Genomic DNA, 57671 nt, shown 5'->3' with positions numbered 1-57671 from the left:
CGCACCGAACTCAACAGCCGCACCAACGGCGTGGTGGGTACCGATCGGCTCTATTATGGCCTTCGCGTCGAAGCCGACCCCGCCAATCCGGGACGTTTTCGTTGTATCGACCCGGGTGCACGGGCACAGGGCTGCGTTCCCGTCAACCCGTTCGCCCCCTATTCGCAGGATCAGATCGACTATCTCACGGTCTCGGTCGGCCAAAGCGGCATCAGCACGCTGCACGATTTCAACGCCTTTGTGTCGGGTTCGCCGTTCAGCCTGCCTGCCGGGCCTGTCAGCATCGCCCTGGGCGTCGATTACCGGAGCTTCTCCGGATTCCAGGATGCCGACGAAGGAATCAATCTGGGCACCACGACCAGCAACCAGATCGGTGACAATGAATTCGTCAAAACCAAGACCAAAGAGGCTTATGCGGAGCTGATCGTTCCGCTGCTCCGCGACACAAGATTTTTTCAGAATCTGGAACTCGAGGGGGCTTACCGCATCTCCGATCCGGACAACGGCAGCAGCTATCGCACATGGAAAGTGGGCGGGACATGGGAGCCGTTCGACGGAATCCGTTTCCGCGGCATTCGCGCGCGCGCGGTCCGCGCGCCCACGCCTGGCGAATTGACCGGGCTGGGCCAGACATTTGGTGCGGTCAACGACCCGTGCCGCGCGGTCAGCCGCAACGCCAACACGACGCGCGCCGCGAATTGCACCGCCGACGGCGTTCCCGTCAACTATGATCCGCCGCTCAGCGTGCAGCAGAATGTGGGCGGGACGATCGGCGGTAATCCCGATCTCCAGCCCGAACGGGCCGACACGTGGACATATGGCCTGGTGCTAACGCCGCGGTTTCTTCCCGGTTTCGCGCTGACGATCGATCGCTTCGATATCAAGATCGATGGCTTCATCAATACTGTCGGTCGCCAAGCCAAGGTCAATCTGTGCTACGATACGACCGACAGGCAGTTCTGCGGCGACATCACGAGGGGTTTCCGGCCTGAAGTGAACGGCAATTTCGCTCTGACGGCGATCAACGACCAGCTGCTCAACGTCAACACGTTCAGGGTCAAGGGTTTCGATGTCGAGGCGCGCTACAGCTTTGACCCCGGCATTTCACTCGGCAGCGAACCCGGCCAGTTGATGCTGCAGGTCCTTTCGACGATCTATGACAAAGCCGAACAAACGCAGCCGACCGGCGAGGTGACGAAGCTGGATGGATATGCGGGTGGCGACACGTCGACGCAGGGCTTTCTGCGCTGGCAGGCAACCGGCAACATCATGTATTCATCGGGGCCGTTCGGATTGACCTATAGCATGCGCTATATTCCGAAAACCAAGGCGAGCCCATTTCTGGAAGGCTTCCCGAAAATACCCGCCGCCAGCTATCATAATTTGCGGCTAAGCTTTGACGTCACCGACGATGCGAACATCTATATGGGGGTCAATAACCTGTTCGACCGGAAACCGCCGATCGTGCCTGACAACACATCGGGTTCGCAGGCGCAAAATACGATTTCGGGTTTCTATGATGTCTTTGGCCGATCATTCTTCATTGGCACCAAGCTGAGTTTTTGAGGGGTAGTCCCGGCTGTGGCGGCGAAACATTGTCGCCGCCACAGTTGGGGGGAGCCTCGGCCGCGGAAGTGTTCGAAGCGAGCTACAGGATCAAGTGAACCGTTGGTATCGCCGCTGAGGCGAGCAGAAGACCCGTATGCACACCGGAATTGGTGTCGGACACCGAACTTCTCGAACAGCTCGCCCCGAAGGGCGGCCTTGCCTAGAATTTTATGCTCAATCCGGCGGTCAGCCGACGATCGGTCAAACCCTGAAAACACAATAGCCCCTTGTCATTGACGCAATACTGGTTCTGATCGCCGCGGAGCAGATTGATTCCTTCGACGCCGATGTTGATGTGATCGTTGATGTCGTAATTGATGCTGGCATTGAGTTGTCCGCGGGCGCCGTTGATGAGAGGCAGTCCGAAGAAAAACGGATCGGTCGATACATAGCTGGAGCGCCATGTGTAACGTAGCCGCGCATTGAGCCCGTATTTGTCGTAAAACAGCGTCGTATTGTAAGAATATTTCGACAGATTCGTTAGCGTGATGAGGTCCCGGGAGTTGGGGTGCCCCAGCTGCGTAAAGACGGTGCGGGGGCCATCCGCCGCGCGATATTCGCGCGCCGAGCCGCCAGCCTTTTGATACGTGAAGTTGCCGATGAAACCAAAACCGGAGGCAAATCCGAGTACATCCTCCCATGCGGAAAGATCGTGCTGAAAGGCAATTTCGATGCCGGTTTGCGTCGTGGTTCCGGGAACGTTGAACGTCGAACTGCGCGGTACGCAGATGCCGACGCCCTGGACAGGGTTGTTGATGTTCCGGTTGGCAATCGGATTATAGATGCCGCCGCCCGGGCAGGCCGGATCGATCGAAACGTTGAGATTGCCGTTTGCGTCCAGATTGGGGGCGGGATCTTCTTGCCGCTGGGCAAACAGGTTCGTGCGGCTCTTGTGAAAAAAGCCGATGCTGATCAGGCTCGACGGGGCGAAATAATATTCACCGGACAGATCGAACGACCACACCGCTTCCGGAACCAGGCCGGGGTTGCCCACCGCGACAGGCGTGTTCGCACCGGTGCCGAAGGAAAAGGACGTCGATAGCGTATCGAAATTGGGGCGGCGGATATCGCGCGCGATCCCGGCGCGGACCAGCAGCTTGTCGGCTGGCTCGAGGACCAGGCTGAAGCGCGGCAGCAGGAAATTATACGAGCTGCTTGCGACGGTTTGCCCCGTCACCGTGCCGTTCGCGATATTGTTGCCGGTCGACGACAGCTTGGTGTGCAGCCAGCGGATGCCGGCATTGCCGCGTACCGGCATCCCGGCGATTTCGCCTTCCATATTGGCCTGGAAATAGGCGGCGTTCGTCGTTTCCTTGATGCTGAAGAAGCCCGCGAAGGATTCGGTTGGCGTGGCAAGCGATGCGACGGCGGGGCCCTGCGTTCGGGCGGCGTTGCTCGCCGCGATCGCGGCGTTGAGCGATTCCAGAACCTTTGCCGGATCGCGAAAAGAGAGGCCGCCGTCGATCAGCAGGAAGTCGGCGAAAGACAGCCGCCGCCCGTCGGCTGCGTCGAAATTGCGGGGCCCGGGGATCAGGATGTCGGAGAACAGGTCGCCCGACGGCCGGTTCCACGCGCTCGTGGTGTTGGTCAGGCTGACATTGTTCGAAAATTCGTTGTTTTCCGCCGACGTCCGGTTCCAGCGGTAGCCGAAGTCGAGCGACGTGACGAAGGGATTGAGGTCGGTCGTGTCGTAGGAAAAATCGAGCCGCGCCGCCCGCTCCTTATTATCGGTCGAGTTGGCGCCCTGCGTGACCTGTTGCAGCTGGTAGTTTGCGGGGTCGAGCAATTGTGCGGTCGTCGGGGCAAAGGGGCTGGCCTGATCGATGCCAAATTGCAGCGTCCCGCCGCGCAGGTCGAATTCGATCGGCACGCCATTGTCGATGCTGCGCCCGATCACCGGCTGGGGGCCCTTGGGGTTGATGAAGTCGAGCGTGGTCGAGAAGTTCGGGAAATCGGATTTGGAGGTCGACAGCGACACTTCGGCGCGGACCTTCAGCTTGTCGGTCGCCTGCCAGTCGGTGCCGAAGTCGAAGACGCGGCTCTTGGTGACGCGCGCGCCGGTGTCGCTCGAGGTCCGGAGGTTCGGATCGATCACGCTTCCGGTCGTGCCGCCGATGCCGATCGTACCGGCGACCGCGGCCTGTACACTGCCGAGATCGATCGGGCCGTTGGGTCCGTCGAGCTTTCCGAAATCGACCGTTTCGAATTCGCTATTGTTCATCGCGTCGACGACCGACGGCGTCGCGGTGCCCGAGATCTGGACCCGGTGGCTCTGCTGCCCGCGCTCCTGGTTGTTCAGTGTCGCGTCGAAATAGAATTTCAGGTCGTCGTTCGGTTTCCATTCGAGCGCAGCGGTGCCGTTGTAGGTTTCATATTCGTAATTCTCGAGCCCCTGCTGGAGGAACTGGATGCGCAGGTACGGAAACGCCTTGGCACTCGGGCCCGAGCCCGGAAGGACGAGTGCGTCGCGATCGACGCGCGGTTTGAACGCGGCCACGTCCTGACGCGCATAGCTGCCGCTCAGCACGATGCCGATTTCGCCGATGCCGGTGTCCCACCGGTTGCCGAGCGTGGCGGACACGCGTGGCAAGGTCGATTTCGACAGGTCGCTGTTTTCCATCTGCGCGCGCGCAGCGATCAGCGGCTCCTTAAGGTCGAGCGGGCGGATCGTGCGGAGATTGATCGTACCGCCGACCGATCCCTCGATCGTCTGTGCGGTCGGAACCTTGGTAACCTCGACCGAGGCGATCAGCGCGGCGGGCAGATCCTCGAAGCTGATGCCCGAGCGGCCGGCGCCCGATCCCACCGTCGAAACCCCATTGATTTCGGTGCGGTTGGCGTCGGTACCGCGGATCTGCACCGCGTTACCGACACCGGCTTGCCGTGTGATCTGAACGCCGGTGACATTTTCCAGCACTTCGGCGAGGTTCTGGTCGGGCAGCTTGCCGATATCCTCGGCCTGGATGACCTCGACGATATTGTCGGTGGAGCGCTTTTCGCCCAGCGCGGTGGCAAGGGAGCTGCGAATGCCCGTTACGACGATCGCATCATCGCCCGACTCCTCGGAGGCGGCTGTCGCACTATCTTGCGCAGCGGTATCCTGCGCAAAGGCCGGGCTGGCGATCATCGCAAGCGCCGTGGTGCCGAGCAGCGCCGCCGCAAGGTTAATTTTGCCGGCGCCCGATGCGCGAACGATGCTGCCCCGAATCATCCCACTCTCCCTGTTTGATCTTGTTTGGAGAGAAGCTCGCTTTGTCAGACCAATATGTCAACCCATGTTGTATACCGTTATCGGGTTGATATTGTCCTACCTCTTGTATAGTCCAATGGGCAAGAATCATAAAAAGGGTGAGGCGCAGTGCAGATAAGGGCGGTTTTCACGGCAGCGATGCTAGTCTCGACGGCGCATCCCGCGTTGGCACGCGACATGCTGGTGGCCGACCAGGCGCAGTATAAAGCAGCGGTGAAAAAGGCGCAGCCGGGCGACACGATCATCCTTGCCGATGGCGAATGGCGCGATTTTCAGATCGTCTTCACCGGCAGCGGCAGCGCGGCCAAGCCGATCACACTGACCGCGCAGACCAAGGGCAAGGTACTGCTGACCGGCCAGTCGAACTTGCGTATCGGCGGCCATAACCTGCTTGTTTCAGGGCTTGTTTTCAAAAATGGCGCCAGCCCGACCGACGAGGTGATCAGCTTTCGTCGCGATTCCAAAACGCTCGCGACTGATACGCGCGTGACCGAGGTCGTCATCGACGGCTACAGCAAGGCCGACCGCCGCGCCGAGGACATCTGGGTTGCGCTCTACGGCACCGGCAACCGCGTCGACCATTCGCATTTCGAGGGCAAGACCAATACGGGCGTCACGCTCGCGGTGATCCGCCGCGCCGGCGATCCGGTCGATAACCGCCACCACATTGATCATAACTATTTCGGCCCGCGCCCACCCTTGGGCTCGAATGGCGGCGAGACAATCCGTGTCGGCACCAGCGAGGAATCGCTGTCGGCATCGAACACGACCATCGAACGCAACATCTTCGATCGCACCAGCGGCGAGGTCGAGATCGTATCGATCAAGTCGGGCGGCAACATCATCCGCGAAAATCTCGTGCTCGAAGCACAGGGTGCCTTTGTGCTCCGCCACGGCAACGGCAACCTCGTCGAACGCAACATCTTCCTCGGCAAGGGCGTGCCCGACACCGGCGGCGTGCGCGTGATCAACCGCGACCAGATCGTGCGCGGTAATTATTTCGAGGGGCTCGCGGGCACCTCGTTCAAAAGCGCGATCAGCGTCATGAACGGCGTGCCAAACTCAGTGATCAACCGCTACCATCAGGTCGCCAACGCGCGGATCGAGGGCAACAGCATTATCGACAGCGCGCGCATTACGCTGGCCGCGGGTGCCGATGCCGAACGGTCGGCAGCGCCGACGGACAGCAGGTTCGAGCGCAATTTGATCGTGGGTGCGAAGGGCGAGAATCCGTTCCGCGCCGAGGGTGAGATCGGCGGCATCGCGCTTGCGGGTAATGTCGAGGCGAAGGTCGCGAAGCCGCTGCTGGGCGCAGGTGTCGAACAGCGCGAGGTCAAGCTCGAACGCGCCGAAAATGGCCTGCTCTACCCGGTCGATCCCGCGCTCGCGGCGGCCGGCGCGCCGCGCGACCTCAAGCCCGTGACACGCGAGGAAGTCGGCGCGAACTGGTATCGCGGCGATGCACCCGAAGCGGCATTCGGCAGCGGCAGCAAGCGGCCATTGATTGCTGGCGCCTCGCTCGCGCAGGCGGTCGCCGATGCGAAGGCGGGCGATACGCTGACGCTCGCTCCCGGCACCTATGACGTCGCCACGCCGCTCTCCGTACGGCACCGGCTGACCATTGCTGGCGCGAAGGACGCCAAACCTGTCCTGCGCGTCGCGTCGAGCCTTGCGCGCATCGAAGGCGGCGGCGGATTGCACCTCGAAAATCTGGCTATCGACGCGAGCGGTGTGTCCGGCGAGGGCGCCCTGTTGACGGCTGCGACCGGTGTAGCGCCCAATTATTCGATCAAGCTCGACGGCGTATCGGTGCGCGGTCCCGGCAAGGACCGGCTCGACGGCATCGCCATGGCGCCGGGCACCTTCGCCGAAGATGTGACGATCACCAACAGCGACTTCGCCGAGATGGGCGTCGTCGTCGTCGCGACCGGCGAACAGGAGCCGAAGGGCTGGTATCCGATGGAACGGCTGACGATCAGCGGCAGCCGGTTCGCGCGCGTCGCGATGGTCGCTGACCTGCTGCGCAAGGGCACTGACGAAAGCACCTTCGGTCCGTGGTTCGCGATGACCGGATCGAGCGTCGCCGACAGCGGCCGCGATGGCGCGTCGCTGCGCCTCTCTGGCGCCCAGCACGCCAACATTGCACAGAATAATTTCGCAAAGTCGGACGGCATCCTCGTCATCCATTCGGTCGGCGCGCCCGAAACGCGGATCGCGTCGAACGCCTTTGCCGCAACCCCCGCGCCGCGGATCGAGGAACTCGCCTGGAAGGGCCCGCCGCGCGGTCAGATTGCGGGCAATGTTGTGGAGGCGCGTCCATGACCCGCACCCTTGCACTCCTGCTCGCTGCCGCCACGCTGCCCGCCGCCCCGGCCGCCGCACAAACCGCGCCTGCGGCGTCGCCGCAATCCTATGCGCCACTTTTTGCGGGCGAGGTCGAGCGCGCACGGCGCGACGTCGAGGCATCGATCAAGGCGGGCATCAATGTGCCGGTGCCGAAAGACCCGGGCGGCGGCTTCACCCACGAACAGCACAAACGCAATTATCGCGTCATTTTCGAGGGCGGTCAGCTTTTCCGCCTGACCGGTAACGGGCGTTACCGCGATCATGTCCGCGATCTGCTGCTCGCTTATGCCGATCTCTATCCGAAGCTCGGGCCGCATCCGGCTGCTTCCAATCAGGTCCCCGGGCGCCTCTTTTGGCAAAGCCTCAACGACAGCGTCTTCCTGGTGAATGCGGTGCAAGGCTATGCGGAGATCCGCGACGCGCTCTCCGCGGCAGACCGCAAGCGGATCGACGATCAAGTAATCCGCCCGATGGCGCGCTTCCTTTCGGACGGCTCGCCCGAGGTCATCAACCGCATCCACAATCATGCGACCTGGGCGGCGGCAGGTGTCGGGCTGTCGGGCTATCTGCTCGGCGACCGCGACCTCGTCGACAAGGCGCTGCTCGGGCTCGACAAGAGCGGCAAGGCGGGCTTCCTGCGCCAGCTCGATCTGCTCTTCTCGCCTGATGGCTATTATGCCGAGGGCCCCTATTATCAACGCTATGCATTGCAGCCTTTCGTTGTCTTTGCAGCGGCGATCGCGGCGAACGACCCCGATCGCAAGATTTTCGAGTATCGCGGCGGCATCGTCCTCAAGGCGATCCGGACCGCGATCGACGTGACGCACGATGGTTACTTTCTGCCGATCAACGATGCGATGCCCGACAAGAGCCTGCGCACAGAGGAGCTCTATCACGCGGTCGCGATCGCCTATGGCGCGACCAAGGACCCGACTTTCCTGTCGATCGCCGATTGGCAGGGGCGCACGGTGCTGACCCCGGCAGGGCAGGCGATGGCCGCCGACCTCGCCGCCGGCAAGGCCAAGCCCTGGCCCTTCGGCTCGCGGCTGTTGTCCGACGGCCCCGGCGGCAAGGACGGCGCGCTCGTCCTCTTGCGCACCAAGGCCGATCCGACCGGCCCATTGCTTGTCGCCAAGAATACCGTGCAGGGCATGGGACACGGCCATTTCGACCGGCTCGGCTGGCTCTATTATGACGAAACCGGTGCGGTCGTGACCGACTATGGCGCGGCGCGTTTCCTCAATGTCGAGGCGAAACGCGGCGGGCGCTATCTCCCCGAAAACGACAGCTGGGCGAGCGCGACGATCGCGCACAATGCCCTTGTCGTCGACGAGCAAAGCCACTTCGCAGGCGACTGGAAGGCCGGCGAAAAATCGGGGACGCGCCAGCTCGCGGCGTCGCTCGAAGGACCGACGCGCTATGCGATCGGCGAAATCGATAGCGCGTATAAGGATGTCCAGATCCGCCGCGCGCTATTGCTCGTCGAGGTCGACGGTCTCGCCAATCCCCTCACGCTCGATATCCTCCACGGGACTGGCGGCGGCGGGCATCGCTATGACCTGCCGCTGCATTTTTCGGGACAGATCATCGACAGCGATATCGCCTTCGATCGCAAGCTCGCCGAACGGCCGGTGCTCGGCAAGGCGAACGGCTATGAGCATCTGTGGGTCGACGGCGAAGGGAGGAAGGCCGGCAAGGCGCGGCTGACGTGGATGCAGGGTAGCCGTTTCTACAGCTACCATATGCTGCCGTCTGCAGGCGCGCGCTTCATCGTCGCCGAAAGCGGCGCGAACGATCCCGAGTTCAACCTGCGGCGCGAACCCGTCCTGATCCAGCGCGTCGACGGCGCGGCGGACGCGACCTTCGTCAGCCTGCTCGAACCGCACGGCGCCTATGATGCCTCGGCCGAGACGGTGGTCGCGAGCAGCGCGCGCGTGACGGCGCTCGAGCATCGCAAGGACAAGGGCGTCGATCTGGTCCTGATCACCCTCGTCGACGGCCGCCGCATCGCCATCGCGGTCGCCGACGATGTCATCGCCGGGGCGAAACACAGCGTCACCGTAGAGGGCCGCACCTTCGCATGGACCGGCCCCGTCGGTCGCCTCGACATCGCTAGAACCGGAACGAAGAAATGAGCAATATCAAGGGCCGCTTCCGCTGGTGCGTCATCGCGCTGATCGCGCTCGCGACGGTGATCAATTACATCGACCGCAACGCGCTCGCCGTGATGTGGCCCGAAGTGTCGAAGGAGATCGGTGCCACCAAGGAAGATTATGCGCTGCTGGTGACGATCTTCATGATCTTCTACGCCTTTGGCCAGTCGATCTTCGGACGCATCTTCGACGCAATCGGCACCCGCATGGGCTTCACCATTTCGATCGTCGTCTGGTCGCTGTCGATCGCCGCGCATGCATTGGTGCGCTCGATGCCGTTGCTCCTTTTCCTGCGCGCCACGCTCGGGATCAGCGAGGCAGGCAACTGGCCCGGCGCGGCAAAGGCGAACGCCTTGTGGTTCCCCTCGCGCGAGCGCGCGCTGGCGCAGGGCATCTTCAACGCCGGAGCGTCGCTCGGCGGGATCATCTCGGCGCCGCTGATCGCGCTGCTGTTCGTCCAGTTCGGCTGGCACGGCACCTTCCTCTTGATCGGCGTGCTCGGCTTCATCTGGCTCGTTCCGTGGCTCTGGTTCTACAAGGCTGATCCCGAAAAGCATCCGGGGCTCAGCGAAGAAGAGCGCGACTATATTCTGACCGGCCGCACCGAGGCCGGCCGCGACGACAGCCGCCGCGTGCCGCTCGGCGAGCTGCTGCGCTATCGCCAGAGCTGGGGCGTCATCCTGTCGCGCTTCTTCCTCGATCCCGTCTGGTGGCTCTTCGTATCGTGGCTGCCGATCTATCTCGCCGAAACCTTCGGCTTCGACGTCAAGCAGATCGGCCTCTTTGCGTGGGTGCCCTTCGTCGGCGCGATGTTCGGCAGCCTGTTCGGCGGCTGGCTTTCGGGGCGGATCATCACCGCTGGCGGCGGGGTGCACAAGGCGCGCACGCTGACCATCGCGATCGGCTGTGCGATCATGCTCCCGGCGCTGCTGTTCACCATCGGGGCCAGCGAGCCGCTGTCCGCGGTGCTGCTGATCGCGTGCATCCTCTTCGGATTCCAGATGGCGATCGGCAATATCCAGACGCTGCCGAGCGATTATTTCGGCGGCGGCGCGGTCGGCAGCCTCGCGGGGATCAGTGGCACCGCCGCGGTCGCGGGCACGCTGATCACCACCTGGCTCGTCCCGGTGCTCACCAAGACGAGCTACGCGCCGATCTTCGCATTGAGTGCGGCGATCGTGCCGATCTCCTTCCTCTGTTTCTGGCTGATCGGCGGACGCGTCGAGCCGGTCGTCACCCCACCCACCAACACCCAAGAATAAGGAACTGCATCACATGAACCTCCAGGGGAAAACCGCGCTCGTCACCGGCGGCGGACGCGACATCGGCCGATCGGTCTCGATCGCGCTCGCGCGCGCCGGCGTCCGCGTCGCGATCAACTACAACAGCGGCCGCGGAGCCGCCGAGGACACGCTGAAGACGATCAAGGACGCCGGCGGCGACGCCTTCCTGATCCAGGCCGATGTCACCGACAGCAACGCGGTCAAGGCGATGCTCGACCAGGTCGGCATCGCGTTCAGCGGCCGCCTCGACATCCTCGTCAACCTCGCGGGCGGGATGATCGCGCGCAAGACGCTCAGCGAAATGGACGAGGCCTTCTTCGACCAGGTCATGACGCTGAACCTCAAGTCGGTCTTCCTCGTGCTGCAAGCGGCGCAGCCCTTCCTCGGCGAAGGGTCGGCGGTCGTGAACGTGTCGTCGCTCGCTGGCCGCGACGGCGGCGGTCCGGGCGCATCGGTTTATGCGACCGCAAAGGGCGCGCTGATGACCTATACGCGCTCGATGGCCAAGGAACTCGGCCCGCAGGGCATTCGCGTCAACGCCGTCTGCCCCGGCCTGATCGGCACCAGCTTCCACGACATTTTCTCGAAGCCCGAAGGCCGCGCCGCGACCGCCGGCAACACGCCGCTGCGCCGCGAAGGCCATCCCGACGAGGTCGCCGACACGATTGTCTATCTGGCATCGCCGGCTGCGAGCTTCCTCGCGGGCGTCTGCCTCGACATCAACGGCGGGCTGGGCTTCTCCTGATGCGCCGGCTCGCCCTGACCGCGATCGTTGCCCTGCTCGCGGGCGGGGCGCAGGCCCAGACCCGCGAGCGGACCGATGCGCCGCCGCTCGAGCCGTACAAGATCATCCTCGTCGGCGATTCGACGATGGCGCCGCACAGCGGCTGGGGCGGGGCGTTCTGCGCGCGCCACGTCAAATCGTCGGTCGCGTGTCTCAACGCCGGCCGCGGCGGGCGCAGCACGCGCAGCTATAGGCAGGAAGGCGGCTGGGACATCGTGCTCGCCGAGGCGAAGGTGCCCGGCTATCGCGGCACCTGGGTGCTGATCCAGTTCGCGCACAACGACCAGTCGAGCAAATCCGAGCGCTGGACCGACGAGACGACCGAGTTCCCCGCCAACCTCCGCCGCTTCGTCGAAGAGGTGAGGGCGGCGGGCGCAACGCCCGTGCTCGTCACCCCGCTGACGCGCCGCGAGTTCAAGGACGGTAAGCTTAGGAACACGCTCGCGAGCTGGTCCGATCAGGTGCGCGGCGTTGCCAAGGCGATGGACGTACCGCTCGTCGACCTCAATGCGCTGAGCGCGGCGCAGGCGCAGGAGATGGGCGCCGAGATGGCGACCAAGCTCGCGCAGGAGCCGCCGACCGCCGAGGAACTTTCCGCGGCGAAGGCGGGCACGACGCTGACCGCGCGACCCGCACCGCCCGAGCCGGCGTCGATCGCTGGCGACGGCGCGCGCGGGCAGGCGACGCGCAAGTTCGATTACACACACCTCGGCGACATCGGTGCTGAGGTCACCGCCAAGCTTGTCACGCAGGCGCTCGCGCGCGCCGTGCCCGGCCTCAGGAGTCAGCTCGTTCGCTGACAAAAATGTGTATGGCAATTTGGGCTAACCAATTTGCCATACACAATGGTTGACAATATTGCAGCCATGCCTGACAGCATCGGTCAGAACAGAATCGACATTTGGGAGAGACTGCGTGAATTCTCGTAATCAGATCCGCGCGCGCATGCTGCGTGCCGCCTTGCTGGCCGGCGCCGGTTCGACGCTGCTGATCGCTGCAATGCCCGCGATGGCGCAGGACACACCCGCGCCGCAGGCCGAGCCCGAAGAGGACGCGATCGTCGTGACCGGCATTCGTGAGACGATCCAGAATTCGATCAACACCAAGCGCGCGGAAACCGCGATTGTCGACGCGCTGTCGTCGGACGACATCGGCGATATCCCGACGATCTCGGTCGGGCAGGCGATCCAGACGATCACTGGCGCGACGACGCACCGCGAAAAGGGCGACGCCTCCGAAATCGCGCTCCGCGGCCTCGGCCCCTTCCTGTCGAACGCGACCTTCAACGGCCGCGATGCGTCGAACGGCAGCGGTGATCGTTCGGTGAACTTCAACCAATTCCCGTCCGAACTCGTCAACAATATCAAGATTTACAAGACCCAGCAGGCGAGCCTTGTCGAGGGCGGCGTCGCGGGCACGATCGAGATCGGAACGCTGCGCCCGCTCGATTTCGGCAAGCGCCGCCTGCAGGCGGACGTCAAAGCGCAATATAATCCCTATGGTGACCGCATCGTTGGTTCAGGCGGCATCGGCTGGCGCGGGACGCTCAGCTATGTCGACCAGTTTGCGAACGACACGATCGGCATCGCGATCGGCGTCCAGCGCAACGACACGAACAATCCTGAAGAAACCTTCGCCGCGTCGTCGACCTGGACCGCGTGCCAGGCTTCGCCCGTCGTCGCGAACAACAATTGCGATGAATATACCCGCGCTGAATACGCCCAGAACCGGCCCTTTTACCTTGTTCCCAACGCCTATACGTTCCGCCAGATCAGCGAGACCGACAAGCGCGACGCGGTGTTCGGATCGATCCAGTGGCGGCCGTCGGACCAGTTTAACATCAACCTCGACGTCCAATATTCGGACCGCATCTATGTCGAGAACCGCCGCGACCTCAACCTGTCCGAAGGGCGCTATGGCCTGACCAACGTCGTCTTTGACGAGAACGGCATCGTCCAGAGCCTGAACGGCCTGAGCTCGCTCGAATCGAACGGCTCAGAACTGTCGCGGTCGGAGGAATATCTGGGCGGCGGCCTGTCGGTCGAATGGCAGCCGTCCGATCGGCTGACCGTCACCGTCGACGGCAGCTATTCGCGCACCGTCCGCTCCGAGATCGAACGCAATTTCCGCCTGCGCACCGACCCGACCGACGTCAATGGCGTGCGCACCGTGTTCAACAACATGCGCATTCCTTACACCTATTCGATCACGCCGGGCAGCTTCGTGCCGACGATCACGATCGACCCGCGCTTCGATATCAACAATCACAATCTCTTCTGGGACGACGCGCGCTTTCGCCGCGACGAGAGCAAGCGGCACAACGAGATTTATGCCGGGCGCTTCGACGTCGCCTATGAAATGGACGGCTTTCTCAGCAAGGTCTCGGCGGGCGGCCGCTGGTCACACCTGACGTATCGCGATTATGACGTGCGCAACGGCGACTTCAACCTGAACCCGGCGATCGCAGAGGACCGCCGCATCAACAACCTCTGCCGCACCGCATTCCCGCAGCAGGATTATCTATCGGCCGCGAAGGACAACAGCATCAACAGCTGGGCGACCTTTGACGTCGATTGCCTGTTCCGCGAATATATGGGCGCCGAAGATCCCGGCAACTTGCCCGACACGCGCTCGGTCGCCAACCGCGACGTCACCGAACGCACCTTTGCGGGTTATGTGATGGCCGAATATGACGCCGATCTGGGCAATATGCCGATCCGCGGCAATGTTGGCGTCCGCGTTGTCAACACGCGCGTCACTTCCGATGGCCTGCGCAGCGACCTTAGCATCGTCACCAATCCCGACGGGTCGATCCGTCTCGTTACCTCGGGTGATTTCGACACGGTCACCATCAAAAGCCAGAACACGCGCATCCTGCCAAGCCTCAACGCGATCTTCGAAGTCGCGCCGAACACGCTGCTGCGCGCCGCCGCCTATCGCGCCATGTCGCGCCCGAACCCCAGCTCGCTTGGCGCCGGACGAACGATCCTGCTCGAGGACGGCACCAGCTTTACGTCGGTCGAAGATGCCATTCGCAACATCACCGCGAACGGCAGCCCGCGCCTGAAGCCGCTGATGTCGTGGAACGGCGATCTGTCGCTCGAATGGTATCCGAACAAGGACAGCCTCCTGTCGGCCACCGTCTATTACAAGCAATTCACGGGCGGCTTCCAGCCGGTGGTGTTCAACGAGGATTTCACCATCGACGGCCAGTCGGTGTCGATTCCGGTGACGCAGACGCGCAACAGCCCCGACAAGTCGCGCATCTATGGCCTCGAACTGACCGCGGCGACGCGCTTCAGCTTCCTGCCCAAGCCACTCGACGGGCTGGGTGCCAAAGTCAGCTACAATTACGCCGATTCGAACTTCAAGACGCAGGATATCCGGCTCGGCGATGTCTATGATCCTGAAACGGAGACCGTGACATCGGGCATCATTCCGCCCGCGAACCTGTCGGGCTATTCGAAACATGTGCTGTCGGCGCAGGCTTATTACGAGATCGGACCCGTCTCGCTGCAGGCGATCTACAATTACCGCGCCAAATATTTCCAGGACTTCGTCGGCGGGAACAGCCAGCTTCGCTATGTCGCCCCCAGCGAAACCGTCGACTTCCGCGCATCGCTCGATCTGATGAAGGGCGTGTCGTTGCGTTTCGAAGCGCTCAATATCTTTAACGAGCCCAAGGCAACCTACATGCCGGTCTATGGCAGCAGCCGTCAGTATCATTACTATGGCGCGAAATATTTCATCGGCATCCGGGCCCGGATCTGAAACTAACTTCGGTCATGGGCTTCAAACTTGTCATACCGGATTGTATGGACTTCCTAGCACCGACGCGGGGAGATGATTGACCATGGCCGAACGCCGCCTTTTCGAAGATGTCGCCGACACGATTCGGCGCCTGATTCTCGACGGTACTTTCCCGCCGGGAACCCGGCTGCCCGGCGAGCGCGAGCTGTCCGAACGCTTTGAGGTGAGCCGGGTGACGATCCGCGAAGCCGAGATCGCGCTGCAGGCGACGGGGTGGATTCACATCCGCACCGGCGCGGGCGCCTATGTCGAGGCGATCCTGCCCGGCGATAATGCGATCCTGCCCAAGGTCAGCGCGTTCGAACTGACCGAAGCGCGCTCGTTGTTCGAGGCTGAGGCCGCAGCGCTTGCCGCCCCGACGATATCGGCCGAAACCCTGTCGAAACTCGACCAATTGCTCGAGGCGATGGCCGACGACAGCAAGAGCGAGGAAGAGATCAGCGCGATCGACCGCGAGTTCCACATGACGATCGCCGCGGCATCGAGCAACAAGGCGATCATCCATGTGATCGAGAGCCTGTGGCGGATGCGGATGGAATTGCCCGAGGTGCGGAGCAGTCATTCCTTGGTGTGCCGCAAAGACGGCAGTGCGCGTCAGGCCGAACATGCCGACGTCGTCGCGGCACTGCGCAATCGCGACGCGACGGGCGCCCGGCTCGCGATGCGGCGCCACTTCAACCGCCTGATCGAATCGATGCTCGACGAGACCGAGGAACGTGCGATCGTCGAGTTGCGCCGCCAGTCGGCCGAAAGCCGCGAACGCTATCTGCTGAGCGCAAAGCTCGCCTGATGTCGAACGCGTCGCCTCCACCGGCTGTGCCGGATCCGGTTGCGGCGCTGCTGGACGCGCGCCGGTCGGGGCGTGCGTTGCCCGCCTTTCCGGCGCCGGTGCCCGCGACGCTTGCCGAGGCCTATGCCATGCAGCAGCGCCTGGCCATCGCGCTGGGTGCGCCTGTGCTCGGTTGGAAGGTCGGGCGTATTCCGCCGGCGCTGATCGACATTCTGGGGGCAGAGCGTGTGGCCGGGCCGGTGCTGCGGCTGACCGAACTTGGCGCGGAGCCAGGCGACGCTTCTGTCTTTGCGGGCGGCGCCGGTGCGATCGAGGCGGAGGTTATGCTGCGCCTTCGGGCGGTGCCCGACCGGCTGACCGGCGGCGACGATGCTGCGTTATGGGTCGACGAAATTCGCGCAGGATTCGAGGTTGCCAGCTCGCCCGCGCCCGACGTCCACGATCATGCCCCCTATGGCATCATCGCCGACATCGGCATCAACAACGGCCTGCTTCTTGGTCCGCGACTGGACTATGATGATTTCACTACGCTCGTCGTCGAAACGCAAATCGATGGCGTAACGGTCGGAACCGGGCGCGCGATCGACATACTCGATGGTCCTTGGGGCTCGCTCAATTTTCTTGTCGATCTTCATCGGCGCGGCGTCATCGAGCTGAAGCCAGGGCAATGGATTTCGGCCGGGGCGATTACCGGCGTACATCCGGTCGACATCGGCCAGACCGCGACCGCGCGCTTCGGTACCGCCGCGCATATTGCCTGCACCGCCGTTCTGGAAACCGGATTCAAACCATGATCGCGCCCGGGGGAACCATTGCCTGTTTCGGCGAGGTCGTCATGCGCGTCTCGGTTCCGTATGGCGAACTGCCGCTGCAATCGGCGCGGTTCGACGCGCATGTCGGGGGCGCCGAGGCGAATGTCGCCGTCGCGCTCGCCACGCTCGGCCATGACGCCGCGATGATCAGCGCGGTTCCTGACGGTCCGATCGGCGACGGCGTCCTGCGGGAACTGCGCCGTTACGGCGTCGACGTTGCGCCCGTGCTTCGCGCTGCGGGGCGCATGGGGCTCTATTATTATCTCCCCGGTGGCCCGATGCGACCCGCAGAGGTCGTCTATGACCGCGCCGGTTCGGCTTTTGCCGAGGTCGCGGCGCGGGACTGGGATTGGGATCATTTGCTGAGTGGCGTCGGCTGGCTCCATGTGTCCGGTGTCACCCCTGCGCTCGGACCGAACAGCGCCGAAGCGGCGCTCGAAGCCGTCGTGCGCGCCCGCGCGGCCGGGATCGGCGTGTCGTTCGACGGCAATTGGCGCGGACGCCTTTGGGAGCGTTGGTCGTCCGATCCGGTAGCGATTTTGAACCCGATCGTTGCGCATGCGACGGTGCTGTTTGGTAATCATCGCGACGCGGGGCTGTTGCTGGGCAGCGAATTTTCTGGTGAGGGCCAAGACCGGCGGCGGGAGGCGGCGGTCGCATTGCTCGATCACTTTCCCGCGCTCGAATATGTTGCATCCACCGCGCGCGAGATTGTGGCTCCGGGCGTCCACCGCCTGACGGCCCGTATCGACAAACGCGATGAAGAAGGGGCGAGCGATCCCACCAACATCGCGCCGGTGCTTGATCGGGTCGGGACCGGCGATGCGTTCGCAGCCGGCGTTCTGGACGCGCTGTGGATGGGTAAGCCCTTGGCGGATGCCGCTAAGCAGGGCCTTGCCCTATCTGCGCTCAAACATGGCTTGCATGGCGATTTCGCGCCGTTCTCGCGTGCGGTGGTCGATGGCGTGTCATCGCAGGCGCAGGACATTTCACGATAATATTGGGCAATGAACAGGCGGCTGCGAGCTGCTCGCGACTGCCGTCTTGCGCCGTTTACAGTCCAAAAGCGGCCAGTCCAGAAACCGCTATTTGCCGCCATTGCCACCAGGTTGTCAGCCGCGTTTTGTGGCCGTCCGCCGATATCTCATATACCACACCTCGTGCCCCAGCGTCCGTGCCTTGGCCTCATAGCGGGTCTCGGGCCAGCCGCCGGGGCGGACGAGGAAATGCTGTGCGTCCTGCGCCAGCCATTCGAACTGGTGACGGTGGCGGCGCATGACCATCAGTGCGTGCGCGAGATAGATCGGGTGGTCGGTACCGAAGCGGAATTCGCCGCCGGGTTTCAGCTTCGCCGCGATCAGGTCGAGCGGCCCGTCGTTCATCATCCGCCGTTTGGCGTGGCGCGCCTTGGGCCATGGATCGGGGTGAAGCAGATAAACAAAACTCAGCGTAGCGTCGGGAATACGCCGCAACACCTCGAGCGCATCGCCGTGATGGATACGAACATTGCCAAGCGGCACGCGTTCGCCATGGTCGCCCGCGACATGGACGAGGGCCTGCGCGACACCATTGATGAATGGCTCGGCACCGATGAAGCCATGATCGGGCAGCATGTCGGCGCGTCCCGCCATATGTTCGCCGCCCCCAAAGCCGATCTCGAAATGCAGCGGCCGATCGTAGCCGAACAGGGCTTCGGCCGTGACGTCGCCCTCGGGCGGCACGGCAATCTGGGGCAGCAGCGTGTCGATCAGGTCTTGCTGACCCGCGCGCAGGGGTTTGCCCTTCGAACGGCCATAGAGGCGGTTGATCGTCGTCGGATCGCCGGGTTTGTAAGCAGTCATGCCGCGCGCCCTAGCCGCGAGGCCCGGTGGCGGCAAGCCGCAGCTTAGAGTCGCGTGAAATCGATCGCCGCGTGGCGGTCGAGCGTCTGCGACGCATCGGGCAGCGGATATTTGAGCCCGGTGGCGCAGTTGAAGAGCAAGGCGGTCTCGCCATCCTTGACCCAGCCGTCGGCGCGGGCCTGCCGCCATGCGGCGAGCGTCGCCCCGCCTTCGGGGCAGAGCAGCAGCCCGTCGCTGCGCGCGGCATCGTCGACAGCCTGCTGGATGACCGTGTCGCTGACCGCCATCGCACGGCCGTTCGATTCGTGTACCGCGTCGAGGATCAGAAAATCGCCGACCGCCTGCGGTACGCGGATACCCGCTGCGATCGTCGATGCATCTTCCCAGCGCACCGCGTGGCGCTCGCCGGCTTGCCATGCGCGCACCATCGGCGCGCAGCCCTCGGCCTGCACCGCGACCATGCGCGGCAGCTTGCCGGTCAGCCAGCCCAGCGCCCGCAATTCGGCAAAGGCTTTCCACATCCCGATCAGCCCGGTGCCGCCGCCGGTCGGATAGAAAATGACGTCGGGCAGCTCCCAGCCGAACTGTTCGGCGAGCTCGAGACCCATCGTCTTCTTGCCCTCGATCCGGTAGGGTTCCTTCAGCGTCGAGAGGTCGAACCAGCCGTTCGCAGCCGCACCCTCGCGCACCAGCTTGCCGCAATCGTCGATCAGCCCGTTGACGCGGTAGACGCGTGCGCCCTGCGCCGCGATCTCGCGCACATTGATCTCCGGCGTGTCGTCGGGGCAGAAGATGATCGCTTCCATCCCCGCCTGCGTCGCATAGGCGGCCGCGGCGGCACCGGCGTTTCCGTTGGTCGGCATCGCGATGCTGGTGACGCCCAGCTCCTTCGCCATGCTGATCGCCATCACCAGCCCGCGTGCCTTGAACGATCCGGTCGGCAGGCGCCCCTCGTCCTTGACGAGCAGGGTGCCGGGGTTCGCACCAGCTGCTGCGGCGATTTTTTCGAGCGCGATGACCGGCGTGTCGATCTCGCCGAGGCTGATGATGTTCTCGCTGCGGCGCACCGGCAGCAGCTCGCGCCAGCGCCAGAGGTCGCGTGGGCGCGCCGCCATCGCCGTCTTGTCGATCGCCGCCCCGACGCCATTCAGGTCATAGCGGACGAGCAGCGGGCGCCCGGCGGTCGAGAGGCCGTGCAGGACATCGGCCTCGACCCGCTCACCGGTCAGCCCGCATTCGAGATGCGTGACGAAGGTCGGCCGCTCGGCCGTCAGATTGGCATTGAGCGGCAGCGATGCGCTCAATTTGCGATCGCTGCTTTCAATTTGTCGACCAGATCGGTGCGTTCCCACGGAAAGCTTTCACCCTCCGACGTGCGGCCGAAATGGCCATAGGCCGCGGTCTGCTTGTAGATCGGCTTGTTGAGCCCGAGATGGGTGCGGATGCCTTTCGGCGTCAACCGGACGAGCTGCGGGATCACCGCTTCCAGCTTGCCTTCGTCGACATTGCCGGTGCCGTGCAGGTCGACATAGATCGACAGCGGCTCGGCGACGCCGATCGCGTAGCTCAGCTGAATCGTGCAGCGGCGCGCGAGGCCCGCGGCGACAATGTTCTTCGCCAGATACCGGGTGATATATGCGGCAGACCGGTCGACCTTGGTCGGATCCTTGCCGCTGAACGCGCCGCCGCCGTGCGGGCTCGCGCCGCCATAGGTGTCGACGATGATCTTGCGGCCGGTCAGGCCAGCGTCGCCGTCGGGGCCGCCGATCTCGAAACGACCGGTCGGGTTGATGTGATAGACGGTGTTCGCGGTCAACAGTTCCGCAGGCAGCACGTCGGCGATCACGCCGAGCACATATTTGCGCAGCTCGGTGTATTTCGCTTCGTCGCCTTCGCCATTGTGGAAATAATAGCCCGGCGCATGCTGGGTCGACACGACGATCGCGGTCGCTTCGACCGGGCGCTCGTTGGCGTAACGCAGCGTGACCTGGCTCTTGGTGTCGGGCTCGAGGAAGGGCGCGTTGCCGGCTTTGCGGTCGGCAGCCATGCGCTCGAGGATCTTGTGGCTGTAGTCGAGCGTCGCGGGCATCAGATCGGGGGTCTCGTCCGACGCATAGCCGAACATGATGCCCTGATCGCCGGCGCCTTCGTCCTTGTCACCGCTCTCGTCGACGCCCTGCGCAATATGTGCCGACTGGCCGTGGAGATTGTTTTCGAAGCGGAAGGTTTCCCAGTGGAAGCCGTCCTGCTCGTACCCGATCTCGCGGACCGTGTTGCGGACGACGGCCTCGATCTCGTCGAGCGCGCCGGGCGCCCATTCGCCATTTTCGAACACACCCTTGCAGCGAATTTCGCCGGCCAGCACGACCAGCTGGGTCGTGGTCAGTGTCTCGCACGCGATACGGGCTTCGGGGTCCTTCGACAGGAACAGGTCGACGATCGAATCGCTGATCTGGTCGGCCACCTTGTCGGGATGCCCTTCGGACACGCTTTCGGAGGTGAAGAGGAAGCTGTTGCGCATGGAGAGCCTTTTTGGGAGCAAATATAAAGGATGCTTTATGTCCGTATACTGTTAGCGACCGCGCCGGCGAAAGGCAATGGCGACGGCGAGCAGTAGCAGCGCAAATCCGACGGACAGCATGTTGCCGAACCGCGCGAAGAGTGTCGGTGCATGGGCGGGCGGCAACACCGTATCGATCCGGCCGGCGGCATGCATCGGTAGCGATTCGACGATGCGGCCGTTGGCATCGATCACTGCGCTGATCCCCGTCGGCGTCGCGCGTACGACGGGCAAACCTTCCTCGATCGCGCGAAGACGTGCCTGCGCCAGATGTTGCGGCGGCCCCCACGCGCCGAACCACGCGTCGTTCGACGGATTAAAGATGAAATCGGGGCGGTGCGCGCGATCGACGACCTGTCCCGAGAAGATGATCTCGTAACAGATTTGTAGCCCCGCTCTGCCGAAGGCGCCAAGGTCGAGCGTGCGGGCGCCGGGACCGGGCCAGAAATCGATGTCCCCCGGCGCGAGCCGCGACAGGCCGATTGCTGACAGGATCGGCCGCATCGGCAGATATTCGCCATAGGGTACAAGATGCGCCTTGTCGTAACGCGGGCCGAGTCTGCCGTCGGCATGGACGGTCATCACCGCGTTGCGGGCGCCGACGACGTCGCCCCGTTTGTCGAGCTCGAGCTTGAGCGCGCCGAGCAGCATCAGATCGTCGGGGTTCATGAGATTGGTGAGCCGCCCGCGCGCCTCGGCGGGCGAACGATCGTAATAGGGGAGCGGATAGCCGGTTTCGAGATAATCGGGCACCGCCGCCTCGGGCCACAGGATCAGCCGCGGGGTGTCGTCTTTCGGCGCGGTCAGCCGCGCGAGCTTGGCGAAATTGGCGTCGGCCTTGCTGCCCTCCCATTTGTCCTGCTGCCCCACATTGGGCTGGACGACGGTGATCGGGATGCGCTGGGCACCCTTGGCGCGAACGGCGGTATCGATGCTGCCGCCCATTTGCGACAGGAAGGCCGCACCCCACAAGGCGAGCAGGCTTCCGAAAAGCGTGGCTGCGGCGACACGGCGGTGAAACCACGCCAGTATCAGCACCGCCGCGAACAGGCAGACGATCGCGCTCATCCCATATGTGCCAATCCAGCGGGCGGGCGCGGCAACGTGCGGGACGGCAATCACCCCAAGGGGGTTCCATGCGAAGCCGGTGAAAATCCAGCTGCGGAGCCATTCGGTGAGTGCCCAGAGGCTGGCGAAGGCCAGCAGGTAGGACGGCGCTGCAAAATGTGCGTCGGCCTTGGGCTTCATCATTGAGGCGCCGAACGCTGTGAGCGCCGGATACACCGCCAGATACAGCGACAGCAGCACGACAGCGATCCATCCCAGCCATGCAGGCATCGCCGCCTGATAGGTGAAGGCGGTCGCGATCCAGTTGAGTCCGACGACAAAATGCCCGACGCCGAACGCCCAGCCGATCCCGAAGGTGCGCCAGCCGCGCGGACTGCGCGCGACGAGCGCCATCCAGCCCGCGAGCGCCAGCAAGGTTAGCGGCCAGAAGTGGAGCGGGGCGAAACCCGTCGCCGAAACGGCGCCGAGTAACAGGGCGACAAGCTTGGGCCAGCGGTTGGCGAAAGCGGCGATGCGGGGGAGGGGCGCGGTCACGCGCGCAGCTTTAGCGCCGCACCGTTGGCCCTACAATGGCGCTTTGCGCTTCTCCGACGGGACTTTGGTTTTGCGTGGCCCGCCAAACCTTCGCGGGCCGCCGCGGACGCCCGAATTGGGGTGGGAAGCCGTCGCAAGCGCGAAGCTTCAGGTCGATTCAGGTCATTGCGGCGGATCGGCGAAGATTGACCACTAACGACCACTTACCGTCGTTCCGCTGCATCATAGCATTCGCTGTAAGCAGGCGTTGGGGCGCACACGGCTCAAATTGGCTCGTAATCGTAGCGATCTTCGAGCTATTGTCCGGCATGGCTCGGATCGTTCTTGCTACCATCGGCTCGCTCGGCGATCTGCATCCCTTCATTGCGATTGGCAAGTCGCTCGCCGCGCAAGGCGAGCAGGTGCTGCTGGCTGTTCCCGAAGATGGTGTCGCGAAAGTGCGAGCAGCCGGACTCGACGCAGCGCCCATCCTGCCGAGCTATGCCATCATCTGCGAGCGGCTGGGCATGAGTCAGGAAGAAGCCGCTGCCAGGGTTCTCGCCGACACGAATTTCGTAACAGATGAAATTCTGCTGCCGTCGCTGCAAAGGAGTACAGCCGCACTGGACGAACTGGCAGCCGATACGGACATTCTGGTCGGCTCGATCTTCGCGTTCGCGGCCGATATCGTGGCCGAGAAGCGGTGCTTGCCGTTGGTAACGGTGGTGCTTCAACCCATGACTCTGTTCTCCAGTTGGCAACCGCCAACAGCCCCGCACTTCGAGATGATGCGACATAAGCCGCGCACCAGACTTGGCCGAGGTTGGAATCGGACGGTCTTCTCGTTGGCCCGAACCATGTTGCGCCGACGCCATGCCAAGCAGATCGACGCCGTCCGTGCCGAACATGGGCTTGGTCCAAGCGAAGGTGCGCCCATGCTCGATCATAGCCCTGCGACGGCAGCGGTCCTGTGCTGCTGGTCTTCGGTTTTGGGGGCACTTCCGCCCGATGCACCAGGCAATGCCGCGCTTGTAGGCTTCCCATTCTTCGACAGCGAAAGCGGCGCGGAAGAGGTGCTGGCTCCGGAATTGGACGCCTTTCTGGGTAGGGGCGATCCTCCGCTCATATTTACGCTGGGTTCGTTTGCGGTAGCCTCGGCCGGGCGTTTCTATGCGGAAGCGGCAGCAGCGGCTCGGGCGCTAGGCAAGCGGGCGCTTCTATTGACGGGGCAGCCAGCACCTCCGCGCCTTGATGGCGACGGCCTGTTCATGAATTACGCGCCGCATTCAGCTGTTTTTCCTCATGCAGCGGCGGTCATCCATCACGGCGGCATCGGAACGACAGGTCAAGCGCTTCGCGCCGGATGTCCACAGATCGTCGTTCCCCATTTCGGGGACCAGTTCGACAACGCTGCACGGCTACAATCGGCCGGGATTGGCTTAACGGTGAAACGGAGCCAGTTTGAAAACGCGTGTGTCACGAGCGCCATTTCACGCGCCCTATCCGTTCCGGACATGCGGAATGCAGCGCAACGCGCCGCTCAAATTATTGCAGGTGAGGATGGAGCTGCGGGAGCGGCTGACCGCATTTCAAGCCTTTGCCCGTGATGGCAGCGTACGCCGTTCCGGACCAGTAAGCCGCCTGTCGCTTAACCACCCCAAAGCCAGGCGTCGCCTTCAAATAGGCCTTTCCTACATTATCCGGCTGTGCCAGCCTTCATCCGGCTCTTTCATTTGGTGGATAAAAGCGATCGCTGCCCGGCGTGCGGGTACGGCCATGGTGGAACGTGCCGGGCGTGTCCGGCACGCCGCTAGGTCCAAATCGGGCGGTGCATAAGGCTGAACTTTCCTGAACTTTGGAAAGATTACGCGATCCTTGCGCCAACCGGATCCCGGATCCAACCTGGGGATGACGAAAAAGCGGCAATGGCGGTTCACCACCACCCCAGAGCGCTCCCGAAGGAACAGCGTCCCTACAGCATATATTTCATCTTGATCGACTGGCGCATATCGCCCGACACCGCGAAGCTTGCCGATTTGAAGCTCGGCGGGCCGACGGTGATCGTCGGATTGCGCGAAAAGCCGAAGCCTTCCTTTGGCAGGAAGATTGCGACGTCCATCTTGTTGTTGCTGTTCTCGTCGTGAACGACCGCGATGGCGTAAGTGCCGGTGGTGGGCGCGTGGACCATAAAGTCGCCGGCATCGGCGGCTTTCACCGCCATCCGCACCGATGCCTTGTCCTTGCTGCAATCGGGAAAGGCCTTGGGATTGGTGGTAAGACAGACGAGGATCTGTCCCTTCGTGCTGCGCAGTCCGGTAACGCTGACTTCAACTGTCGGCGGCGGCGCGGCCGCGGCGGCGGTGAGCAGCGGCAAAATCGCCAAGGCCGATATCCGTGCCGCACGCCTTGTCCCAGAAACGGAAATAGAGCCCATAATTCCCCCGGTAAGCGGCATGATGCTGCTCATGATGCGTCGCGGTTATCAGCCATCGCCCCGCGGGTCCATGCACCAGCGCGCGCGGGAACATTTCCCACCCCATATGATTGCCGACCCCCATGATGGTCATGATCGCGAGCACGAGGCCGAGCACTGCGACATGGATCGGGATGAGGAACACCAGCGCCGGTATCACGATCGCCCCGGTCAGCGCCTCGATCGGGTGAAAACTCATCGCCGCCCATGCGGTCGGTGGCCGGCTGTCGTGATGCACCGAATGCGCGACGCGAAACAACGCGGGCCGGTGCATCCAGCGGTGCGTCCAGTAGAACCATGTATCGTGAACGAGAAGGTAGGCGATGAGGCTGATCGGCAGATACCAGAGCGGGAAGGCATGGACGTCGGTGTAGATGCGCGTCCAGCCGTGCTGCTGCCACCCCCACGCGACGGTCCCGGCGGGAATCCCGTAGATGGCGGCGCTCGCGAGGCTCCAGCCAATTTCGCGCCGCATTTGCGGTTCGAGTCCGCGATAGAGGCCGGGGTGCTTCAGTCTTGTCGCAAAAGCGAAAGCACCGCTGGTGATCAGATAGCGCACGCCGACGATGGCGGTCATCGCAAGCGCGGAAAAGAGGATCGGCCAGCCGGTCATCGCGCAAGGCTAGCCGCTCGGGGCGGCGTTGCAATGGCTTTGCGCCGCGGCGTCGGGGCGGCTAGGGCGGAAGAATGAGCGCGCCCCCCACAGACAAGTGCGATGTCGCGATCGTCGGCGGCGGGCTCGCCGGCGGGCTTGCGGCGCTGGCGCTCGCGGCGAAGCGGCCCGACCTCGACGTGCGGCTGATCGAACCGGGGCCGGTTGGCGGCAACCATGTCTGGTCCTTCTTCGACAGCGACATTGCCAAAAAGGATCGTTGGCTGGTTGCGCCGCTCGTTCGCCATCACTGGACGCAATATGATGTCGCCTTCCCGTCGCATGAGCGCAGCGTGCGGATGGGATACAAGAGCATCACCGGCGAAGCGCTCGCAGCGGCGGTCGCGGCAGCACTCCCCGCGGAGCATATCATCGCCGACAAGGCGAAGCATGTCGCACCCGACCATCTGTTGCTGTCGCGCGGCGGCCGGCTTTCGGCCCGACACGTCATCGACGCACGCGGCGCCAGCAAATTCCCGACGCTCGATTGCGGCTGGCAGAAGTTCGTCGGGCAGGCGCTGACCGTCGAGGGTGGACATGGCCTCGACCGGCCGGTCGTGATGGATGCGACCGTCGAGCAGCTGGACGGCTATCGCTTTGTCTATCTGCTGCCCTTCGACGCCGAGACGCTGTTCGTCGAGGACACCTATTACAGTGATAGCCCCGACCTTGATGTCGCGGAGGTGCGGGCGCGGATCGCGGCCTATGCGGCGCGCCGCCAATGGAATGTGACTGGGACAACGCGTGAGGAGACGGGCATGCTGCCCGTCGTGATCGCGGGCGATTTTGACCGCTTGTGGCCCGAATCGGATCGTACCGCGCGGATCGGCGTGCGCGCTGGGGCCTTTCATGCAACCACCGGCTATTCGCTGCCCGATGCGGTGCGCACCGCATCGGTGCTGCCCGGCCTCGTCGACCATCCGGATCTCGCTGCGCGGCTGCGTAACCGCGCCGTGGTGTCCTGGCGGCGGCAGCGTTTCTATCGCATGCTCGGCGCCATGTTGTTCCGCGCTGCCGCGCCCGACGAACGTTTCCGGATCTTCCAGCGCTTCTACCTCCTGTCGCCGGGACTGATCGCACGCTTCTATGCCGGGCGGTCGACGACGGCCGACAAGCTGCGCATCCTGTCGGGCAAGCCGCCGGTGCCGGTCGGCCGTGCGATGGCCGCGCTGCGGAGGTTCGACTGGAAATGACCCGCAAGGCCATTGTCATCGGCGCCGGTTTCGGCGGCCTCGCGCTCGCGATCCGGCTCCAGTCGGCCGGGGTTGCGACGACGATCGTCGAAGCGCGCGACAAGCCGGGCGGGCGCGCGTATCACTGGGTGAAGGACGGCTTCACCTTTGATGCCGGGCCGACGGTCATCACCGATCCGCCGTGTCTCGCCGAACTCTGGGCGCTGAGCGGGCAGGATATGGTAGCCGACGTCGATCTGGTTCCGGTGATGCCCTTTTACCGCCTTAACTGGCCCGACGGGACGAACTTCGACTATTCGAACGACGAGGCCGCGCTCCGCGCCGAAATCGAAAAGCTCCATCCCGCCGACGTCGACGGCTACGACCGCTTCCTCGACTATTCGCGCGGCGTCTATGAGCAGGGCTATGTGAAGCTCGGCGCGGTCGCCTTCCTCGACTTTGCCTCGATGATCAAGGCGGCGCCCGCGCTGATGAAATATCAGGCGTGGCGCAGCGTCTATTCGATCGTGTCGTCTTACGTGAAGGACGAACGGTTGCGGCAGGCGCTGTCATTCCACACCCTGCTCGTCGGCGGCAATCCGATGACCACCAGCGCGATCTATGCGCTGATTCATACGATCGAAAAGGACGGCGGGGTCTGGTTCGCCCGCGGCGGCACCAACACGCTGGTCGGCGGCCTGGTGCGCTTGTTCGAACGGCTCGGCGGCACGCTTCGCCTTGGCGATCCGGCGGCGAAGATCGACACCATGGGCGACCGTGCAACGGGCGTCACGACCGCGAGCGGTTGGCACGCCGACGCCGACATGGTCGCGTGCAACGGCGACCTGATGCACAGCTACCAGGCGCTGCTCGCCGATCATCCGCGCGGCGGCAAAGTCGCGAAGAGCCTCAAGCGCAAACGCTGGTCCCCCTCGCTGTTCGTCGTCCATTTCGGCGTGAAGGGCGACTATCCCGGCGTCGCACATCACAGCATCCTCTTTGGGCCACGCTACAAGGGGCTGCTCGACGATATTTACGGAGGCGTCGTCCCCGACGACTTCTCGCTCTATTTGCACCACCCGAGCGTTACCGACCCCGGCATGGCGCCGCCCGGCCATTCGGCCTTTTACGCGCTGGCCCCGGTCGCGCATCTCGGCAAGTCGCAGGCCGACTGGGAAGGCGATTTCGGCGCGCATTTCGCCGATGCGATATTGGGCGAAGTCGAGTGCCGCGTCGTGCCGGGCCTCCGTGCGAATCTTGTCACCCGATTCCACTACACCCCGGCCGATTTCAGCCGCGACCTCAATGCGCATCTCGGCAGCGCGTTCAGCCTCGAACCCGTATTGTGGCAAAGCGCATGGTTCCGCGCCCACAACCGTGACGACGTGATTTCGAACCTTTACTTCGTCGGCGCGGGGACGCATCCGGGCGCAGGTATCCCCGGGGTCGTCGGCAGTGCCAAAGCGACCGCCAATCTGATGTTGGAAGAATTATGAAACGCCTTGCCGTCTATTGCGGGTCCGCGACCCCCGAAGATCCGATCTACATCGAAACCGCGCGCCACGTCGGGCGCACCCTCGCCGAGCGCGGCATCGGCGTCGTTTATGGCGGCGGCCGGCTCGGGCTGATGGGTGCGGTCGCCGACAGCGCATTGGAGGCCGGCGGCGAGGTCATCGGGATCATCCCCGAAGCGCTCGTCGGCGCCGAGGTCGCGCATCGCGGCTGCACCGAATTACACGTTGTTTCGGGCATGCACGAACGCAAGAAAATGTTCACCGACCTGTCCGACGGCTTCCTCACCATCCCCGGCGGGGTCGGCACGATGGACGAATTATGGGAGGCGATCAGCTGGGCGCAGCTCGGCTATCACACCAAGCCCGTCGGGCTGCTCAACGCGGCGGGCTTTTATAACGACCTCATCGCGTTCAATCGCCATATGGTCGAAGTCGGCTTCATTCGCCCTGCGCATGCGGGGATCATGGTGGTCGATGCCGGGCTCGACGAACTGCTCGACAAGATGGCCGCCTATGAACCGCACAAGACGATTTTCGCGATGAAGGCCGAAAATCTGTAATGACGGAGGGGGGCGCCTATGATGCCCACGCCCTCCATGGTTTCGCGCACGACAGCATCGCGCGCGGATCGAAAAGCTTTGCCCTCGCCAGTCAGCTCTTCGACCGCGAAACGCGTGAGCGTGTGTGGCTGCTCTACGCTTGGTGCCGCGCCGCCGACGATCTGACCGACGGACAGGATCATGGCGGCGCGATGACCCAGGATCATGACGCCGCCGCGGCGGTCGCGCAGATCCGGACCCAGACCGACAAGGCCTTTGCCGGGCAGCCGACCGGCGATCTGGCGTTCGATGCGCTCGGTTTCCTGCTCACCGAAGTTGCGATCCCGCGCGCCGTCATCGACGATATCATCGCGGGTTTCGAACTCGATGCGAAGGACTGGCGTCCGCGCAGCGAGACCGATCTGCTGCGCTATAGTTACCATGTCGCGGGTGCGGTCGGAGTCGCGATGGCGCTCGTGATGGGCATCGGTGCGGCTGACGAGACGACGCTCGACCGTGCCTCCGACCTCGGCATCGCGTTCCAGCTCGCCAATATCGCGCGCGACGTCGCCGAGGATGCCGCTGCCGACCGATGCTATCTGCCGATGGAATGGATGGTCGAACTCGACATCCCGCCCGGCCAGCACATGCACCCCGCCTTTCGCGGACGCCTGACGGTGATGGCGAAATGGCTGTCCGAAATGGCCGAGGAATATGAGGCGTCGGCGCGCTGGGGCGCGCGCAAGCTGCCCCCACGCAGCCGCTGGGCGGTGCTGGCGGCCGCCGGCATCTATGGCGACATCGCCCGCGAAGTGCGCGCGCGCGGCGATCATGCGTGGGACCACCGCGCGGGCACCTCGATCTTCGCCAAACTCGGGTGGGTCGCGCGCGCCGGCTGGTCGGTGCTTCGCCGGCCGCCGCAGCGGCGGATCAGCCGCGAGGGGCTGTGGACGCGTCCGCGTAACGGGGCGCCCGCGTGAGCTACATCGAATGGGCGGCGGCGGCGTTCGTGCTCACCAACGTTGCGCTCGTCGCGCTGCGCAGCGTGTGGAACTATCCCTTCGCGCTCGTTGCGGTCACGCTTTACGCCTTCGTCTTCTTCGAAGCGAAGCTTTACAGCGACATGCTGCTTCAAGGCTTTTTCTTCGCGCTCAACCTTTATGGCTGGGCGGCGTGGATATGCGCGCGCGACGATCGCGGCGTTCCCGTGCGCTGGATGACCGAGCGTGCGCGATGGGGCTGGGCATCGGCGACGATCGTCGCGTGGATTGCGTGGAGCTTCACGATGGATCGCACCACCGATGCGGTGGCGCCATGGATCGACGGCGCGATCGCGATGCTCAGCATCACCGCGCAATGGCTGCTGGCGCGGCGCCGGGTCGAAAGCTGGTGGCTGTGGATCCTTGTCGACCTGATCGCGGTGCCGCTGTTCGCCTGGCGCGGCCTCTATGCGACCAGCGCGGTCTATGTCGTGCTGCTCGGCCTGTCGATCGACGGATTGATCCAGTGGCGCCGCGCCGCTGCGACGGGCAGGCTCACAATATGACACGCCATATCTGCCTGCATGGCGCCGAAAGTACGGGCAAGTCGACGCTCGCTCCGCGGCTCGCGCTCCAGCTCGGCGGGCTCGTTGTCCCCGAATATGGCCGCACCTATGCCGAAGCGAATGGCACCAACCTCGACGAGGTCGATCTGCTCGCGATCTTCGATGGCCATATCGCCGCGACCCGCGAGGCGCTCGCGCTGCAGCCCGAATGGCTGATTTCCGACACTGACCCGCTGATGACGCAGGCGTGGGCGATCATGCTGCTCGGCCGCCGCTTGCCCGAAATCGACCTTTGGGACGACGTCGCCGACCTGTACCTCGTCCCCGCGATGGACCTGCCCTGGCAGGAGGACGGCACCCGCCTGTTCGGTAGCGAACTGGCGCGGATGCAGTTCATGGAGGTTGCAATCGCTGAACTCGACCGGCGAAAGCTCAAATGGGCGTGGGTCGAGGGCGAAGGCGACGCGCGTTTGGCGAATGCGCTGGCGGCGATCGGGGCGGCGGGTTGTGGTGACTGAATCTGCGGTTGTACGTGAATTTTTGCATAGGGGTGGTGAACCGTTGCTGCGCGCTTTTGTCGTCCTGGGTTGGATCCGGGATGGGTCGGCGCAAGGGCCGCGTAACAGTCCCAAAGTTCAGTAAAGTTCAGCCCTGTGCACGCCCCTGACGTGGACCTCGCGGCGTGCTGGATGCGCCGGGCACGCCTCGCCGTGGCGGCACCCGCAAGCCGGGTAACGACCGCTTTTTGTCCACCAAATGAAAGAGCCGGATGAAGGCTGGCACAGCCGGATAATGTAGGAAAGGCTTATTTGAAGGCGGCGTCGGCTTTGGGGTGGGAAGCGGTCGTTACCTCACCCTCTTCCGTCATCCCGGGCTTGACCCGGGACTCGTCTTCCTTCGCCGATGAAGGAAAGGCAAGGCAGGCCCCGGGTCAAGCCCGGGGTGACGGCATGGTGACGGCATTATGTTGCCTTTCGGTCGTTAACCGCCCGCCCGAAACTACCCGGCGTAAGCATCCCGAAGCTCGCGTTTCAACACTTTTCCGATCGGGCTGCGCGGCAATTCTTCAACGACGGTGATCGCGCTGATCCGCTGCGTCTTGCCGACCTTGGCGTTGCAGTCGGCGCGCACAGCCTCGGCATCGGCGCCGGGTTTCAGCACGACGAAGGCGACGGGGGTTTCGCCCCATTCCTCGCTGGGCATCCCGACGACAGCGGCTTCGACGACGCGCGCGTCGCCCAGCAGGATCCCTTCCAGATCACTCGGGAAAATGTTGAACCCGCCCGAGATGATCATGTCCTTCGCGCGGTCCATCAAGGTCAGGAAGCCATCCTCGTCGATCCGGCCGATGTCGCCGTGGCGATAGAAGAGATTTCCCTCGGCATCGTGCCAGTGCATCGCCTTGGTCGCATCGGGGCGGTTGTTGTACCCGGTCATCATCGCCGGGCTTCGGCCGACGACTTCGCCGACCGACCCCTGCGGCAGTTCGTTGCCTTCTTCGTCGATCACCTTCGCGATATGTCCCGGCGCGGGTCTGCCGACCGTGTGCAGCTTGTCGGGAAACTGGTGTGCTTCGAGGATGAATGCTGCGCCGCCTTCGGTCATCCCGTAAATCTCGACGAGCCCGCCGGGCCAGCGTTGGAGTATGTCCGCCTTGAGCGCGGCGGGAAAGGGCGCCGACGTGCAATATTTCACGACGAAGCTGGAGAGGTCGAAGCTGTCGAAATCTTCCAGCGCCATGATCCGGCGGTATTGCACTGGCACCAGCATTGTGTTCGTCGCACGTTCGCGTGCTGCAAGTTCGAGGAAGCCGCGCGTGTCGAATTTCTTCATCAGCACGACCTGCCCGCCCGACCCGACGGTGGGCATGAAACTGGCCATCGTCGTGTTCGAATAGAGCGGCGTCGACAGGATCGTCACGGCATGGGGGCCATAGGCGGGCGCGCCGCGGATGATATGCTGCCAGCGCATCGCATGGCTGTGGATGATGCCTTTGGGCGTGCCGGTGGTCCCCGACGAATAGATGATGTTGAAGCCGTCTTCGGGCACGATCTCGACCGGCGCCGGCTTGGCACCCGCAAGCGACAGCCAGGCGTCGAGCGGGGTTCCCGCGTCGCTGCCGTCCATCGCGATCAGGTCGCTCGCGGTGATAACATGCCCTTCGAGGCTCGCCTTGGCGGCGCTGTCGAGGAACAGGTGGCGCGCGCCGGTGTCGGCAATCATCGCCGCCATCTGCTCGCCCGTCGCGCTGTTGGTGACAAGGCCTGCCACCCCGCCGGCGCGCAGCGTGCCGATGATCACCGCCATCTGCTCGACGCTGTTGAGGCCCGCAATCGCGGTGCGGTCGCCCTTTGCGAATCCGTCCTGTTGCAGGCGGGCGGCGATTCGGTCGACCAATTGATCCAGTTCGGACCAGCTCAGCCGCCGGAGCGCGTCGGCAGCCGCTACGGCATCGGGACGTTCCGCGGCATGGGTACGGACGAGGTCGGGCAGGGTGGCGAAGTCGCCGTCGAGCATTTCGATACTGGTCATTCCTGTGGATTAGCACAGCCGAAAGGCGGTGCAATGCCGGTGGGGCGGCGGGGCGACAGGATGTTACGACGACGGCGGGGTTTGCGGATGATATCGTCGGATATGGCAGGGGCAGGCGACAGGAAGCTGCTCGTTGCTATCTATCATCCGCTCACAGAACGTGCCGGGGCGCTCGGCGATGCGATCGAGCGCGCGGGTTTGACGGTGGAATTGCTGCCGCCGCATGTGAACGGCCTGCGGCCTTGGGTCGACAGTTGTTTCAACCTGCTTGTCATCAACCCGTTTCTCGACTGGCAGGAGCCCTTCGAGTTTGTCCGGTTGGCGCGGTCGATCGCTGGACGACGGCCCTTGATCGCCGTTTCGGACCGCGATTCACTTGAGGACCGGATGGTGGCGCTTGGCGCCGGCGCCGACGATGCGGTCGGATGGACCGGCAATCTGCCCGAAGTGCTCGCGCGGATCGCAGGACTGCTCCGGCGTAGCCGTATCGCCGCCGGCCAGCTCGGTGAGGGCGAGTTGCGCATCGACCTCATCGACCGGCGCGTCGAGCGCGCGGGGCAACTCATTCGTCTGCCGCTGCGCGAGTTCGACCTGCTCGCGAACCTCGCGCGCGTGCCCGACCGGCCCTTGTCGCGCGGTGCCTTGCTGAAAGCGGTGTGGCGGCTTGATTTCGACCCCGGTACCAACCGGGTGGAGGTGCACATGTCGCGGTTGCGCGTCAAGGTCGACCGCGGCTTCGACTGGCCGATGCTCCACACGGTGAAGGGGCAGGGCTACGCGCTGCGCTCCCGGCCGGACTAGGCCCGGCACCGCCAATCTTGCTCCGCAATTTGCCGCTTCTTGATCGCGATCCTGTCAGCGGTCCTCCCTCGCTTGACCGAAAGTTTCAGGTTGCTACTGATCTTCGACATAAAGAAAGCAACGATTCCCGGAGAGACGCCCGATGCACCCCTCAGTCCATGCCCGCAGCAATCCCGACAAACCCGCGATCATCGTCGCCGAGACGGGGGAGGCGATCAGCTATGGCGAACTCGACGCCGCCTCGAATCGCGCCGCTCAGCTCTTTCGGTCGCACGGGCTGGGGCATGAGGACGTCGTCGCCTTCATGCTCGACAACACCCCGCATTATTACGGGCTGACTTGGGGCGCCCAGCGCGCGGGGCTGCGCTATGTGTGCATTTCGTCGCGGCTGACGCAGGACGAGACCGACTATATTCTCGAAAATTCGGGGGCGAAGATCCTTATCGTGTCGGCGAGCCTTGCCGGTGCAGCGCAGCAGCTGACGACGCAGATCAAGCGCTTTGCGATGGGCGGGACGATCCCCGGTTATGAGAGCTGGGAAGACGCGGTCGGCGCGATGCCCGCGACACCGGTGGCCGACGAGCGTGCGGGGGTGGATATGCTTTATTCTTCGGGTACCACGGGACGTCCCAAGGGGGTGCGCGTGCCGTTGCCCGAGGATCGCGCGATCGATGCCGCCAACAGCCTTGTCATGCTCGCCTCGGCGGTGTTCCAGATCAATGCCGACAGCATCTATCTGTCCCCGGCGCCGCTGTATCACGCCGCGCCGCTGCGCTGGTCGATGACCATCCACCGCCTTGGCGGCACCGTCGTGCTGATGAAAAAATTCGATCCCGAAGCGGCGCTGTCGCACATCGAAACATATCGAGTGAACGCCAGCCAGTGGGTGCCGACCCATTTCGTGCGGATGCTCAAATTGCCCGACGATGTGCGGGGCCGTTACGACACATCGTCGCTGAAGGTCGCGATCCATGCCGCGGCGCCATGCCCGGTGCCGGTCAAGCAGGCGATGATCGACTGGTGGGGCCCGGTGCTCTTCGAATATTATGCGGGGTCCGAAGGCAATGGCATGACGTTCGTCTCCAGTCAGGACTGGCTGACCCACAAGGGCAGCGTCGGCCGCCCGATCCTGGGAACCGTTCATATCGTGGGCGACGACAATGAAACCGAACTCGGCGCTGGCGAGGAAGGCTGCGTCTTCTTCGAGAGCGAAAATGTCTTTGAATATCATGGCGACAGCGAAAAAACCGCGTCGAGCCGGAACAGCAAGGGCTGGTCGACGCTGGGCGATGTCGGCAAGGTCGACGAAGAAGGCTTCCTCTATCTCACCGACCGCAAGAGCTTCATGATCATCACCGGCGGTGTGAACGTCTATCCGCAGGAGATCGAGAATCACCTAGTCACCCATCCGGCGGTGGCCGACGTTGCGGTGGTTGGCGGCCCGCACGAGGATTTCGGCGAGGAGGTCATCGCGGTCATCCAGCCCGCGAACATGGCCGACGCGGGCGATGCGCTGCGCGATGAACTGATCGCTTATGCCCGCGAGAAATTGTCGGGCGTGAAGATTCCGCGCCGTATCGATTTCATGGAAGCACTGCCGCGCCACGACACGGGCAAGCTCTACAAGCGCCTGCTCCGCGACCAATATTGGGAAAAGGCGAAGGCGTAGTGGCGCGCACCCTCGAATTCTTCTTCGACCTGTCGTCGCCGTGGACCTATCTGGCCTTTGCCAATGTCCATCGGGTCATCGAGGCGACGGGCGCGGCCGCGATCTTTCGCCCGGTGCTGGTCGGCGGCATCTTCAACGCAGTGAACCAGGGCGTTTATGCTGCGCGCGAACAGGCCGACAACCGCAAGCTCGTGCATAGCTGGAAAGTGCTGAAGGACTGGGCGCGGCTTACCGGCGTGGAAATGAACTTCCCCTCGCAATGGCACCCGGCGAAGAGTGTGAACGCGATGCGCTTCGCGGCGGCACTCGAGGATGACCAGCCGGCACTGATCGCCTTTGCGCGCGGCGCGTTCGGACGCTATTTTGGCGCGCAGGAAAATCTCGACGATCCCGATATCCTCGAAGCGGTGGCGACGGCGGCGGGACTCGATGGCGGGGCAATCCGCGCGGCGTCGACGAGCGATGCGGTGAAGGCCCGGCTGCGCGCGAACACCGAAGAGGTTATCGCGCGCGGCGGCTATGGATCGCCGACGATGTTCGTCGACGGCAAGGACATGTATTTCGGCAACGACCAACTGCCGCTCGTCGAGGCGGCGCTTACGAGGACTCTCCCATGAAAGACCGGATTTCGATCACCATGCTGGGCGGCGGCATCGCCGACGTCCGCCTGATCCGCGCCGACAAGATGAACGCGCTCGACCCCGCGATGTGGGACGCGCTGGCCGAGGCGATCGATCAGTTGAAGGCGATGGCGGGCCTCCGCGTTGTCGTGCTGTCGGGCGAAGGCCGCGCTTTCTGCGCTGGGCTCGACCTCTCCAGCCTCAGCAATGATCGCGATCCCGGCGCGAGCAGCGCCGGCGGCACGTTGTCCGATCGTACAAAGGGCATTTCGAACAACGCGCAATATGCCGCCTGGGGCTGGCGCGAAATCCCGGTGCCGGTGATCGCCGCGGTGCACGGCGTCGCCTTTGGCGCGGGCAGCCAGATCATGGCCGCGGCCGACATCCGTATCGTCCATCCCGATACCCGCATCGCGATCATGGAAATGCGCTGGGGCCTTGTCCCCGACGTCGCGGGCATGGCGCTGTGGCGCACGCAGGTCGCCGACGATGTGTTGCGCGAGATGATCTATACCAACCGCGAATTCAACGGGTCGGAAGCCAAGCTGCTGGGGTTCGCGACGCATGTGTCCGACGACCCGCTGACGCGGGCGATGGAACTCGCCCATGTGATCGCCGACAAGAACCCGCACGCGATCCGCGGCGCCAAGCGGCTGTGCAATATGCTTGGCCATGCGAGCGACGCCGACATCCTGCAGGCCGAAAGCGACGAACAGGTGAAGGTCATCCGTACCCCGAACCAGATGGAAGCGGTGATGGCCGGGATGCAGAAGCGGAAGCCGAATTTTACGGACTAGCCGCTGTCATATCGGTTTCGTTCGTATCGAGCCCTTCGACTGCCTTGGCAGGCGCTCAGGATAAACTTCCGGCATAGCCGGAAGTCGAGATACCCCTCGGTGCCGTGCAAGATCGATGGGTGTCTCGACTTCGCTCGACACGAACGGGGCGTTAGCGGGGTTAAAGCAACCCCAGAAACCGCACCGCATTGTCCCAGTCGCGCTTGTGGGCGGCGCGTGTCTTTTGCGCTTCGCTGTCAGCGCCCCAACGGCGTTCCTGATAAAGTTCGTCGAGGCTGACCGCTTCCCACAACGCGTCGGCGTCGAACGCGCCCTCGATCAGCGCCAGCCCGGCGACGAGCGAACCCCCGATGGTCACGAGCTTGGTCAAGGCCGCCATCCGGCAGGGATCGACGGCAAAGGTTGCCGCGCGCAACGCCGCGATCGTTACAGGGGGCTGGTCGATGGGCAGGATACCCTGCGTAATCGCGAACTCGATTGCGAAGCGGTCTTCGGCCCAGGCAAGCATGGGGTTCCATGCCGCAGCCTGCTCCGCCTGCAACAGGGCGTCGCGGTCGTCGCGGTAGCAGAACAGGTCGGTCGCGGCATAAGCGGCGACGGGCTCGGCAAAGGCCGCGGGGTCGGGCGCGGCAAGGTCGACAGCGGCATTGGCGAGACCGGTCATCGGCATCGCAGCGGGATCGATCGTCTCGCCCTGCTCCCGCCATTCGGCGGCGATCGCATCAGCGAGCGCCGCGCTGGTGACGACCAGCGGCGCGCGCTGCGGCGTGCGCATCGGCCGGCCATCCAGCGCAATGCCCCAGCCGCCATCTTGCCGGGCGACGTCGACCTCTTTCCAGAAACGCTTCACCGGTCGATCACAAATCTTTGGGCGAGCGCCAGCGCCGCGCCAGCAGCAGCGGCATGACGGCGAAATCAAATGCGCCGATCAGCACGATCGCGACGCCGATCCAGCGGTCGGTCGGTTGGCCCGCGAGCGCGAAGCCGCCGCCGATCAGGATGAAGCCGATCGCCACAAAGGCGGCGCCCATCAGGCGCATGATCGAGAGGGCGAAGAAACGTTTCTTGGCGAGAGCGTCGCTGGTTTGGGTCATGCGTCATCCCTATCGCCGCCGAGGTGGCGCATCAACTGTGCGAGCGCGCCGTGGCCGGTTGCCTCGATCCCGTTGATCACGCGTTCGCGTTCATCGGCCGATTTATTCTGCGACAGCTTGATCGTCGGGCGCCACGCGGTGATGCGCATGTCAAAGCCGGTAATGGCGCCGGTCATCTTGCTGAACAGCGCGGGGTTCATTTTGTCGCGGGTCCAGGGCGGATTTGCGCCGATGCGCGCTTCGTGGCTGGCCGACAGCGTATCGAGCTGCGCGATCAGTTCGCTATCGTCGAGCTTGCGCACCATACCTTCCATCTCGATCGCGACATAATTCCACGTCGGCACCTGATCGGCGTCGGCGTACCAACTCGCGCTGACATAGGCGTCGGGGCCCTGCACGACGGCGAGCGCGCTGGTGCCACCCAGGTGGCGGGTCAGCGCGTTGCCGCGCGCGAGGTGGAATTGCAGCGTGCTCCGGTCGTCGCTCAGCACCACCGGCGCATGCGCGACGCGCGGTCCGTCGGGCGTGCTTGCAAAGATCGCGGCAAAGCCGATCTCGCGCACGAGCAGCTCGGCAAGATCGTCCTGCCGGGGGCGGGGACGGAAGGCAGAATTGGGATGCATCAGCTCGCTTTGGGTGGGCGCGCCGGATGCTTCTTCGCGCTCGGTTTCTTGCCCGTCGGCTTGTTCGGTGCGGTCTTGCCGGGCTTGCCCGCCTTGGCCTTGGGTTTCGGCTTGCCGACAAAGTCGGTGGGCTTACCCTCTGCGGTGCGGCCGCGCCGCTCGCCGCGCCGCGCCTTGCGGATCTGCTTGCTGTGCGCTTTCGCCTGCGCCTTCAGCGCCGATTTCGGCGGCGGGCCTTTTTCGCCCGCATCGAGGCCGATGTCGCCGAGCAGTTTATCGAATCCCAGATCGTCGAGGCTGGCGGCAAAATGGGCCGGCAGCTCGGCGCTGATATCGATCGCGCCGCCATCGGGATGGTCGATGCGCAGCCGCCGGCTGTGCAGATGCATCTTGCGGCTGATCGTGCCGGTCAGGAAGGCGCCCTTGCCGCCATATTTGCCGTCGCCGACGATCGGGTGGCCGATCGCCGCCATATGGACACGCAGCTGGTGGGTGCGGCCGGTCAGCGGTTGCAATTCGACCCATGCGGCGCTGTTCCCGGCGCGTTCGATGACGCGGTAGCGCGTCCGCGAGGGGAGGCCTTCGTCATGGACATGCATTTTTTCGCCGCCCGACCCCGGCTGCTTGGCGAGCGGCAGGTCGATCTCGCCCTGCTGGATGTCGGGCACGCCGACGATCAGCGCCCAATAGGTTTTTTTCGCGCTGCGGTTCGAAAAGCTTTTGGCGAAATAGGCCGCAGCCTTCGGCGTCCGCGCGATCAGCAGCGCGCCCGACGTGTCCTTGTCGAGCCGGTGGACGAGCTTCGGCCGGGTCGGCCCGTCGAACTTCAGCGCGTCGAGCAGGCCGTCGACATGCTGTTCGGTCTTGGTGCCGCCCTGCGTTGCGAGTCCGGGGGGTTTGTTGAGGATGATCGCGCTCGCGTCGCGATGGATCATCATTCCCGTCGCCAGCTCGACGTCGGCGTCGCTGAGCGGGCGTCCCTTGCGCGCGGGACGTGCGGCGGTCTCGACCGGCGGGGTCGGCATGACGAGAATCTGCCCGGTTGCGATCCGGTCCGACACATCGGCCTTTTTTCCGTCGAGCGTCAGTTGCCCCGATCGCGCCCAACGCGCGAGCAGCGCGTGCGGCGTCCCTTCGCGGTGACGCTTGAACCAGCGATCGAGCCGGATGCCGTCATCTTCTTCGGCGATCGTCGCGCCATCGCGTGTTGCTTTGGGTTCGCTCATGCCGGCACCTGTCGCATGATAAACAGACCGAGCCCGCAGGCGGCGATCGCGCCGATGACCGACGCGAGGATATAGGCGGCCGCCTGAGCGTTTTGGCCGCGTTCGAAAAGCATCCAGAATTCCATGCTGAAAGAGGAGAAGGTGGTGAAGCCGCCGAGAATCCCGACGCCCACGAACAGCCGCGTCGTATCGCCGCCGTCGCCGCGCGCGAGGGCGCCGACCAGCAGGCCCATCAAAAGGCTGCCGGCGATATTGATCGACAGCGTCCACCAGGGAAAGCCGGGGCCGAGCCGCGCGAGCATCGCCTGGCCGACCAGATGGCGGGCCCCGGCGCCGATCGCGCCGCCGATCATGACGGGAAACAGGCTGTTCATAGCGCTCGCCCTAGCCGGAAACGGCGGCGAGGCATAGCGGGCCATTATCATGCGTCGGGTGGCGCCAGTGCCGTGGCCGGGCGTTCGTGCGCCGCGCCAGTCGGCGGGCTGGGCGAAGTCGCCCTGCCAGATACCGCGCCGCCTTGCCTGTGCCTCTCCCTCCTCGACCAGATAGGCATCGCCGGTCGCCACGGCCCAACCCAGCCGCACCATCTCGGCGCCGAGGTCGATGCCGTCCGGAAAGGCGGCGGTGCGGCACGCGGCGAGGGTTCGGCCATAGCGGTCCTTTGCCGCAACCTCACAAAAGAGCGGCCCCCCGCCCGCGAGCTTTTCCAGGGCGGTCCGCGCCTCGCGTCCGCACGGCCATGGCGCAGCGGCGCCGGTGCAATTCTGCCGATATTCGACCGCGTCGATGCCGGTGAGGCGGATCGTCATGGGGGCACCGTCTTGCTGTACGGTCAGGCTGTCCCCGTCGATCACATGGACGAGCGGCACCGTCACCGCGGGCGCGGGCAGCCACCCCCATGCGGCGAACGCCAGCCCGGCGAGTAGCATCAGTGCAACCAGCGAGCGGAAACGCCGCCGCCAGCGCAGCCGCGTGAGCGAGGAAGGGCCGAAAGCCATCGGGCCCGCCTGACTCGATGCCGGCGGCTTGGCAAGGGCGAATAAGCGGTTGAGGGGGAGAACAAACCATGTCCAAAATGGACCAATCCTGCTCCGGCCGCCGCGCGCCGACTCGTGCAGACTATCGGGCCTGGGTCCGGATTGGCGGCAAACGGGAGCGAACAAAAGGTGAATACCGCCGAAACGACGACATAGTAACGCCAAGGTGGCGCGATAGAAGGGGACAGGCAGCATGCTGGATCAAGAGGTGCAGACCCGGCCGGACTTTTATCCGGGCCAGTTCGGAATCGCTGAGGTCACGCAGGCGCGGTTGCTGTTCGTCGGGCCGCAGGATTGTGCGCCCGACATTGCGAGCGTTGGCGGTGTACGCCTCGCCGCGATTATGGCGGCGAGGCGTGCTGCCGGTCATATGCGCCAAATGGCGGCGGTCGACATTGTCTGGCTCGCGGCGGCGGAAACGATCGAGAGCGAAATGCTCGCGGATATTTTCGCGGCGGCGGCCGAGCGGAGATGCAGCCTGATCTGTGAAACGACGATCGCTGCGCTCGACCGCATCATGGCCGCGATCCCCGATGGGCTGCGAACCGAATTTCTGGTCGATGCCGATGCGACCGATCGGCTGGTCGCGCTGGCGGCGGTGCGACCCCTATCGCACATGGCGGTACACGACATCGCGCGCGACGATGCGATGGAGCGGATCGACCGGTTGCAGGAGGAAGTCGCGCGTATCTCGCGCCTGCTCGGCGATCTGGCCGGCCAGCGCAGCCTCGGCGGGATGCCGACGGACTTCGCATCGCGCGGGGAGGCGTTGGCGGATTATTCAGGACAGGTGCGTTCGCCGCCTCGCGATTTTACCGCGATTCCGCGCAGCTTCGTTCCCGAAGAACGCATGCTCGACCGGCAGCGCGCCAAGGCGGTGCGGCGGATGCTGCGCCAGCGGCGGATGCGCGAACAATATTTCCCCGCCGACCTGTTCGCCGATCCGGCGTGGGACATGCTGCTCGACCTCTATGCCGCGCGGCTCGAGCGCCAGCCGGTATCGGTGTCGAGCCTGTGCATCGCGGCGGCAGTGCCCGCGACAACCGCGCTGCGCTGGATCAAGACGATGACCGACGCCGGGTTGTTCCTGCGCGAGGACGATCCGCACGATGGTCGCCGCATCTTCATCGCGCTGGCCGAAGGCGCGTGCAATGCGCTCGCGCGCTATTTCGAGGCGCTGGAGGAATAGGCGTGGTCCTCTGCGATCGTCGCCGCTAGGCTTCGATTATGAAGGACGCCGTCGAAGTGGTCGTGAACGACCGGATGCAGCAAGACTATCGCTATATGCGTACGGCTCCGATGGGGAAGGCGTTCGCTTCCGGCTTCGATCCCGAGCTCACCCCGGCAGAGATTCTGACACTCGGGGTGTTCTGCGGGAAATATATGACCGACTGCGCCGCCGAATTCCCGGCGAGCTGGTTCGAAAAGGCCCGGTTTGCGGCGGGTCGCGCCGACTGTTCGCTCAATTATTTCGGGATTCGCGCCAGCGTTCCCTTGCGCGTCTGGGTCGAAAAGGGCTGGATCCATCCCGACGACCCGCGCGGCTGGTTCCAATGGTATTGCCGCTATTATTCCGGCCGGAGGACGCCCGGCGAGGACCGGCGCCAGATCGCGCGATGGCGGGCATTCCGGCGCCATGCGGCGCAGGTCCGCAAACATTGCGAGCCAGGCGACCCCTTTTGCCGGCCGAGGCAGCGGCAGGCCCTGCTGCAATGGGCCTATGACAGCCGGGATATCTGACCGAGTGACGCCCGTCACATCGCGGATACACGGTCTGGCATAAACGCCTTGGAAGTGACAATATCCCAATATATTCTGTATGTTGGGTCCAAACAGGGAAACGCCGATCATGGCCAACCGTCGACACCGCCTTCTGGCGCTCCTTCTCGCCGCGCCGCTCTGGACCGCGGCGCCGCCGCCGGCCTTTGCGCAGGACGCGCCCTCCAGCGAACTCGACGGCGATCAGCAGAAGATGCTCGATCTGATCAATAGCGGCATGGAACTCGATCGTGCGGGCAAAACGCGCGAGGCCGGCGCGGTCTATCGGCGCTGGATCGGCGAAGCGACGAAGCGTTATGGCGCCGATGGCTTGATCACCAGCCTGGGATATCGCCTGCTCGCCGGCAATCTCGAGGACCAGAACCAGCTCAAGGAAGCCGAGGGCTATTGGAAGCGCCTGCTCGACATCAATCGCACCGCGATGGGCGAGAATGACGATGAAACGCTGACGGCCTACGGCTTCCTCTCGTCGAACTATATCAAGCAGGGCCGCCCCGCCGAGGCGTTGCCGCTGCGCCGCGCGATCCTCGCCGCGCGCACTGCCAGCAAGGGCGAACGCGACCCCAAGACGATCGTCGCGACCAGCAACCTTGCGTCGGTGATGTCCGACCTTGGCGACATGAAGGGCGCGGAGGCGCTCTACCGCAAAGCGCTCGCGGCCAGCCTGGCGGTTCATGGCGAGAACCACCGCGAAACGGCGTCGGGTTACGGCAATCTTGCCGTCGTGCTGCGCAGCCTCGGGCGCTTCGACGAAGCCGCCCCGATGCTCGAAAAGGCGCTCAAGATCGACGAGGGGCTATCGGGAACGACCAGCGCCGACGTCGCGCTGCGCCACTATAACAGCGCGGTGAATTTCGGCGATATGGGACGCTATGCCGAGGCGTCGACGTCGGCGAACAAGGCGCTCGACCTGTGGCGTACGGCAAAGGGGGACGACAGTACCGAAGCCGCGCTCGGCTATACCGCGGTCGCATATAGCCTTGGGCTCGAAGGACGTTTCGGCGAGGCCGACACCGCTTATCGCAAGGCGCTGGCCATCCGCACCAGATTGCTCGGCGAGAGTCACCCATTGACCGGCGAGGCCTATAATAACCTCGGGCTGAACATGGAGAAACAGGGCCTGCCGCCGAGCGCGATCGAACCGCTGGTGCGCAAGGCGCTCGACATCACGCGCCAGTCACTCGGCGAAAGCAGCGAACGCACCGCAACGATGTACGCCAATGTCGCGCACAATCTGAACCAGCAAGGGCGTTATACCGAAGCCGAGCCCATGTACCGCCGCGCGCTGGAAATTCAGGAACGGGTGGGCGGGGTCAATCATCCTTCCTATGCCACGACGCTGATCAACCTCGCCTATAATTTGCGCAACGATGGCCGTTCGGAGGCCGCCGAGCCGCTGATGCGGCAGGCGCTCGGCATTTTTCAGGCGAAGTTTGGCGACGACAATCCCGAAACCGCCTGGGCCTATGTCAGTCTCGGCTCGACCCTCGGCGATATGGGCCGCCACGCCGAAGAAGCCGAGATGACGATCAAGGCGCTCGAGATCCGCCGTCGTCTGCTCGGCGAAAATCACCCGCTCACCGCCGTTGCCTATAACAGCGTCGGTGCCGCGCTGATCCGGGGCGGCGGCGCGAACGGCGACAAGGCCGCCGAACCCTATTACCGTCAGTCGCTGGCGATCCTGCAGCACAGCGTTGGCGAGGCGCATATCGACACTGCGCACGCCTATGATAATCTGGCGTCGAACTTGCTGCGGCAGGGCAAGGCCGCCGAGGCCGAACAGGCTGCGGCCAAGGCGGTCGCCATCGTGCGGCGTCTGAACGATCAGGGCGCGGCGAGCCGCGATGCCGTCGCGTTGTCGGGGCTGGATCGGCGACAGGCGAATCCCGATCGCGGCCTGTTCACCACCTATATGAATGCCGCCTTCGGGCTGATGAGCGACACGCCCGGAGCGGCCGAACAATCGCAGCTTCAGGATCGCGCTTTTCGCGCCGCGCAAGACGCGGTCAGCTCGGCGGCGGGCCGCGCGGTGCTCCAGACCGCCGCGCGGGGCGCTGCGAAAACGCCGCAGATGGCCGAGGCTGTGCGGCAGGAACAGGATCTCGCCGCGCGCGCCAACCTCATCGACAAGAATCTGCTGCGCGCGCTCAGCGACCAAAAGCCCGTCGAAGCGGCGCGGCTGCGCGGCGAACTCGACGGCGTTCAAGCCGAACTGGCCGATGTCAGCGCCCTGATCGACAAGAAATATCCTGCGTACCGCCAATTCGTATCGCCGCGCCCGATTGGCCTCGCGGAGACGCAAAAGGCCTTGCGACCCGGCGAAGCGTTGCTGTTGATGACCGAGGCGGCGAACACCTTCCATCTTTTCGTCGTGACCCCGGACGCGGTCGGCTGGAGCCGGCCGGGCAAGGAAATCGACGTCATCCTCAAACAGATTTCCGATCTGCGCTGCGACGTCGACTTTGCAACCTGTTCGGCGGCGCGCAAGGCGGAGCTCGACGCCCTGCCGGCGACGGTGAAGGAGCTGGAGGGGCATCAGCGTTTCGACCTCGACACCGCGCACGCGCTCTACAAGGAACTGATCGAGCCGATCGAGCCGCTGCTGAAAAGCACGACGCGCCTCTATGTCGCAAGCTCGGGCAAGCTTGGCGATCTGCCGCTCGCGATGCTGTCCGCGACACCGCTCCCCCAGGGCGCCGACCTTGCCGATCCCGACACGCTCGCCCGCGCGGGCTGGCTCGCCGATCGCTATGCCTTTACCAGCCTGCCTTCGGTCGCCGCGCTGACGCTTACCCGCGAAGCGCGCGCCGCCCGCCGCGACACGGGCTTCCGCGGCTATGGTGCCCCGGTCCTGCTCGGCGGCGACACGGGCTCGCGCGCTGCGGCGGGGGTGGGTGTTTTCGACGGCGTTTCGGCCGCCGGTTCGCCGCTCGCCGACCCCGATGCGCTCCGCCGGCTGGCGCCGCTTCCCGGTACGAAGGTCGAGCTTGCTGCGATGGCGAATCTGTTCGGCGCCTCGCCTGCCAGCCTGACGCTCGACGGCAAAGCCACCGAAGCGGCGCTCCGCCAGGACGCCGTTCTGTCGACGAGTAATATCATCGCGATCGCGACGCACGGGCTCCTCCCCGATCCCGGCCTCGGCTTTGGCGAACCGGGGCTGGTGCTGACTCCGCCCGCGACACCCAGCGACATGGACGACGGTCTGCTGACCGCGACCGAGGCCGCACGGCTGACGCTGTCGGCCGACTGGGTCATCCTGTCGGCATGCAACACCGCATCGGCCGAGAATTCGGGCGGCGGCGACAGTCTTTCGGCGCTCGCCCGCGGTTTTCTTTATGCGGGAGCCGACGCGCTGCTCGCCAGCCACTGGCGTGTTTCGGACGAAGCGACTGCGGTGCTGACGGTCGAGACGCTGATGGCGCGGCGTGCGAATCCCGACATGTCGCGCGCGCAGGCGCTGCAACTGGGGATGAAGGCGGTACGCAGCGGCAAGCGCGCGGACGGCACTGCCATAACTGGCTGGAAGGCCGGTTGGGCGCACCCCGCCGCATGGGCGGCTTTCACCAATATCGCCAATCGCGACGATTGAACGCATTTCCCTTCATCGTCGCGCGCCCTATGTAGGCGCCGCAGATCAAGGGAGTTTCCGCCGCATGCCGATCATGGCCGCCCGCGTCTATCACGACGGCAAGCTTGTCCGCGACATCGGACCCGACGAGGAGCTTCCGGAGGATTGCGACGACGGCGATTTCTTCTGGCTCGGCCTTTATGAACCCACGCCGGGCGAGCTGGAAGGCATCGCGAAAAGATTTGGTCTTCATCCGCTTGCGGTCGAGGATGCGCTGAAGGCGAACCAGTTGCCGAAGGTCGAGGCCTATGGCGACCAGCTCTTTGTCATCACGCGGACCGCCAATCTCGACGCCGATACGATCCACCCCGGCGAAACGGCCTTTTTCCTGGGTCCGCATTTCTTTGTCAGCGTTCGCCACGGGTCGGCACGGACGCATACCGATATCCGCGCCCGACTTGAAACCTTGCCCGCGAAATTGGCGCACGGCCCAGATTATGTCCTCTATGCGGTGCTCGATTTCATCGTCGATGGCTATTTTCCGGTCGTCGATGCGATTGAGGATCGGATGCTGCTGGTCGAGGAAAGCGTGATGGACACGCCGCTCGATGCCGCCGAGATTCGCCACCTTTACGCGCAGCGGCATGAAATCATTCGCTTCCAGCGCCTCGTCGGGATGATGAAGGAGGTCGCCGGACGACTCGCGACAGAGGAGGATCTACCCAATATCGATCCTGCCGTGCGTCCCTTTTTCCGCGACATCTGGGATCATGTGCAACGCGCCGAATTTCGCCTTGTCGGTTTGCGCGATATCGCCGCATCGGTGATCGAAACCAATGGCATGCTGGAACAGCAACGTCAGGGCATGATTACCCGTCAGCTCGCGGCCTGGGCCGCGATTCTTGCCGTTCCGACTGCGATTGCCGGCATCTACGGCATGAATTTCGAATTCATGCCCGAACTCGGCTGGTCTTTCGGTTATCCGTTCGCGCTTGCCTTGATTTTTGGCGGTTCGGGACTCGTCTTCTGGCGCTTCAAGCACATCGGCTGGCTTTGACTTTTGCTACGCATCACTTGCCAGCCGCGACCGCATTTCAGCATCTTTTTTGCGACCTCCTTCACCGCTATTCGCGTCAACCATACCGCTGAACGGATCGTCCGCGACTGGTCGATTCCGGTCATTCGATCCAGATCGGCACGAATGGCAGCTAACGACCAGTTGCTGACATCTTCTCCCCTCCCGCAAGCGGGAGGGGTCGGGGGTGGGCAGCGACGTTGCGTTCGTGCCCACCCCGCTGCGGCTAGCCAGCAAGCTGGCAAGCCTCGCTGCCCCTCCCGCTTGCGGGAGGGGAGAGCAACATCCGCTTCCCACCCCTTATCGGACATTCGCACTTTGGCACAGACGGCGAACATGTTTCGGGAATTTTGCGGGACTCTCGTGTCCTAATGTTTTCGATTGGTTCGTCTCGCTTCTTCTCAAAGGCCTTGACGGGCGACATAAATGCCCGCATTTGCGCGCCTCCCACCGAGTGGGGCGCTTAGCTCAGTTGGTAGAGCATCTCGTTTACACCGAGAGGGTCGGCGGTTCGAGCCCGTCAGCGCCCACCATCCAGTCCCCGGTTGACGGCAATCCCTGCGACGCAGACGTCGTTGTCGCTATATGTCGGTGATTTGGATTGATGCCAGGAGGGGAGCGTCGGCGTAGAGACGCTTTCGGTAGCAGCATATGGCCGCCATCTGCGTGACCTCGGTCCTTCTGTGCCGGACGGGGCACGGCATGGGCCTGCGCACTGTTTCTTCAGCATCGTGAAATTATTTGCCAGTGGTGGGGCAAGACTGTCTAAAGCGATTTCGATGACGAGGGCAGGGACCAAACAAGGGCGCCGAACGCAGGCGGACCGGAGTAGCGCGTCAGAGCTCAAGCTTCTGAATGCTGCGGCGCGTGTGCTGGTCGAGGAGGGTTATGCCGCCTTGACCTTTGACCGGATCGGTGAGGTTTCGGGCTTTTCGCGCGGGCTTGCGAGTCAGAAATTCGGTTCCAAGGACGGGATGGTCCTGGCGGTTGTCGATTTTCTGAATGCGCGTCTCGAGGCGCGATATGCCGAGGGGCGGGATGCCGTCGGCAACCCGCTTGACGAGATTATGATCTATGTGCGGACCTTCCTCGAAGAAATTACGGTCGATCATCTGAGCCTGTCCTATTTTGTCCTGCTCGCCGCGACGGTCGCGAACAAGGCGCCGACCCAGCCCGCCTTTGTCGACGCACATCAAAAGGTCAAAAAGACGCTCGTCCTGATGATCGAACGCGGACAGGCGGACGGCACGATCCGCAAGGATGTCGATCCCGAGACGGCGGCGCTGTCGATCGGCAGCTTCCAACTGGGGGTCGCAACGCAATTGCGGCTCGACCCGTCGCTCGACGTCGGCAAGATCAGCGAATGGACGCTGCCCACCATACGTTCGGCATTGGAGGTACCGGGCCGGATCGACTCCGTCTGACAACCGGTCCCGAATTTTTCTTTTTCTAATCAAATTCTTCTTGTGCAGTTTGAAGGGCTCGCGGGCTCTCGACTGTCACATAGTTGACAGTTGTTGGACGTATATATAGTTTTCCGCCAAACCATAAGATGAGGAGGATGCTGTGAAGGATTCCAACAGGCTTTTTGCGCGTGCCCTAAGCATGTTTTTGCTGTCCGGCGCGGCTCTGGTCGCTGCTCCGGCCTATGCTCAGGACGCGGCGGTGGGTGGTGGTGAAGCATCGGCGACCGGGGATGAAGGGCTCGCCGAAATTCTCGTGACGGCGCAGCGCCGCGAAGAGCGTCTTCAGGACGTTCCGGTCGCGATCACCGCTGCCGATTCCGAGGCGCTGGCCACAGCGCGGATCGAGAATATCGCCAATATCTCCAATATTTCGCCGAGCATCGAGTTTCGCGCGTCGAACATCTCCTCCTCCAGCGCGAACGTCGTGATCCGCGGGCTCGGCACGACGGGGAACAGCCGCACTTTCGAGGGGGCGGTCGGTATCTTTATCGACGGGGTTTACCGGACACGCGCTGCATCGGCGCTTCAGAATTTCCTCGATGTCGGCTCGCTTCAAGTGCTGCGCGGGCCGCAAGGAACGCTGTTCGGCAAAAATACGTCGGCCGGCGCGGTGCTCGTCAGTTCGACAGCGCCCGAGATCGGTCGCCTGACCGGCAATTACGAACTCGGCTATGGCAATTATGACGCCCTCGACGTCAAGGGCGCGGTCAACGTCCCGCTCGGCGACGTCGCGGCGCTTCGCGTGGCGGCACTCTATACCGAGGATGAGGGCTTCGTTCGCGACCCGAACAGCGGGCGACGCTACAACAGCCTCGACGCGCAGGCCTATAAGGCGCAATTGCTGATCGAGCCGAACGCGGATTTCTCGATGCGGGTGATCGGTGACTATTCGAAAACCACCGGCGACTGCTGCTATGCGACGGTCGACTATATCGATGGTCCGACCCAGCCGCTCGTCGATGGGCTGACGCGCGCGCGCGGGCTTACACTGCCGTCGAAGCGGCTGAAGGATCGGCAGCAGGTTCTCAGCGCCAATTCGCGCCAGCGGATCGAGGATTATGGCGGCACCCTGCTCGTCGATATCGGGATCGGCAGCGGGACGTTGAAGTCGGTGACGGCGCTACGCGCGTTTAATCTCGCGCAGATCGGCGCCGACGCCGATTTCTCGGGCGCCGATATTTTCGAACTCGACGAGACCTTCAAGAGCCAGTTCTTCTCGCAGGAACTGACCTTCAACGGCGAGGTCGAAGCACTGAACGCCGATTATGTCGTCGGTCTCTTCTATTCCGACGAGCGGCTCGACATGACCCGCGATCTGGCTTGGGGCACCCAGGGACAGGCCTATATGAACGCGCTGTTTGCGGCCCAGGGCGCGCCTGCGGGCACCGCTTACGCTGCGCAGGGGCGGTGGGCGGCCGAACGGATGCGCGGCAATGCGACATCCTATGCTGCCTTCGCGCACCTCAATGCCGACATCAGCGACACCGTCAGCGTCATTGCCGGGCTTCGCTATTCGATCGAGAAGAAGGAGGGTGGTTTTCGCAACAGCTTCTATCGCCCGCAGCTGAACGACGCCTTCCGCCTGCTCGGCGTCCAGCCCGGCCCTGCCTATGATGCCTCGTCGACCGATCGGGCGCTGAGCGGGACCGCCGGCGTCCAGTTCCGCCCCACCGATGGCGCGATGATCTATCTGACCTACAACCGCGGGTTCAAGGCGGGCGGGGTCAATATCGACTCGAACGGCGGCGGCACGCGCCTCAACAACCCCGCCGAAATTCCCGGCGCCGTCGTGCTCGATCCGCGCTTCAAGCCCGAAACCGTCAACGCGATCGAGCTTGGCGCAAAGCTCGACTATTTCGACCGGCGTGCGCGGACGAACATCGCCTTTTTCTACAATGACATCTCCGACTTGCAGGTCGCGCAGTTCGTCGGGCTCCAGTTCACCGTCCTCAATGCCCGGTCGGCAGAAACCTATGGCGCCGAAATTGAATCGCTGTTCGAAATCGCGCACGGCCTCACGCTCGGCATTGACGGAATCTGGCTGCCGCGCGCGCGTTATGGCACGGATCCCAATCTGGCGGCGGCGCTGTCGGGGCAGCGCTTCCGTTATGCCTCGAAGTTCGCGGGCAATGTCAGCCTTGGCCTCGATCAGCCGGTGACGCATGACCTCAGCGTCACCGGCCGCGTCCAATATCAATATTCGTCGAGCCAGTTCATCAACACCGCATCGTCCGCCCGGCGCGGCGGGGTCGGGACGATGAACGCCAATTTCGGCGTGAAATCCAAACAAGGCGGCTGGCAGCTCGAGGGCTGGATCCAGAATGCGTTCGACAAGGCCTATCCGACGCTGTCGTTCAACACGCCGATCCAGACCGGTGACGAAAACGCCTATCTTGCCGCGCCTCGCACCTATGGCGTCACGCTGCGCGGAAGCTTCTGAAGCCTGCGCGGCGGTGGCGCCGCGCGGAAAGCGGAGCCGGGGATTGGCCCGGCTCCGGTCGCTGCCTCGTGCCGGCCCCCTAGCGAAGAATGGAGAGCCTGAACATGCACCCTTCGATCCACGCCCGCCATGCGCCCGAAAAACCCGCCATCGTGATGGCGGCAAGCGGCCGGACGCTAAGCTATGGCGAACTCGATGCGCGCTCGAACCAGGGCGCTCATCTGTTCCGCCGCCAAGGTCTGCGCCACGGCGATGTGATTGCGATGCTGATGGAGAATCGGCCGGAATATTTCGAGCTCGCCTGGGCGGCGCAGCGGGCCGGCCTCTATTATGTCTGCATTTCGACCCAGCTCACCCCGGCCGAAGTCGAATATATCGTGCAGGATAGCGGCGCGAAGCTGCTGATCGTTTCCCCCGACCAGCGCGCTGCCGCAGCGCTCCCCGCGCTGTTGCCAAGCGTGCGGCTGTTCGCGCTCGGCAAAGGCGGTGCGGGCTATCGGTCATGGGATGACGAAGCGCGCGCCGAACCGGCAACGCCCGTGCCCGACGAACGCGGCGGGTCCGACATGCTGTATTCCTCGGGAACGACGGGACGACCGAAGGGGATCAAGCCGCCGCTGCCCGACGATCCGTCGATTGCGGCGCCGACGTCGCTGACCCAGGTCGGCGATCGCCTCGGCTTCGGCGCGGAGAGTGTCTATCTGACGCCCGCGCCGCTCTATCACGCCGCGCCGCTGCGCTGGAGCATGCTCGTCCACCGTCTGGGCGGGACGGTCGTGGTGATGGAGAAATTCGATGCCGAGGCTGCGCTTCAGGCGATCGAACGCCACCGCGTTACGCACAGCCAGTGGGTGCCGACCCATTTTATCCGCATCCTGAAGCTGCCCGCCGATGCCCGCGCGCGTTTCGACCTTACGTCGCTTCGCCTCGCGATCCATGCCGCCGCGCCGTGCCCGGTGCCGGTCAAGCAGGCGATGATCGACTGGTGGGGGCCGATCCTGCTCGAATATTATGCCGGAACCGAATCGAACGGGATGACGATGATTTCCTCGGCCGAGTGGCTGAGCCACCCGGGATCGGTCGGCCGCGCCGTCGTCGGTTCGCTGCGGATTTGTAACGATGCGGGCGAGCCGCTGCCGCCGCGGGCGGAGGGGGGCGTCTATTTCGAAGGCGGATCGCGCTTCGCCTATCATAACGACCCGGCCAAGACCGAAGAGGCGACCAATGCCCACGGCTGGACGACGATCGGCGATGTCGGCTGGGTCGATGAAGAGGGCTATCTGTATCTGACCGATCGCAAGAGTTTCATGATCATTTCGGGCGGGGTGAACATCTATCCGCAGGAGATTGAAAACCTGCTCGCGGTACATCCCCGGGTGGGCGATGTTGCGGTGATCGGCGCCCCGCATCCCGAGATGGGCGAGAGCGTCGTCGCGGTGATCCAGCCGCAGGACCCGGCCGACGCGACGCCGGCCTTTGCCGCGGAACTCACCGAATGGCTGCGCCCCCAATTGTCGGGGGTGAAGATGCCGCGCCGGATCGATTTCATGGACGAGCTGCCGCGCCATCCGACCGGCAAACTCTACAAGCGGCTGATCCGCGACAAATATTGGGAGAATGCCTGATGTGTAACGACACAAGCAGCATTCGCGCCGCGGTGGTCGAGCGCGCTGGCGCGCCGTTCGTGTTGCGCGACCTGACGCTCGACGCGCCGCGCGACGACGAGATTCTGGTGAAGATCGTCGGGGTCGGCCTGTGCCACACCGATATCGTCGCGCAGGCCGGGGCCTTTGGCTATGCGGGGGCGGCGGTCCTCGGGCATGAGGGCGCGGGGATCGTCGAGCGCGTCGGCGGTGCGGTGACGGGTTTTGCGCCCGGCGACCGGGTCGCGATCAGCTTTCGGTCGTGCGGACATTGTGCGCAATGCGGCGCGGGCTATCCCTCCTATTGCCAGACGATGCCGCAGCTCAACTATGCGGGGGTGCGGCCCGACGGGTCGGCGGCGATCCATGATGGCGCGGCGCCCGTCGCCTCGAACTTCTTTGGCCAATCCTCCTTCGCGTCGCACGCGCTCACTTATGCGCGCAACCTCGTCCATGTGCCCGACGATTTTCCGTTGGAGCTGGCGGGGCCATTGGGCTGCGGTGTCCAGACCGGGGCCGGGGCGATCATGCGATCGATGGCGTGCGAGGCCGGTTCGGCGCTGGTGATCACCGGTGGCGGCTCGGTGGGGCTGAGCGCCGTGATGGGCGCGGCAATTCGCGGGTGCGCGGCGATCATCGTCGTCGAACCCCATGCCGAACGCCGCGCGCTCGCGCGCGAGTTGGGGGCGACGCATGTCATCGACCCGCTTGCCGAGGCGGATCTGGCCGCCGCGATCCGCGCGATCCTCCCCGAAGGCGCCGGCTATGCGCTCGACACGACGGGACGGCCCGACACGTTGCGTTCGGTCTTGGCCAGCCTCGCGCCGCGCGGCCTGCTGGGGCTGGTCGGTATCGCCGCGCCGGGCACCGCGCTTCCGGCCGAGGTCAACGCGCTGATGACCTTTGGCCACCGGATCATGGGGATTATCGAGGGCGACAGCGACCCCGCGACCTTCATTCCCGAACTGATGGACCATCATCGCGCCGGGCGGCTTCCGTTCGATCGCATGATTTCCACCTATCCGCTGTCGCGGATCAACGATGCGGCGCGCGACCAGCATGACGGGCGCTGCATCAAGGCCGTGCTCCTCCCCGATTGAGCCGAAGACAGGATCGAAAATGCCATATCAGATCAACGAGATCGCCGACCCGAAACTTTATGGCGACCAGGAACGGTTGCAGCAATTCTTTGCCTGGCTGCGCGACGAGCATCCGATCGCACGCGCGGAGCCCGAAGGGTATCGGCCCTTTTGGGTGGTCTCGCGCCACGCGAATATTCGCGAGATCGAACGCCAGCCCGAGATATTCAATGCCGGCCCCCGCAGCACGCTGATGCCGGTCATGGTCGAAGAGGCGAACCGGCACTTCTTCGGGTTCGAGGCCGGGGTCCAGTCGCTCGTCGTCATCGACGGCGCGCGCCATCAGGAGCTTCGCGGCCTGACGCAGGACTATTTCCTGCCCAAGAATATCCGCAAAATTGAAGCTTTGATCGGCGATCTGGCGCGCAAATTTGTGTCGCGGCTCGATGGTCTGGGCGGCGAATGCGACTTCGCGGCCGATATCGCCTTCTGGTATCCGTTGCGGGTCGCGATGACGATCCTCGGCATCGGTGAGGCTGATGAAGCGCGGATGCTGCACCTGACGCACGAACTGTTCGGATCGTCCGACCCCGATATCGTCCGGCCGGGCATGACCCAGGCCGAGCATCTGGTTGCGGTCAATCAGGACTATGTCGCCTTTTTCGAGGAAGTGACCAAGGATCGGCTGGCCAACCCCCGCGACGATGTTGCGACGCTGATCGCGCATGGCCTGCCCGGCGATCGCGACATGACGCCCGCCGAGCGAATGGGCTATTACATCATCATCGCGACCGCCGGGCATGACACCACCGCTGCCTCGATTGCGGGCGGCCTGAAGGCGCTGATGGACAATCCCGGCGCACTGGAACGCCTGCGTGCCGACCGCAGCCTCATCAAGCCTTTCGCCAATGAGGCTGTCCGCTGGACCGCGCCTGTGAAGCATTTCTTCCGCAATGTGACCGAAGATTATGAGCTGGGCGGCGTGATGCTCCGGCAGGGCGACCATGTGATGCTGAGCTATGGTGCCGCAACGCGCGACGAAGCTGCGTTCGAACAAGCCGACACATTCCGCCTAGACCGCGGCGTGAACAATCATCTGGCCTTCGGCTATGGTCCCCACATGTGTCTGGGGCAATTTCTCGCAAAGTTGGAGATCGAAGCTTTTTTCAACGCACTGCTCGACAAGGTGGAGACGATCGAACCGAACGGCCCGGCGCTCTATACAACGGCGCCCTTCGTGAGCGGCATCAAGTCCTTGCCGGTGACATACAGGCTGAAGGATGCTGGCTGACAGAGCGTTCGCCAATGCGGCGGTGACAAGACCATGTCTGCGCAAATCATGGAAAGTCCGCCGTCCCGAGACATTCGGGAATAACCAGGCTGCCGACGTCGACCTTCCGAACGATCATGATCGTTGAATCGATGGCAGTCGCTTGCTTCGTGCGACCAATTCCCGTTACCACCGATCAGATTTGCCGCCTTTGGCCCCTTGGGGAGATAGATGATGCGCCTGGTTCTGATCGCTGCCCTGTTGGCGTCTGCCGCTTCGGTCGCCGCTCGCGCCCATGACGAGCCCGCCGCTGCCGAACAATCCAAACCGGTTCCGAAGGAGGAGTTGCTGAAGCCGCCCGCCGATGCGGTGCATTATGTGGTCGTGTCCGAAGCCGGCAATCATGGCAGTCAGTGGCGCTGGCAGCTCGCCGACGGCCGCACCGCCTATCGGTGGTCGCAGGAACTGCGCGGCTGGATTACCGAGATGGATCAGGTGACGACGTTCGGTCGCGGCGGCGCGATCACCGCTTTGACGGTCCGGGGCGTGACGATGTCGGGCGACGCCGCCGAGGAGTTTCATGTCGCAAACGGCCGCGCGACGTGGAAGACCGCCACCGATTCAGGCGAGGGGCCGGCGGGAGGCTGGTATATTCCGGCAGGCGGAGTCGGAATAGCGGGCGCACCTTTGATCGATGCGCTTGCCGCGGCGGGCGATGCGGGGGTCGATTTTCTGCCGAGCGGGAAGGGGCGGATGACCTTTGGCGGAACGCAGACGATTCAGGGGCCAAACGGCCCTAAAAAGGTCCAGCTCGCCTTTATCAGCGGTATATTGCCGTCGCCGCGTCCCGTATGGCTCGACGAAGACAAGCGCTATTTCGCCGACATCAGCTTTATCTCGGTGATCCCGGCGGGATATGAGGGCGCGCTCAAACAGCTTCGCGACGCGCAGGACGCCGCCACCGCCGAAGCCGTCGCCGGCATCGCCAAGCATTTCCTGTCGCCCGCCGCCAGAGCGCCGGTATTGTTCGACAATGTCCGGCTGTTCGACGCCGACAAGGGCGTGTTTCTTGCGGGCCGGGCGGTGCTGGCGCGCGATGGCAAGGTCGCAGCCATCGGCGCCGCGGGATCGCTGAAAGCGCCGGCCGGGACGCGGGTCATCCACGGCAGCGGCAAAACATTGGTCCCGGGCATATGGGACAGCCATCTTCATATCGGCGACGATTGGGACGTGCTCTCGAACGTCGCCAACGGCATCACCAGCTTTCGCAGTCCCGGAACGACCTTCGACCGCGCGGTCGAGGCGACGAAGCGCCGGGCCGCCGGCGAACTGCTGATGGGCGAACCCTTTATCTCGGTCATCATCGACCGGAAGGATCCGCTCGCGGCGCAGGGGGCCGAGGTGGTCAGCAGCGCGGACGAAGCCGTGGCCGCGGTGCGCCGGGTCAAGGACGCCGGTCTGTGGGGCGTCAAATTCTACACCTCGATGAACCCGGCCTGGATCGCGCCCGCTGCGGCCGAGGCGCACCGGCTGGGCCTTCATGTCCACGGCCATGTGCCGGCGACGATGAAGCCGAGCGAGGCCGTGGCGGCGGGGTATGACGAACTCACCCACCTCAATTTCGTGGTGATGGAATCGATGCCCAAAGCGGTGATCGACAAGTCGAACACCCGGCAACGGATGGAAGGGCCAGCGCGCTATTTCAAGGACGTCGATCTCGACGGGCCCCTGATGTCCGGCTTCGTCGCGGACCTGGCGCGGAAGAAAATACTCGTCGATCCGACGATCGTCATCTTTGAGGGCATGCTCACGCAGGACGGTGGAAAGCCCCATCCGGCCTACGCGCCTTATATGGGCATCATCTCCCCCGTGATCGAACGCTCGGTGTTCACCAGCGGCGGCTATCCGCTTGTCGAAGGGCTGACACGCGACGATTATCGCAAAAGCTATGCGAAGATGGTCGAACTGGTCGGCCGGCTCCACAAGGCTGGCGTCCCGATCGTCGCCGGTACCGACGGATGGGGGATCGAACTGGTCCGCGAACTGGAAATTTATCGGCAGGCCGGATTCAGCAATGCCGAGGCGTTGCAGAGTGCGACGATCGTCCCCGCGCGGGTTGTCGGCGCCGACAAGCGCACCGGTTCGATCGCGGTGGGCAAGGAGGCCGATATGGTTCTGGTGGACGGCGATCCGTCGACCGACCTTGGGGCACTGCGCCGCGTCGCGACCGTCGTCAGC

44 protein-coding genes, 1 tRNA gene and 1 pseudogene (2 of these 46 cut by a window edge) are annotated in these 57671 nt (G+C 64.2%); 32 read left to right on the top strand and 14 right to left on the bottom strand.

What is annotated here, in order from left to right:
- A protein-coding gene (locus AC07NV_RS03890; RefSeq protein WP_495165023.1) for a TonB-dependent receptor domain-containing protein crosses the window boundary here: on the top strand, positions 1–1566 show its 3' portion. 1365 nt of this gene lie to the left of the window's left edge; only the last 1566 of its 2931 coding nucleotides appear in the window; the start codon falls outside the window, past its left edge; it ends in the stop codon at positions 1564–1566.
- 202 nt (positions 1567–1768) lie between these two features.
- Here the strand turns inward: AC07NV_RS03890 and AC07NV_RS03885 are convergent, their stop codons facing one another.
- Positions 1769–4819 carry a TonB-dependent receptor gene (locus AC07NV_RS03885; RefSeq protein WP_495165022.1) on the bottom strand — a complete coding sequence of 1017 codons (3051 nt, stop codon included), beginning with the start codon at positions 4817–4819 and terminating at the stop codon, positions 1769–1771.
- A gap of 177 nt (positions 4820–4996) precedes the next feature.
- Between AC07NV_RS03885 and AC07NV_RS03880 the strand changes: the two genes are divergently transcribed.
- From AC07NV_RS03880 to AC07NV_RS03840, 9 genes are all read left to right on the top strand, one after another.
- Positions 4997–7180: a polysaccharide lyase 6 family protein gene (locus AC07NV_RS03880; protein WP_495165021.1), complete on the top strand. Its 2184-nt coding sequence runs from the start codon at positions 4997–4999 to the stop codon at positions 7178–7180.
- The gene (locus tag AC07NV_RS03875; protein ID WP_495165020.1) at positions 7177–9339 is read left to right on the top strand and encodes a heparinase II/III domain-containing protein; all 2163 of its coding nucleotides are present in this window, start codon (positions 7177–7179) and stop codon (positions 9337–9339) included. Before AC07NV_RS03880 ends, AC07NV_RS03875 begins: the two co-directional genes overlap by 4 nt.
- Positions 9336–10619: an MFS transporter gene (locus AC07NV_RS03870; protein WP_495165019.1), complete on the top strand. Its 1284-nt coding sequence runs from the start codon at positions 9336–9338 to the stop codon at positions 10617–10619. Before AC07NV_RS03875 ends, AC07NV_RS03870 begins: the two co-directional genes overlap by 4 nt.
- Positions 10620–10632: 13 nt before the next feature.
- The gene (locus AC07NV_RS03865; RefSeq protein ID WP_495165018.1) at positions 10633–11385 is read left to right on the top strand and encodes an SDR family NAD(P)-dependent oxidoreductase; all 753 of its coding nucleotides are present in this window, start codon (positions 10633–10635) and stop codon (positions 11383–11385) included.
- Positions 11385–12224: a rhamnogalacturonan acetylesterase gene (locus AC07NV_RS03860; RefSeq protein ID WP_495165017.1), complete on the top strand. Its 840-nt coding sequence runs from the start codon at positions 11385–11387 to the stop codon at positions 12222–12224. Before AC07NV_RS03865 ends, AC07NV_RS03860 begins: the two co-directional genes overlap by 1 nt.
- Positions 12225–12339: 115 nt before the next feature.
- Positions 12340–15195: a TonB-dependent receptor gene (locus tag AC07NV_RS03855; protein ID WP_495165016.1), complete on the top strand. Its 2856-nt coding sequence runs from the start codon at positions 12340–12342 to the stop codon at positions 15193–15195.
- Positions 15196–15277: 82 nt separating this feature from the next.
- Entirely contained in the window at positions 15278–16024 is a 747-nt protein-coding gene (locus tag AC07NV_RS03850; protein WP_495165015.1) for a FadR/GntR family transcriptional regulator, read from the top strand.
- Positions 16024–16818 carry a 2-keto-4-pentenoate hydratase gene (locus tag AC07NV_RS03845; protein WP_495165014.1) on the top strand — a complete coding sequence of 265 codons (795 nt, stop codon included), beginning with the start codon at positions 16024–16026 and terminating at the stop codon, positions 16816–16818. The genes AC07NV_RS03850 and AC07NV_RS03845 overlap by 1 nt, the downstream gene beginning before the upstream one ends.
- Positions 16815–17834, top strand: coding sequence for a sugar kinase (locus AC07NV_RS03840; RefSeq protein WP_495165013.1), 1020 nt, complete (start codon positions 16815–16817; stop codon positions 17832–17834). Before AC07NV_RS03845 ends, AC07NV_RS03840 begins: the two co-directional genes overlap by 4 nt.
- 114 nt (positions 17835–17948) lie before the next feature.
- Here AC07NV_RS03840 and trmB read toward each other — a convergent pair whose 3' ends face one another.
- From trmB to lnt, 4 genes are read right to left on the bottom strand one after another with little or no spacing between them, the layout of a single operon-like run.
- Positions 17949–18677, bottom strand: a complete 729-nt coding sequence (gene trmB, locus AC07NV_RS03835; protein ID WP_495165012.1) for a tRNA (guanine(46)-N(7))-methyltransferase TrmB — start codon at positions 18675–18677, stop codon at positions 17949–17951.
- 44 nt (positions 18678–18721) lie between these two features.
- Positions 18722–19981 (bottom strand): threonine synthase, encoded by a 1260-nt coding sequence (locus AC07NV_RS03830; protein WP_495165011.1) that lies wholly within the window; start codon positions 19979–19981, stop codon positions 18722–18724.
- The gene (gene metK, locus AC07NV_RS03825; protein WP_495165010.1) at positions 19978–21198 is read right to left on the bottom strand and encodes a methionine adenosyltransferase; all 1221 of its coding nucleotides are present in this window, start codon (positions 21196–21198) and stop codon (positions 19978–19980) included. The genes AC07NV_RS03830 and metK overlap by 4 nt, the downstream gene beginning before the upstream one ends.
- 51 nt (positions 21199–21249) lie before the next feature.
- Positions 21250–22839, bottom strand: a complete 1590-nt coding sequence (gene lnt, locus AC07NV_RS03820) for an apolipoprotein N-acyltransferase (RefSeq protein ID WP_495165009.1) — start codon at positions 22837–22839, stop codon at positions 21250–21252.
- A gap of 308 nt (positions 22840–23147) precedes the next feature.
- Between lnt and AC07NV_RS03815 the strand changes: the two genes are divergently transcribed.
- Positions 23148–24425 carry a glycosyltransferase gene (locus AC07NV_RS03815; protein WP_495165008.1) on the top strand — a complete coding sequence of 426 codons (1278 nt, stop codon included), beginning with the start codon at positions 23148–23150 and terminating at the stop codon, positions 24423–24425.
- Between the two features lie 365 nt (positions 24426–24790).
- Here AC07NV_RS03815 and AC07NV_RS03810 read toward each other — a convergent pair whose 3' ends face one another.
- The gene (locus AC07NV_RS03810) at positions 24791–25201 is read right to left on the bottom strand and encodes a DUF2141 domain-containing protein (RefSeq protein ID WP_495165007.1); all 411 of its coding nucleotides are present in this window, start codon (positions 25199–25201) and stop codon (positions 24791–24793) included.
- Complete coding sequence (locus tag AC07NV_RS03805; RefSeq protein ID WP_495165006.1) at positions 25146–25904, bottom strand: sterol desaturase family protein; 759 nt, start codon at positions 25902–25904, stop codon at positions 25146–25148. Before AC07NV_RS03805 ends, AC07NV_RS03810 begins: the two co-directional genes overlap by 56 nt.
- 74 nt (positions 25905–25978) lie before the next feature.
- Between AC07NV_RS03805 and crtY the strand changes: the two genes are divergently transcribed.
- The 6 genes from crtY to AC07NV_RS03775 are packed head-to-tail and all read left to right on the top strand — an operon-like array spanning position 25979 to position 31232.
- Positions 25979–27136, top strand: a complete 1158-nt coding sequence (gene crtY / locus AC07NV_RS03800) for a lycopene beta-cyclase CrtY (RefSeq protein ID WP_495165005.1) — start codon at positions 25979–25981, stop codon at positions 27134–27136.
- Positions 27133–28611 carry a phytoene desaturase gene (locus tag AC07NV_RS03795; RefSeq protein WP_495165004.1) on the top strand — a complete coding sequence of 493 codons (1479 nt, stop codon included), beginning with the start codon at positions 27133–27135 and terminating at the stop codon, positions 28609–28611. Before crtY ends, AC07NV_RS03795 begins: the two co-directional genes overlap by 4 nt.
- Positions 28608–29189, top strand: coding sequence for an LOG family protein (locus AC07NV_RS03790; RefSeq protein WP_495165003.1), 582 nt, complete (start codon positions 28608–28610; stop codon positions 29187–29189). Before AC07NV_RS03795 ends, AC07NV_RS03790 begins: the two co-directional genes overlap by 4 nt.
- A complete protein-coding gene (locus tag AC07NV_RS03785; RefSeq protein ID WP_495165002.1) occupies positions 29189–30148 on the top strand; it encodes a phytoene/squalene synthase family protein in 960 nt (319 codons plus the stop codon). The genes AC07NV_RS03790 and AC07NV_RS03785 overlap by 1 nt, the downstream gene beginning before the upstream one ends.
- Complete coding sequence (gene pnuC / locus AC07NV_RS03780) at positions 30145–30714, top strand: nicotinamide riboside transporter PnuC (protein ID WP_495165001.1); 570 nt, start codon at positions 30145–30147, stop codon at positions 30712–30714. Before AC07NV_RS03785 ends, pnuC begins: the two co-directional genes overlap by 4 nt.
- Positions 30711–31232, top strand: coding sequence for an AAA family ATPase (locus AC07NV_RS03775; protein WP_495165000.1), 522 nt, complete (start codon positions 30711–30713; stop codon positions 31230–31232). Before pnuC ends, AC07NV_RS03775 begins: the two co-directional genes overlap by 4 nt.
- Positions 31233–31713: 481 nt before the next feature.
- Here AC07NV_RS03775 and AC07NV_RS03770 read toward each other — a convergent pair whose 3' ends face one another.
- Positions 31714–33246 (bottom strand): class I adenylate-forming enzyme family protein, encoded by a 1533-nt coding sequence (locus tag AC07NV_RS03770; RefSeq protein WP_495164999.1) that lies wholly within the window; start codon positions 33244–33246, stop codon positions 31714–31716.
- A gap of 87 nt (positions 33247–33333) precedes the next feature.
- Here AC07NV_RS03770 and AC07NV_RS03765 point away from each other — a divergent pair, with 87 nt between their 5' ends.
- The 4 genes from AC07NV_RS03765 to AC07NV_RS03750 all read left to right on the top strand — a co-directional run bounded on the left by AC07NV_RS03765 (position 33334) and on the right by AC07NV_RS03750 (position 37133).
- Positions 33334–34047 (top strand): response regulator transcription factor, encoded by a 714-nt coding sequence (locus AC07NV_RS03765; RefSeq protein ID WP_495164998.1) that lies wholly within the window; start codon positions 33334–33336, stop codon positions 34045–34047.
- 142 nt (positions 34048–34189) lie between these two features.
- Positions 34190–35716 (top strand): acyl-CoA synthetase, encoded by a 1527-nt coding sequence (locus AC07NV_RS03760; RefSeq protein ID WP_495164997.1) that lies wholly within the window; start codon positions 34190–34192, stop codon positions 35714–35716.
- Complete coding sequence (locus tag AC07NV_RS03755) at positions 35716–36333, top strand: 2-hydroxychromene-2-carboxylate isomerase (RefSeq protein WP_495164996.1); 618 nt, start codon at positions 35716–35718, stop codon at positions 36331–36333. Before AC07NV_RS03760 ends, AC07NV_RS03755 begins: the two co-directional genes overlap by 1 nt.
- The gene (locus AC07NV_RS03750; RefSeq protein ID WP_495164995.1) at positions 36330–37133 is read left to right on the top strand and encodes a crotonase/enoyl-CoA hydratase family protein; all 804 of its coding nucleotides are present in this window, start codon (positions 36330–36332) and stop codon (positions 37131–37133) included. The genes AC07NV_RS03755 and AC07NV_RS03750 overlap by 4 nt, the downstream gene beginning before the upstream one ends.
- Before the next feature lie 160 nt (positions 37134–37293).
- Here the strand turns inward: AC07NV_RS03750 and AC07NV_RS03745 are convergent, their stop codons facing one another.
- The 6 genes and pseudogenes from AC07NV_RS03745 to AC07NV_RS03720 form a co-directional block, all read right to left on the bottom strand.
- Positions 37294–37983, bottom strand: coding sequence for an ATP12 family chaperone protein (locus AC07NV_RS03745; RefSeq protein ID WP_495164994.1), 690 nt, complete (start codon positions 37981–37983; stop codon positions 37294–37296).
- 7 nt (positions 37984–37990) lie between these two features.
- Positions 37991–38227 (bottom strand): hypothetical protein, encoded by a 237-nt coding sequence (locus AC07NV_RS03740; RefSeq protein WP_495164993.1) that lies wholly within the window; start codon positions 38225–38227, stop codon positions 37991–37993.
- The gene (locus AC07NV_RS03735) at positions 38224–38850 is read right to left on the bottom strand and encodes an FMN-binding negative transcriptional regulator (RefSeq protein WP_495164992.1); all 627 of its coding nucleotides are present in this window, start codon (positions 38848–38850) and stop codon (positions 38224–38226) included. Before AC07NV_RS03735 ends, AC07NV_RS03740 begins: the two co-directional genes overlap by 4 nt.
- Positions 38850–40076: an RluA family pseudouridine synthase gene (locus AC07NV_RS03730; RefSeq protein WP_495164991.1), complete on the bottom strand. Its 1227-nt coding sequence runs from the start codon at positions 40074–40076 to the stop codon at positions 38850–38852. The genes AC07NV_RS03735 and AC07NV_RS03730 overlap by 1 nt, the downstream gene beginning before the upstream one ends.
- Positions 40073–40450, bottom strand: coding sequence for a fluoride efflux transporter CrcB (gene crcB / locus AC07NV_RS03725; RefSeq protein WP_495165148.1), 378 nt, complete (start codon positions 40448–40450; stop codon positions 40073–40075). The genes AC07NV_RS03730 and crcB overlap by 4 nt, the downstream gene beginning before the upstream one ends.
- Positions 40451–40585: 135 nt before the next feature.
- A pseudogene (locus AC07NV_RS03720) lies at positions 40586–40885 on the bottom strand (thermonuclease family protein); the annotation flags it as partial.
- A gap of 421 nt (positions 40886–41306) precedes the next feature.
- Here AC07NV_RS03720 and AC07NV_RS03715 point away from each other — a divergent pair.
- The 11 genes from AC07NV_RS03715 to AC07NV_RS03665 form a co-directional block, all read left to right on the top strand.
- Entirely contained in the window at positions 41307–42302 is a 996-nt protein-coding gene (locus AC07NV_RS03715; protein WP_495164990.1) for a MarR family transcriptional regulator, read from the top strand.
- A 38-nt stretch (positions 42303–42340) separates the two neighbouring features.
- Entirely contained in the window at positions 42341–42853 is a 513-nt protein-coding gene (locus AC07NV_RS03710; protein WP_495164989.1) for a hypothetical protein, read from the top strand.
- Between the two features lie 109 nt (positions 42854–42962).
- Positions 42963–46481 carry a CHAT domain-containing tetratricopeptide repeat protein gene (locus tag AC07NV_RS03705; protein WP_495164988.1) on the top strand — a complete coding sequence of 1173 codons (3519 nt, stop codon included), beginning with the start codon at positions 42963–42965 and terminating at the stop codon, positions 46479–46481.
- A gap of 64 nt (positions 46482–46545) precedes the next feature.
- Positions 46546–47517, top strand: coding sequence for a magnesium and cobalt transport protein CorA (locus AC07NV_RS03700; RefSeq protein WP_495164987.1), 972 nt, complete (start codon positions 46546–46548; stop codon positions 47515–47517).
- A gap of 475 nt (positions 47518–47992) precedes the next feature.
- Positions 47993–48068, top strand: a tRNA-Val gene (locus tag AC07NV_RS03695).
- Positions 48069–48314: 246 nt separating this feature from the next.
- Complete coding sequence (locus tag AC07NV_RS03690) at positions 48315–48959, top strand: TetR/AcrR family transcriptional regulator (protein WP_495164986.1); 645 nt, start codon at positions 48315–48317, stop codon at positions 48957–48959.
- A gap of 181 nt (positions 48960–49140) precedes the next feature.
- A complete protein-coding gene (locus tag AC07NV_RS03685) occupies positions 49141–51441 on the top strand; it encodes a TonB-dependent receptor (protein ID WP_495164985.1) in 2301 nt (766 codons plus the stop codon).
- Positions 51442–51545: 104 nt separating this feature from the next.
- Positions 51546–53066, top strand: a complete 1521-nt coding sequence (locus AC07NV_RS03680; protein WP_495164984.1) for an acyl-CoA synthetase — start codon at positions 51546–51548, stop codon at positions 53064–53066.
- On the top strand, positions 53066–54184 hold the full coding sequence (locus tag AC07NV_RS03675) for an NAD(P)-dependent alcohol dehydrogenase (RefSeq protein WP_495164983.1): 1119 nt from the start codon (positions 53066–53068) through the stop codon (positions 54182–54184). Before AC07NV_RS03680 ends, AC07NV_RS03675 begins: the two co-directional genes overlap by 1 nt.
- Before the next feature lie 19 nt (positions 54185–54203).
- Positions 54204–55454: a cytochrome P450 gene (locus AC07NV_RS03670; protein ID WP_495164982.1), complete on the top strand. Its 1251-nt coding sequence runs from the start codon at positions 54204–54206 to the stop codon at positions 55452–55454.
- A gap of 210 nt (positions 55455–55664) precedes the next feature.
- A protein-coding gene (locus AC07NV_RS03665; protein WP_495164981.1) for an amidohydrolase family protein crosses the window boundary here: on the top strand, positions 55665–57671 show its 5' portion. It continues 66 nt past the right edge of the window; only the first 2007 of its 2073 coding nucleotides appear in the window; its start codon is at positions 55665–55667; its stop codon lies beyond the right edge, outside the window.

The sequence above is a fragment of the Sphingopyxis sp. GW821-FHT10B01 genome, from assembly GCF_059415685.1.
The sequence above is the reverse complement of the archived record's forward strand: the minus strand, read 5'-3'. Positions and strand labels throughout refer to the sequence as shown.

Bases quoted from the DNA above. Each gene is read 5' to 3' on its own strand.
- AC07NV_RS03860 (WP_495165017.1), top strand. From the start codon at position 11,385: ATGCGCCGGCTCGCCCTGACCGCGATCGTTGCCCTGCTCGCGGGCGGG.
- AC07NV_RS03730 (WP_495164991.1), bottom strand. From the start codon at position 40,076: ATGAGCGAACCCAAAGCAACACGCGATGGCGCGACGATCGCCGAAGAA.
- AC07NV_RS03885 (WP_495165022.1), bottom strand. From the start codon at position 4,819: ATGATTCGGGGCAGCATCGTTCGCGCATCGGGCGCCGGCAAAATTAAC.
- AC07NV_RS03785 (WP_495165002.1), top strand. From the start codon at position 29,189: ATGACGGAGGGGGGCGCCTATGATGCCCACGCCCTCCATGGTTTCGCG.
- AC07NV_RS03775 (WP_495165000.1), top strand. From the start codon at position 30,711: ATGACACGCCATATCTGCCTGCATGGCGCCGAAAGTACGGGCAAGTCG.
- AC07NV_RS03790 (WP_495165003.1), top strand. From the start codon at position 28,608: ATGAAACGCCTTGCCGTCTATTGCGGGTCCGCGACCCCCGAAGATCCG.
- crtY (WP_495165005.1), top strand. From the start codon at position 25,979: ATGAGCGCGCCCCCCACAGACAAGTGCGATGTCGCGATCGTCGGCGGC.
- AC07NV_RS03690 (WP_495164986.1), top strand. From the start codon at position 48,315: ATGACGAGGGCAGGGACCAAACAAGGGCGCCGAACGCAGGCGGACCGG.
- AC07NV_RS03685 (WP_495164985.1), top strand. From the start codon at position 49,141: ATGTTTTTGCTGTCCGGCGCGGCTCTGGTCGCTGCTCCGGCCTATGCT.
- AC07NV_RS03880 (WP_495165021.1), top strand. From the start codon at position 4,997: ATGCTAGTCTCGACGGCGCATCCCGCGTTGGCACGCGACATGCTGGTG.
- AC07NV_RS03850 (WP_495165015.1), top strand. From the start codon at position 15,278: ATGGCCGAACGCCGCCTTTTCGAAGATGTCGCCGACACGATTCGGCGC.
- AC07NV_RS03870 (WP_495165019.1), top strand. From the start codon at position 9,336: ATGAGCAATATCAAGGGCCGCTTCCGCTGGTGCGTCATCGCGCTGATC.
- AC07NV_RS03680 (WP_495164984.1), top strand. From the start codon at position 51,546: ATGCACCCTTCGATCCACGCCCGCCATGCGCCCGAAAAACCCGCCATC.
- AC07NV_RS03740 (WP_495164993.1), bottom strand. From the start codon at position 38,227: ATGACCCAAACCAGCGACGCTCTCGCCAAGAAACGTTTCTTCGCCCTC.
- AC07NV_RS03670 (WP_495164982.1), top strand. From the start codon at position 54,204: ATGCCATATCAGATCAACGAGATCGCCGACCCGAAACTTTATGGCGAC.
- metK (WP_495165010.1), bottom strand. From the start codon at position 21,198: ATGCGCAACAGCTTCCTCTTCACCTCCGAAAGCGTGTCCGAAGGGCAT.
- AC07NV_RS03770 (WP_495164999.1), bottom strand. From the start codon at position 33,246: ATGACCAGTATCGAAATGCTCGACGGCGACTTCGCCACCCTGCCCGAC.
- AC07NV_RS03795 (WP_495165004.1), top strand. From the start codon at position 27,133: ATGACCCGCAAGGCCATTGTCATCGGCGCCGGTTTCGGCGGCCTCGCG.
- AC07NV_RS03760 (WP_495164997.1), top strand. From the start codon at position 34,190: ATGCACCCCTCAGTCCATGCCCGCAGCAATCCCGACAAACCCGCGATC.
- AC07NV_RS03805 (WP_495165006.1), bottom strand. From the start codon at position 25,904: ATGACCGGCTGGCCGATCCTCTTTTCCGCGCTTGCGATGACCGCCATC.
- AC07NV_RS03710 (WP_495164989.1), top strand. From the start codon at position 42,341: ATGAAGGACGCCGTCGAAGTGGTCGTGAACGACCGGATGCAGCAAGAC.
- trmB (WP_495165012.1), bottom strand. From the start codon at position 18,677: ATGACTGCTTACAAACCCGGCGATCCGACGACGATCAACCGCCTCTAT.
- AC07NV_RS03865 (WP_495165018.1), top strand. From the start codon at position 10,633: ATGAACCTCCAGGGGAAAACCGCGCTCGTCACCGGCGGCGGACGCGAC.
- AC07NV_RS03875 (WP_495165020.1), top strand. From the start codon at position 7,177: ATGACCCGCACCCTTGCACTCCTGCTCGCTGCCGCCACGCTGCCCGCC.
- AC07NV_RS03700 (WP_495164987.1), top strand. From the start codon at position 46,546: ATGCCGATCATGGCCGCCCGCGTCTATCACGACGGCAAGCTTGTCCGC.
- AC07NV_RS03675 (WP_495164983.1), top strand. From the start codon at position 53,066: ATGTGTAACGACACAAGCAGCATTCGCGCCGCGGTGGTCGAGCGCGCT.
- AC07NV_RS03840 (WP_495165013.1), top strand. From the start codon at position 16,815: ATGATCGCGCCCGGGGGAACCATTGCCTGTTTCGGCGAGGTCGTCATG.
- AC07NV_RS03750 (WP_495164995.1), top strand. From the start codon at position 36,330: ATGAAAGACCGGATTTCGATCACCATGCTGGGCGGCGGCATCGCCGAC.
- AC07NV_RS03845 (WP_495165014.1), top strand. From the start codon at position 16,024: ATGTCGAACGCGTCGCCTCCACCGGCTGTGCCGGATCCGGTTGCGGCG.
- AC07NV_RS03705 (WP_495164988.1), top strand. From the start codon at position 42,963: ATGGCCAACCGTCGACACCGCCTTCTGGCGCTCCTTCTCGCCGCGCCG.
- AC07NV_RS03815 (WP_495165008.1), top strand. From the start codon at position 23,148: ATGGCTCGGATCGTTCTTGCTACCATCGGCTCGCTCGGCGATCTGCAT.
- AC07NV_RS03735 (WP_495164992.1), bottom strand. From the start codon at position 38,850: ATGCATCCCAATTCTGCCTTCCGTCCCCGCCCCCGGCAGGACGATCTT.
- AC07NV_RS03765 (WP_495164998.1), top strand. From the start codon at position 33,334: ATGATATCGTCGGATATGGCAGGGGCAGGCGACAGGAAGCTGCTCGTT.
- crcB (WP_495165148.1), bottom strand. From the start codon at position 40,450: ATGAACAGCCTGTTTCCCGTCATGATCGGCGGCGCGATCGGCGCCGGG.
- AC07NV_RS03715 (WP_495164990.1), top strand. From the start codon at position 41,307: ATGCTGGATCAAGAGGTGCAGACCCGGCCGGACTTTTATCCGGGCCAG.